Source organism: Arthrobacter globiformis NBRC 12137 (assembly GCF_000238915.1).
In the GTDB taxonomy this organism is placed as follows: Bacteria; Actinomycetota; Actinomycetes; order Actinomycetales; family Micrococcaceae; genus Arthrobacter; species Arthrobacter globiformis.
In genome coordinates, this window is sequence record NZ_BAEG01000010.1 from 1 (window position 1) to 57,671 (window position 57,671).

49 protein-coding genes and 2 pseudogenes (1 of these 51 running past the window's edge) are annotated in these 57,671 nt (G+C 67.6%); 27 read left to right on the forward strand and 24 right to left on the reverse strand.

Annotated features, from left to right (window positions below; genetic code table 11):
* A partial coding sequence (locus ARGLB_RS01175) for an aldehyde dehydrogenase family protein (RefSeq protein WP_003797944.1) occupies positions 1–948 on the reverse strand: 948 nt, incomplete at its 3' end.
* A gap of 193 nt (positions 949–1,141) precedes the next feature.
* Entirely contained in the window at positions 1,142–2,080 is a 939-nt protein-coding gene (rsmI, locus tag ARGLB_RS01180; RefSeq protein ID WP_003797945.1) for a 16S rRNA (cytidine(1402)-2'-O)-methyltransferase, read from the reverse strand.
* A gap of 74 nt (positions 2,081–2,154) precedes the next feature.
* Here rsmI and ARGLB_RS01185 point away from each other — a divergent pair, with 74 nt between their 5' ends.
* Both ARGLB_RS01185 and ARGLB_RS01190 read left to right on the forward strand, forming a co-directional pair.
* Positions 2,155–3,861: a dolichyl-phosphate-mannose--protein mannosyltransferase gene (locus ARGLB_RS01185; RefSeq protein ID WP_003797947.1), complete on the forward strand. Its 1,707-nt coding sequence runs from the start codon at positions 2,155–2,157 to the stop codon at positions 3,859–3,861.
* Positions 3,862–3,916: 55 nt separating this feature from the next.
* Complete coding sequence (locus tag ARGLB_RS01190; RefSeq protein WP_003797948.1) at positions 3,917–5,746, forward strand: AMP-dependent synthetase/ligase; 1,830 nt, start codon at positions 3,917–3,919, stop codon at positions 5,744–5,746.
* 24 nt (positions 5,747–5,770) lie between these two features.
* Here ARGLB_RS01190 and ARGLB_RS01195 read toward each other — a convergent pair whose 3' ends face one another.
* On the reverse strand, positions 5,771–6,979 hold the full coding sequence (locus ARGLB_RS01195) for a TIGR01906 family membrane protein (RefSeq protein ID WP_003797951.1): 1,209 nt from the start codon (positions 6,977–6,979) through the stop codon (positions 5,771–5,773).
* A 156-nt stretch (positions 6,980–7,135) separates the two neighbouring features.
* On the reverse strand, positions 7,136–8,128 hold the full coding sequence (locus ARGLB_RS01200; RefSeq protein WP_217491523.1) for a stage II sporulation protein M: 993 nt from the start codon (positions 8,126–8,128) through the stop codon (positions 7,136–7,138).
* A 70-nt stretch (positions 8,129–8,198) separates the two neighbouring features.
* Between ARGLB_RS01200 and ARGLB_RS01205 the strand changes: the two genes are divergently transcribed.
* Positions 8,199–9,011, forward strand: coding sequence for an RDD family protein (locus ARGLB_RS01205; protein WP_003797956.1), 813 nt, complete (start codon positions 8,199–8,201; stop codon positions 9,009–9,011).
* A 31-nt stretch (positions 9,012–9,042) separates the two neighbouring features.
* On the opposite strand, the gene ARGLB_RS01210 is transcribed toward ARGLB_RS01205, so the two are convergent.
* The 4 genes from ARGLB_RS01210 to ARGLB_RS01225 form a co-directional block, all read right to left on the reverse strand.
* Complete coding sequence (locus ARGLB_RS01210; RefSeq protein WP_003797958.1) at positions 9,043–10,275, reverse strand: L,D-transpeptidase; 1,233 nt, start codon at positions 10,273–10,275, stop codon at positions 9,043–9,045.
* Between the two features lie 152 nt (positions 10,276–10,427).
* The gene (gene ahcY / locus ARGLB_RS01215; protein ID WP_003797960.1) at positions 10,428–11,909 is read right to left on the reverse strand and encodes an adenosylhomocysteinase; all 1,482 of its coding nucleotides are present in this window, start codon (positions 11,907–11,909) and stop codon (positions 10,428–10,430) included.
* 52 nt (positions 11,910–11,961) lie between these two features.
* On the reverse strand, positions 11,962–12,201 hold the full coding sequence (locus ARGLB_RS01220) for a Trm112 family protein (protein WP_003797962.1): 240 nt from the start codon (positions 12,199–12,201) through the stop codon (positions 11,962–11,964).
* Positions 12,202–12,294: 93 nt separating this feature from the next.
* The gene (locus tag ARGLB_RS01225; protein ID WP_043417629.1) at positions 12,295–12,678 is read right to left on the reverse strand and encodes a DUF3499 domain-containing protein; all 384 of its coding nucleotides are present in this window, start codon (positions 12,676–12,678) and stop codon (positions 12,295–12,297) included.
* Between the two features lie 122 nt (positions 12,679–12,800).
* On the opposite strand from ARGLB_RS01225, the gene ARGLB_RS01230 reads away from it, so the two are divergent.
* Positions 12,801–13,313, forward strand: a complete 513-nt coding sequence (locus ARGLB_RS01230) for a metallopeptidase family protein (protein WP_003797966.1) — start codon at positions 12,801–12,803, stop codon at positions 13,311–13,313.
* 29 nt (positions 13,314–13,342) lie between these two features.
* On the opposite strand, the gene ARGLB_RS01235 is transcribed toward ARGLB_RS01230, so the two are convergent.
* From ARGLB_RS01235 to ARGLB_RS23915, 3 genes are read right to left on the reverse strand one after another with little or no spacing between them, the layout of a single operon-like run.
* Positions 13,343–15,025 carry a DUF5719 family protein gene (locus ARGLB_RS01235; protein WP_003797969.1) on the reverse strand — a complete coding sequence of 561 codons (1,683 nt, stop codon included), beginning with the start codon at positions 15,023–15,025 and terminating at the stop codon, positions 13,343–13,345.
* Positions 15,018–18,410, reverse strand: coding sequence for a glycosyltransferase family 2 protein (locus ARGLB_RS01240; protein ID WP_003797971.1), 3,393 nt, complete (start codon positions 18,408–18,410; stop codon positions 15,018–15,020). Before ARGLB_RS01240 ends, ARGLB_RS01235 begins: the two co-directional genes overlap by 8 nt.
* 29 nt (positions 18,411–18,439) lie before the next feature.
* A complete protein-coding gene (locus tag ARGLB_RS23915; protein WP_003797973.1) occupies positions 18,440–19,000 on the reverse strand; it encodes a WhiB family transcriptional regulator in 561 nt (186 codons plus the stop codon).
* Positions 19,001–19,350: 350 nt separating this feature from the next.
* Between ARGLB_RS23915 and ARGLB_RS01250 the strand changes: the two genes are divergently transcribed.
* Positions 19,351–20,049 (forward strand): TIGR03089 family protein, encoded by a 699-nt coding sequence (locus ARGLB_RS01250; RefSeq protein ID WP_003797975.1) that lies wholly within the window; start codon positions 19,351–19,353, stop codon positions 20,047–20,049.
* Between the two features lie 42 nt (positions 20,050–20,091).
* Here the strand turns inward: ARGLB_RS01250 and ARGLB_RS01255 are convergent, their stop codons facing one another.
* Positions 20,092–20,661, reverse strand: a complete 570-nt coding sequence (locus ARGLB_RS01255; RefSeq protein ID WP_003797977.1) for a GtrA family protein — start codon at positions 20,659–20,661, stop codon at positions 20,092–20,094.
* 245 nt (positions 20,662–20,906) lie between these two features.
* Between ARGLB_RS01255 and ARGLB_RS01260 the strand changes: the two genes are divergently transcribed.
* From ARGLB_RS01260 to ARGLB_RS23920, 6 genes and pseudogenes are all read left to right on the forward strand, one after another.
* The gene (locus tag ARGLB_RS01260) at positions 20,907–22,052 is read left to right on the forward strand and encodes a 5-(carboxyamino)imidazole ribonucleotide synthase (protein ID WP_043417649.1); all 1,146 of its coding nucleotides are present in this window, start codon (positions 20,907–20,909) and stop codon (positions 22,050–22,052) included.
* Positions 22,049–22,635: pseudogene (gene purE / locus ARGLB_RS01265) on the forward strand (5-(carboxyamino)imidazole ribonucleotide mutase). Before ARGLB_RS01260 ends, purE begins: the two are co-directional and overlap by 4 nt.
* Positions 22,636–22,644: 9 nt before the next feature.
* A complete protein-coding gene (locus ARGLB_RS01270; RefSeq protein WP_003797983.1) occupies positions 22,645–24,303 on the forward strand; it encodes an LCP family protein in 1,659 nt (552 codons plus the stop codon).
* 59 nt (positions 24,304–24,362) lie between these two features.
* On the forward strand, positions 24,363–25,613 hold the full coding sequence (gene manA / locus ARGLB_RS01275) for a mannose-6-phosphate isomerase, class I (RefSeq protein WP_003797985.1): 1,251 nt from the start codon (positions 24,363–24,365) through the stop codon (positions 25,611–25,613).
* A 5-nt stretch (positions 25,614–25,618) separates the two neighbouring features.
* Entirely contained in the window at positions 25,619–26,578 is a 960-nt protein-coding gene (locus ARGLB_RS01280) for a lipid II:glycine glycyltransferase FemX (protein WP_003797987.1), read from the forward strand.
* A gap of 556 nt (positions 26,579–27,134) precedes the next feature.
* Positions 27,135–27,743 carry an endonuclease domain-containing protein gene (locus tag ARGLB_RS23920; protein WP_245531448.1) on the forward strand — a complete coding sequence of 203 codons (609 nt, stop codon included), beginning with the start codon at positions 27,135–27,137 and terminating at the stop codon, positions 27,741–27,743.
* Between the two features lie 112 nt (positions 27,744–27,855).
* Here the strand turns inward: ARGLB_RS23920 and glpX are convergent, their stop codons facing one another.
* Positions 27,856–28,893, reverse strand: coding sequence for a class II fructose-bisphosphatase (glpX, locus tag ARGLB_RS01290; protein WP_003797994.1), 1,038 nt, complete (start codon positions 28,891–28,893; stop codon positions 27,856–27,858).
* A 179-nt stretch (positions 28,894–29,072) separates the two neighbouring features.
* Between glpX and ARGLB_RS01295 the strand changes: the two genes are divergently transcribed.
* From ARGLB_RS01295 to ARGLB_RS01315, 5 genes are all read left to right on the forward strand, one after another.
* A complete protein-coding gene (locus ARGLB_RS01295; RefSeq protein WP_003797997.1) occupies positions 29,073–29,768 on the forward strand; it encodes a DUF4245 domain-containing protein in 696 nt (231 codons plus the stop codon).
* Between the two features lie 9 nt (positions 29,769–29,777).
* Positions 29,778–30,392 (forward strand): carbonic anhydrase, encoded by a 615-nt coding sequence (locus tag ARGLB_RS01300; protein WP_003797999.1) that lies wholly within the window; start codon positions 29,778–29,780, stop codon positions 30,390–30,392.
* Between the two features lie 87 nt (positions 30,393–30,479).
* Positions 30,480–31,907, forward strand: coding sequence for a class II fumarate hydratase (locus ARGLB_RS01305; protein ID WP_043417632.1), 1,428 nt, complete (start codon positions 30,480–30,482; stop codon positions 31,905–31,907).
* Between the two features lie 372 nt (positions 31,908–32,279).
* Entirely contained in the window at positions 32,280–32,951 is a 672-nt protein-coding gene (locus ARGLB_RS01310; protein WP_003798003.1) for a TetR/AcrR family transcriptional regulator, read from the forward strand.
* On the forward strand, positions 32,948–34,663 hold the full coding sequence (locus tag ARGLB_RS01315) for an MDR family MFS transporter (protein ID WP_003798004.1): 1,716 nt from the start codon (positions 32,948–32,950) through the stop codon (positions 34,661–34,663). The genes ARGLB_RS01310 and ARGLB_RS01315 overlap by 4 nt, the downstream gene beginning before the upstream one ends.
* Positions 34,664–34,762: 99 nt before the next feature.
* Here ARGLB_RS01315 and ARGLB_RS01320 read toward each other — a convergent pair whose 3' ends face one another.
* Positions 34,763–35,314, reverse strand: coding sequence for a prepilin peptidase (locus ARGLB_RS01320; RefSeq protein ID WP_003798005.1), 552 nt, complete (start codon positions 35,312–35,314; stop codon positions 34,763–34,765).
* A 59-nt stretch (positions 35,315–35,373) separates the two neighbouring features.
* On the opposite strand from ARGLB_RS01320, the gene ARGLB_RS01325 reads away from it, so the two are divergent.
* A complete protein-coding gene (locus ARGLB_RS01325) occupies positions 35,374–36,186 on the forward strand; it encodes a hypothetical protein (protein WP_003798006.1) in 813 nt (270 codons plus the stop codon).
* Between the two features lie 65 nt (positions 36,187–36,251).
* On the forward strand, positions 36,252–36,806 hold the full coding sequence (locus tag ARGLB_RS01330; protein ID WP_175304931.1) for a hypothetical protein: 555 nt from the start codon (positions 36,252–36,254) through the stop codon (positions 36,804–36,806).
* A 161-nt stretch (positions 36,807–36,967) separates the two neighbouring features.
* On the opposite strand, the gene phoH2 is transcribed toward ARGLB_RS01330, so the two are convergent.
* Together phoH2 and ARGLB_RS01340 are read right to left on the reverse strand one after the other, a co-directional pair.
* On the reverse strand, positions 36,968–38,404 hold the full coding sequence (gene phoH2 / locus ARGLB_RS01335) for an RNA 5'-3' helicase PhoH2 (protein WP_003798010.1): 1,437 nt from the start codon (positions 38,402–38,404) through the stop codon (positions 36,968–36,970).
* Between the two features lie 270 nt (positions 38,405–38,674).
* Positions 38,675–39,436 carry an isoprenyl transferase gene (locus tag ARGLB_RS01340; protein WP_043417634.1) on the reverse strand — a complete coding sequence of 254 codons (762 nt, stop codon included), beginning with the start codon at positions 39,434–39,436 and terminating at the stop codon, positions 38,675–38,677.
* 234 nt (positions 39,437–39,670) lie between these two features.
* Here ARGLB_RS01340 and trhA point away from each other — a divergent pair, with 234 nt between their 5' ends.
* Complete coding sequence (gene trhA / locus ARGLB_RS01345) at positions 39,671–40,333, forward strand: PAQR family membrane homeostasis protein TrhA (RefSeq protein WP_175304937.1); 663 nt, start codon at positions 39,671–39,673, stop codon at positions 40,331–40,333.
* Here the strand turns inward: trhA and ARGLB_RS01350 are convergent.
* The 3 genes from ARGLB_RS01350 to mca form a co-directional block, all read right to left on the reverse strand.
* Positions 40,314–42,512, reverse strand: coding sequence for a thioredoxin domain-containing protein (locus ARGLB_RS01350; RefSeq protein ID WP_373279080.1), 2,199 nt, complete (start codon positions 42,510–42,512; stop codon positions 40,314–40,316). The two genes, trhA and ARGLB_RS01350, sit on opposite strands and share 20 nt — an antisense overlap.
* A complete protein-coding gene (locus ARGLB_RS01355; RefSeq protein ID WP_003798018.1) occupies positions 42,475–42,753 on the reverse strand; it encodes a hypothetical protein in 279 nt (92 codons plus the stop codon). The genes ARGLB_RS01350 and ARGLB_RS01355 overlap by 38 nt, the downstream gene beginning before the upstream one ends.
* 174 nt (positions 42,754–42,927) lie before the next feature.
* On the reverse strand, positions 42,928–43,833 hold the full coding sequence (mca, locus tag ARGLB_RS01360) for a mycothiol conjugate amidase Mca (RefSeq protein WP_003798020.1): 906 nt from the start codon (positions 43,831–43,833) through the stop codon (positions 42,928–42,930).
* Positions 43,834–43,917: 84 nt separating this feature from the next.
* On the opposite strand from mca, the gene ARGLB_RS01365 reads away from it, so the two are divergent.
* Both ARGLB_RS01365 and greA read left to right on the forward strand, forming a co-directional pair.
* Positions 43,918–44,388 carry a DUF4307 domain-containing protein gene (locus ARGLB_RS01365; RefSeq protein WP_003798022.1) on the forward strand — a complete coding sequence of 157 codons (471 nt, stop codon included), beginning with the start codon at positions 43,918–43,920 and terminating at the stop codon, positions 44,386–44,388.
* A 181-nt stretch (positions 44,389–44,569) separates the two neighbouring features.
* A complete protein-coding gene (gene greA, locus ARGLB_RS01370; RefSeq protein ID WP_003798024.1) occupies positions 44,570–45,064 on the forward strand; it encodes a transcription elongation factor GreA in 495 nt (164 codons plus the stop codon).
* 118 nt (positions 45,065–45,182) lie between these two features.
* On the opposite strand, the gene ARGLB_RS01375 is transcribed toward greA, so the two are convergent.
* The 4 genes from ARGLB_RS01375 to ARGLB_RS01390 form a co-directional block, all read right to left on the reverse strand.
* The gene (locus ARGLB_RS01375; protein WP_003798026.1) at positions 45,183–45,788 is read right to left on the reverse strand and encodes a rhomboid family intramembrane serine protease; all 606 of its coding nucleotides are present in this window, start codon (positions 45,786–45,788) and stop codon (positions 45,183–45,185) included.
* 8 nt (positions 45,789–45,796) lie between these two features.
* A complete protein-coding gene (gene ilvA, locus ARGLB_RS01380; RefSeq protein WP_003798029.1) occupies positions 45,797–47,035 on the reverse strand; it encodes a threonine ammonia-lyase in 1,239 nt (412 codons plus the stop codon).
* Positions 47,036–47,038: 3 nt separating this feature from the next.
* A complete protein-coding gene (locus tag ARGLB_RS01385) occupies positions 47,039–48,454 on the reverse strand; it encodes an AI-2E family transporter (protein WP_003798032.1) in 1,416 nt (471 codons plus the stop codon).
* Between the two features lie 82 nt (positions 48,455–48,536).
* Positions 48,537–49,532 (reverse strand): aldose epimerase family protein, encoded by a 996-nt coding sequence (locus tag ARGLB_RS01390; RefSeq protein ID WP_003798034.1) that lies wholly within the window; start codon positions 49,530–49,532, stop codon positions 48,537–48,539.
* A 184-nt stretch (positions 49,533–49,716) separates the two neighbouring features.
* Here ARGLB_RS01390 and ARGLB_RS01395 point away from each other — a divergent pair, with 184 nt between their 5' ends.
* From ARGLB_RS01395 to ARGLB_RS01410, 4 genes are read left to right on the forward strand one after another with little or no spacing between them, the layout of a single operon-like run.
* Complete coding sequence (locus ARGLB_RS01395) at positions 49,717–50,661, forward strand: DeoR/GlpR family DNA-binding transcription regulator (RefSeq protein ID WP_003798035.1); 945 nt, start codon at positions 49,717–49,719, stop codon at positions 50,659–50,661.
* A complete protein-coding gene (gene galT / locus ARGLB_RS01400; RefSeq protein ID WP_003798037.1) occupies positions 50,658–51,851 on the forward strand; it encodes a galactose-1-phosphate uridylyltransferase in 1,194 nt (397 codons plus the stop codon). The genes ARGLB_RS01395 and galT overlap by 4 nt, the downstream gene beginning before the upstream one ends.
* Entirely contained in the window at positions 51,848–53,005 is a 1,158-nt protein-coding gene (gene galK / locus ARGLB_RS01405; RefSeq protein ID WP_003798039.1) for a galactokinase, read from the forward strand. The genes galT and galK overlap by 4 nt, the downstream gene beginning before the upstream one ends.
* Positions 53,006–53,042: 37 nt before the next feature.
* On the forward strand, positions 53,043–54,281 hold the full coding sequence (locus ARGLB_RS01410) for an acetyl-CoA C-acetyltransferase (RefSeq protein ID WP_003798040.1): 1,239 nt from the start codon (positions 53,043–53,045) through the stop codon (positions 54,279–54,281).
* Between the two features lie 131 nt (positions 54,282–54,412).
* Here the strand turns inward: ARGLB_RS01410 and ARGLB_RS01415 are convergent, their stop codons facing one another.
* A complete protein-coding gene (locus tag ARGLB_RS01415; RefSeq protein ID WP_003798042.1) occupies positions 54,413–55,348 on the reverse strand; it encodes a Bax inhibitor-1/YccA family protein in 936 nt (311 codons plus the stop codon).
* Positions 55,349–55,696: 348 nt separating this feature from the next.
* Between ARGLB_RS01415 and ARGLB_RS01420 the strand changes: the two genes are divergently transcribed.
* Complete coding sequence (locus ARGLB_RS01420; protein WP_043417658.1) at positions 55,697–56,992, forward strand: branched-chain amino acid ABC transporter permease; 1,296 nt, start codon at positions 55,697–55,699, stop codon at positions 56,990–56,992.
* 9 nt (positions 56,993–57,001) lie between these two features.
* Positions 57,002–57,671, forward strand: a pseudogene (locus ARGLB_RS01425) (branched-chain amino acid ABC transporter permease); it runs 300 nt beyond the window's last position.

The window sequence follows — 57,671 nt, forward strand, 5'->3', positions numbered from 1 at the left end:
ACCCATGTTCCGCAGCTTGGCCAGCATGGCCCCGGCGACGGCGGCATCGACGTCGGCATCCTCAAACACCACGAACGGGGCGTTGCCGCCCAGCTCCATCGAGGTCCGCAGGACGGTTTCGGAGGCGTCGGACAGCAGGCGGCGGCCCACCTCGGTGGACCCGGTGAAGGAGAGCTTCCGGAGACGGGAGTCCTTGATCAGCGGGCCGGTGGTGGCGCCGGCCGTGGACGTGGGGATGACGTTCAGGACGCCGGCGGGCAGTCCGGCTTCCTGCATCACGGCAGCGAACAGCTGCGAGGTCAGCGGGGTCAGGTTGGCGGACTTCAGCACCATCGTGCAGCCGGCCGCGACGGCGGGGGCGATCTTGCGGGTGGCCATGGCCAGCGGGAAGTTCCACGGCGTGATCAGCAGGCACGGGCCCACGGGCTTCTTGGTCACCAAGAGGCGGGACTTGCCATCCGGGGAGACAGAGTAGCGGCCGAAAGCACGGACGGCTTCCTCGGAGAACCAGCGCAGGAACTCGGCGCCATAGGTGACCTCGCCGCGTGCCTCGGCCAGCGGTTTGCCCATTTCCAGGGTCATCAGCAGCGCGAAGTCCTCGGCGCGCTCGGTGACCAGTTCAAAGGCGCGGCGCAGGATCTCGCCGCGCTCCCGCGGCGGCACCTTGGCCCAGGACTCCTGGGCAGCGGCGGCCGCGTCCAGGGCAGCAGCGCCGTCCTCAGCGCCGGCGTCGGCGATGCTCAGCAGTGTCTTCCCGGTAGCGGGATCCTCGACGTCGAACGTCTTGCCCGACGCCGCGGGACGCCACTCGCCGTTGATGAGCAGGCCGGTGGGAACAGACGCGAGCAATTCGCTTTCGCGTTCTGCGGTAGCAGTGGACTGTGTAGTAACAGACACGGTGACTCCCTCGTCAGCAATCGGATTGCCGGTTATGTGCAGCTCCCGCATACGGCGTGCCGCCGCCTGCCGCCCGCTGCTAGCTTGGCTGGATTAAAGCCACGGTACTGCCGGGATCTCCGCAGTGTCTACGCATCGGCGCACTGCCAGTGGCGCCATTCGTTGTGCAGCTGCACAGCCGCCCCGGCAGTGCCGCCGGCGGCTGGAAGCGCACCGTTGCGGCGGGGTCACCGGATCGGGGAGGTCACCGCGCCGCGAGCACGGCGGAGTACAGCTCCCGCTTGCTGACGCGGGTTTCCTCGGCGACGGCCGCCACGGCTTCCTTGAGCCGGACGCCCTTGGCCACGAGTTCGTTGACGGCGGCGACGCCATCTTCCGGCGAGCCAGGGGCACGCTCCGGGGCGCCGGCCACCACGACGGCGATCTCGCCGCGCACCTCGCTGGTCTCCGCCCATTGCAGCATCTCGCGGAGCGAGCCGCGGAGGACTTCCTCGTAGGTCTTGGTGAGTTCGCGGCAGACCGCCGCGCGCCGGTCCGGGCCGAAGCGCTCGTGCAGTGCCCGCAGCATGGCCTCAAGCCGGTGCGGGGCCTCAAAGAAGACCATGGTGCGGCGTTCGGCGTCGAGATCCGCCAGACGGGCGGCGCGTTCGCCGGCCTTCCGCGGGAGGAAGCCTTCGAAACAGAACCTGTCGGTGGGCAGGCCGGACAGGGCCAGGGCGGTGAGGACAGCCGACGGGCCGGGGACGGCCGTGACCGTAAGGCCGGCGGCGACCGCGCCTTCGACGAGCCGGAAGCCGGGGTCGGAGACAGCGGGCATGCCGGCGTCGGTGACCATGACAAGGGTTTTCCCGGCGCGGACCTGCTCCAGGAGCTCCGCGGTCTTGGTGGCCTCGTTGTGCTCGTGGTAGCTGATGATCCGCCCGCTCACGGCGACGTCCAGGCTCTGCACCAGGCGGTGCAGGCGGCGGGTGTCCTCGGCAGCCACAATATCCGCCGTGGCCAGCAGCTCCACCAGCCTTGCTGAAGCGTCGCCCACATTGCCGATGGGTGTTGCCGCCAGGACGATCCGTCCCGGACCGCCGCTGCGGAGGTCCTGCGCCCTTCCGCCGGCGGTGTCTGCCGGTTCTGCACTGCTGGAAGGGTCGGAACTGCTGTCAGGGGCGGTGCTCGCATCATGGTCCACGGATCCAGCCTACTGCCGCCTGGCCTGCTCGCCTCTCCCAGGTTCCAAGCAGCCGCAAACGGTAGCATGGGCTCGTGACACAGACCTCCGTGCGGCCTGACGGGGCCGAACCAGCAAGTACCCCGGCTTCCGCACCCGCCACGGAAGGCCGCGGCCCGCACGTGCAGCGCTGGATCAGCCGCCCCTCGGAGGCCTTCACGGCAGCCGCCCTCACGCGGCGCCTGATCGGCGGCATCCGCACCTGGCGGGACTACCCGCCGTCGCTCCGGCTCTGGTTCTGGCTGGTTCCCGCGCTGACCGCCGTTGTGGGCGGGATCCTGAGGTTCGTCCGGCTGGATGTCCCCCGCAACCTCGTGTTCGACGAGACGTACTACGTCAAGGACGGCTACTCGCTGCTGGTGAGCGGCTACGAGCGGAGCTGGCCTGACAAGGCCAACGACGCATTCGTGGCCGGCAACCCCAACGTGCTGCTGAACACCCCCGAATACGTGGTGCACCCGCCCGTGGGCAAGTGGATGATCGCGGCCGGCATGTGGCTGTTCGGCGCTGACAATCCCTTCGGCTGGCGGTTCGCCGCGGCACTGACCGGGACCCTGTCGGTCGCCCTCGTTGCGCTGATAGCCCAGAAACTCTTCGGCTCCCTGATCCTGGGGGCAGCAGCCGGGCTGCTGCTCGCCGTCGACGGCCACCACCTCGTCATGTCCCGAACATCGCTGCTGGACATCTTCCTCATGTTCTGGGTCCTGGCGGCATTCGGCGCGCTGCTGCTCGACCGCGACGACGGCCGGCGCCGGCTGGCCGCCAGGCTCGGCAGGGCGGCGGCTGCCTCCCCCACCGGCAGGCCATCAGCGCTCCAGCTCCTGTCCGGCCCGTGGCTGGGGGTCCGCTGGTGGCGGGTTGCGGCGGGCGTCTGCCTGGGCCTGGCCGTCGGCACCAAGTGGTCGGCGCTGTTTTTCCTGGCCGGCTTCGGGCTCCTGACGGTGTTCTGGGACCTCAGCGCCCGCCGGATCGCCGGCATCCGCGGCTGGGTCAGCGCCGGAATCATCAAGGACGGGCTCCTGGCCTTCCTCAGCACCGTGCCCGTGGCCGCCGTGACGTACGCCGTCAGCTGGACGGGATGGTTCCGGTCCACCGATGCCTACTACCGGCGGTGGGCGGAGACAAACCCCAGCGCGGAATGGGGCTGGCTGCCGGACTCTGTCCGGTCCCTGGCGCACTACCACCTTGAGGCCTACAAGTTCCACCAGGGCCTCAGCTCGGAACACCCGTACGAGGCGAGCGCCTGGAGCTGGCTGGTGATGGGCAGGCCCACCTCGTTCTTCTACGAGTCCCCCAAACAGGGCACCCCCGGCTGCGATTTTGCCAACTGCACCACGGCCATCCTGTCCGTCGGAAACCCGCTGATCTGGTGGAGCGCCGCCATCTCGCTGGTGATCCTTTTGTTCTGGTGGGCGGGCAGGCGCGACTGGCGCGCCGGGGCCATACTGGCCGCCGTCGGCTCCGGCTACCTGCCGTGGTTCATGTACCCGGAACGCACCATGTTCTTCTTCTACGCGGTGTCCTTCGAGCCCTTCCTGGTCCTGGCGCTCGTCTACTGCCTGGGCCTGGTCCTGGGGAAAACCAGCGACCCGCCGTGGCGGCGGCGTTCCGGGCTGTACGGGGTGGCCCTGTTCGTGGTGGCCGCGGTCCTGATCTCGTCCTTCTTCTACCCGGTCTGGACCGCCGAAATGATCACCTACCAGGACTGGCGGCTCAGGATGTGGATGCCCTCCTGGATCTGAGGCACGATTGCAGGTGGAGACCCGACGTGATCAGCAACGAAATGGAGACCCGCCTGTGAGGGAAGCAAGCACGGAACTGATGGTTGCCCTGGAGGACAGCAGCAACGTCACCGACCTGCTCCTGGACTGCTACCGGCACAATCCTTCGCACGCCGTCTACGCCCGCCGGGACGCCAGCGGCTGGCAGAACGTCACCGCCGGGCACTTCCTGGACCAGGTCACGGCACTGGCCAAAGGCCTCATTGCCGGTGGCCTGGCCCCCGGGGACACCGTTGCGGTCCTTTCTGCCACCCGCTACGAGTGGACACTGGTGGATTTCGCCATCTGGTTTGCCGGCGGCGTGACCGTGCCCATCTACGAAACCTCCTCGGCAAGCCAGGTGGAGTGGATCCTGTCTGACTCGGGCGCCGGGCGGGTCTTCGTTGAGGACCGGCAGAAGGCGGCGCTGCTGGAGCAGGTCCTGTCCGCCTCCAGCGTCCTGGCCGGCCGCCTGGTGCCGGTGGTCCGGATGGATTACGACGGCGACGCCCCCAACTTTGCCAGCCTCGCCGGCGCGGGGGCCGGGGTGTCAGACGCCGAACTGGAGCGGCACCGCTCGGCAGCGGCGTTGTCGGATGTTGCGTCCCTCGTCTATACCTCCGGAACCACCGGCAGGCCAAAAGGCTGCGAGATCACGCATGGAAATTTCGCCCTCGTGGCCCGGAACATCGTGGCCTTCCTGCCCGAACTGCTGCAGCAGGAGAACGCCAGGACCCTGATGTTCCTGCCGTTGGCCCATGTGCTGGCCAGGGCCGTCCAGGTGGTGTGCCTCACCGCCGGTGTCACTCTCGGCCACACTTCGGGAAACGCACAGCTGCTTGATGACCTGGGAACCTTCAAGCCGACCTTCCTGCTCGCTGTGCCCCGCATCTTCGAGAAGATCCGCGCCGGAGCGGAACAGAAGGCGAAGGATGCCGGGAAGTCGCGGCTGTTCAGTGCCGCCGCGGGGGTGGCCGTCCGCTACTCGCAGGCGCTTGATGCCGCCGCGCGTGGCGAGGGCAGCGGCCCGGGCGCAATGCTCCGGGCCCAGCACGCAGTGTTCGACCGCCTTGTGTATCCCCGGCTGCGCCAGGTGTTCGGCGGCAACATGAAGTACGCCGTTTCCGGCGCGAGCCCGCTCAATGCGCGCGATGCGCACTTCTTCAATGGCGCCGGGGTCGCCGTGCTCGAAGGCTACGGCCTGACGGAGACGACCGCGCCCTGCACGGCGAACACCGCCGGCCTCACCCGGGTGGGCACGGTGGGTATCCCGGCGCCGGGCACCACCATCCGCATCGCCGAGGACGGGGAGGTCCTGGTCAGCGGCATCGGCGTATTCAAGGGCTACCACGCGAACGAGGCGGCTAACGCCGAGGCGTTCACCGACGGCTTTTTCCGCACCGGGGACCTGGGCTCCCTGGACGCCGACGGGTTCCTCACCATCACCGGCCGTAAGAAGGACCTGCTGGTCACGGCTGCCGGCAAAAACGTGGCACCCGGGCCGCTTGAGGAAAAGATCCGCGAACACCGGCTGGTGGGCCACGCCGTGCTGGTGGGTGACGGGAAGCCGTTCATTTCTGCCCTGGTCAACCTCGACGCCGAAGGCCTCAGGCACTGGTGCACCGGGCGTGGCATTCCGCCGCTCAGCCCCGCGGAAGCCTGCACGGACCCCGCGGTACGCAGTGCCATCCAGGAAGCGGTGGACCAGGCCAACAGCCTCGTGTCCAAGGCCGAATCCATCCGCAAGTTCCAGGTCCTGGACGCAGCCTTCACCGTGGAGTCCGGGCACCTGACGCCCTCCCTCAAACTCAAGAGGGCCGCCGTCGTCAAGGACTTTGCAGCGGAAATCGAGCGGCTGTACGGCTGAGCAGACTGATCTGCCCGGAAGCCGCTACAGGTTCACGGGCCGTACGGTGCCTGCCTCCGGAGCGTCGTCGTTCACGTCGTTGCCATCCGGGCCGTCACCCTTGCGGCCCTTCCGTGCCGGTGCCAGGCCGCGGCGCCTGCGGGTGGGCCAGGTCAGAATCAACGTCACCACAGCGGTAATCAGGACAAGCGCGGCGATGACCAGTCCGGCGTCGATCCAGAACTGCCCGGGGAAGAGCCGGATGAGCGTATCCTCCAGCGCAAACGTCCAGGAGCCGGCGGCGAAGAAGATGCGGTGGAACTCGGTAAAGAACTGCTGCCAGCCGAGGGCAGCGAGCGTGCCCAGGCCGATGATGAGCACCAGCGTCACGATGGAGCCGGCGAACAGCCCCCGGCGCACTCCGCCGGGCGTGCGCCGCCGTAGGTAGATGATCGCGATGATGCTGATCAGGATCATCAGTGCCCCGGCCCCGAAGGCGGACAGGAAGACGAGCTTCACGTCGGCCATGTGGCTGACCTCGCCGTCCTTAAACAGCTTTTCGCCGCTGCGGTTAACCAGTTCGCCCAGGTAGCGCGGACCGGACCAGTTGCTCAGGTAGTCCACGGCGTAGGAGCCGTAGGTCATGCGGTCGTCCGCGTTGAAGCCGTAGCCGTCCCCGGGGAAACCGGGCCGGTGGTACTCGGCCCACAGGAAGAGCGGGCTGGTCACGGCGCGCACGGCAAGGACCAAAAGGATCACCGGATAGAAAATGGCCAGCAGGACCTGGAGGAACCGCGGCAGCACCGGCTTGGCGCGGGCTGCCTGCTCGCGCTCGGCGTTGCGGCGCTCCACTTCCTCCTGCGGCGGGCGCACCTGCAGGGCGGATGTGGGGAGCGGCTCACTGTAGTGGGTGCCCATGGAGGAGGAGGAACGGACCGAGGACGGAGCATCGGACCGGGACGGCTGGCCTGCCGCCGCGCTCCGGTCAGTTTCGGCACTCTCGGCCGCGGCCGCCTCGGCAGCCTTGCGGTCGGCACGGCTTTCCGGCTGTCCGACAGCGGGATCTGCGGAGCCGGACGCGGAACGTGCAGGACCGGTGGCGCCCTCCCCCTCGGCGGCACGGGCTGCAGGCGCGGGCTTCATCCATTCAAACGCCGGCTCGTCGGTGTCCTCCGCGGGAGCCGGAGCGGGGTTCGCCGCCGGATCCAGCCGCGGATCAAGGCGTCCGGACGGTGTCGGAGTATTGTCTTTCACTGCAGCTTCACTTCCGTAGGCGTCCACGCTCCATGGCCACCGGCAAGGCCGGGCCAGGCAGCGCTTTGTATCTCCCCAAGAGCCTACCGTCAGCCGCTCCGGCACCGCGATGTGCCACCCCGCCGCCTGCGTCGAATATTCGGCTGGCGGTAAGAATCAGGCCGCGACTTCGGTGTAGCCGGCGTCCTGGCTGCCCAGGTCGCCGCGGGCGCCGGCGCGGTAGGCCCGTCCCCCGCAGACCAGCACATATAACCAGTATGCCGCCAGCACAGCCGCGCCGATACTGATCTTTGCCCACACCGGCAAGGTACTGGGCGTAACAAAGCCCTCCACGAGGCCCGACACAAACAGCACCAAAACGAGGCCCAGCGCCACCGTGATCATGGACCGGCCCTCTGCTGCAACGGCGCGCGAGCGGGTCCGGGTGCCTGGCGACACCATCGCCCAAAAGATTCTCAGCCCGGCCGCGCAGGCCACGAATACCGCCGTCAGCTCCATCAGGCCGTGCGGCAGGATGTAGCTGAAAAACACGTCAGTCTTCCCAACCGCGGCAAACATCCCCGCGGCCACCCCCACACCCTGTGCGTTGGCGAACAGGATCATGGGCACCCAGAAACCGGTGATGCCCAGGGCGACGGCCTGGGCGCTGATCCAGGCGTTGTTGGTCCAGACGGCGCCGGCAAACGACGCCGCAGGGTTCTCCGAGTAGTAGTCAATGAAGTCCTCCTCGACATACCGCTGGACTTCCGCTTCCGAGGCGACAGCACGCAGGGCCTCGGGTGAAGTGCCAATCCACAGTGCGAAAGCGCAGCCGACAAGGCAGAACGCGGCGCCGCAGGCCACCGTCAGCCAGCGGATCCGGTACAGAGCGGCCGGAAGGGACAGCACGAAGAACTGCGCCAGGTCTTCCATGAAGTTCGACCGCACGCCGGTGAAGCGGGTGCGCGCCTGCGCCAGCGTGGCGGACAGCGACGCTGACAGGCCGCTTTCCGGCCCGGTGGAACGCAGCAGGGAGAGGTGGGCGGAGGTCACCTGGTACAGGCGCAGCAGTTCATCGGCGTCGGCACCGCTCAGGCGCCGCTTGTTCGCAAGGTGATGCAGCCGCGACCATGTGTCCGAGTTGACGGCGGCGAAGGCGTCCATGTCCACGCTCCTACCCTAGCCTGCGGAGAACTAGACTTTAGGCGACCGGTGGCCGGAACGACGTACGGGGCAGGAATTGAGTCCACTCATCACAGGCGAGGCAGTCGTCCTTGAGCTCCGACCGGCGTCCTTCGCTGCCCGCTCCCTCGGTCTTATTCTCGACGTCGTGGTGCATTCCGCGCTGCTGATCGCCATCCTGATGGCAATGGGCGCCGCCCGGGATGAACTGGACGAGGCGGCCGCCGGGGCGCTCACCCTGGTCAGCGTGGTGTTGTGCTTCGTCATTGTCCCGGCAGCGGTGGAGACCCTGACCCGCGGCCTCTCGCTGGGCAAACTGGCGGCCGGGCTGCGGATAGTGCGTGACGACGGCGGGGCCATCCGTTTCCGCCATGCGGTCATCAGGGCGCTGATCGGCTTCCTGGAGATCTACCAGACCTTCGGCGGCGTTGCCATCACCGTCGCGCTCTTCGACAGCAGGTCCCGCCGGCTCGGGGACATCGTGGCCGGTACCTATTCGCTGCGGCGCCGGGTCCCGGTGGAACCCGCAATCGTCCCCGTGGCTCCGAGGCACCTCGCCGCCTGGGCGGAAGCCGCGGACATCGGCCGGATTCCGGACGCCCTGGGACGGCGTGCCGCGCAATTCATGCGCCAGGCGCCACGGATGTCGCCCCTGTCGCGCAGCGGCATGGCCGCAGCCCTCGCCACCGAGATGTCCGGATATGTGGCACCGTCACCGCCACCGGGAACCACTCCCGACGACTACCTGGCTGCCGTGCTGGCCGAACGCCGCACACGCGAACTCCGCAGGCTGGGCGCGGCACGCAGGGAAAGCAACCGGATCGCGGAACGGCTGCACCGGCTCCCGTTCACGGCGGCCCGGGACAGCTAGTACTGTCTCTACCGCTTCGCGTGCTGGGGGTTTACCGCTTCGCGTATTGGGCCCAGGGAATGTTCCAGTCGCCGTAGCCCTCGAGCGGCTCGACGGGGGCGGCGCCCGTATTCAGGACCTGGACGACGTCGCCGGACTTCATGTTGTTGAAGAACCAGGCTGCGTCCACGGGCAGCAGCCCGACACAGCCGTGGGAGACGTTGGATACGCCCACATAGCCCCATGCCGATTCGAGTGCCTGGTGGACATAGACGCCGGAGGACGTGAGCCTGTTGGCGTACTCCACGGTCAGCGGCGGGTAGTAGCCCTTGTCGCCGGGCTTCAGGCCGATGCTGCCAGCGTTGAACTTGGAATGCCGTTCCTGCTCCATGATCACGGCGTAGCCGGACGGGGAAAGCCAGTCCGAGCCGCCCAGGGTGACGGGCGCGGTCCTCACCAGCTTGCCGTCGAAGTAAACCTTCATGGTTTTGGTGTTGTCATCCACCACTGCCAAGCGCTGCTGGCCCACCGTGAACTGCACTTTGGCGTTGAAGTTGCCGATCATGCCCTGACCGAAGTCCACCCCGAACAGCTTCATGTCCACGGTGACCTGGGTGTTGGACGCCCAGAACTTCTCGGGGCGGATGCGCACCTTCTGATCCGAGTACCAGTGCCAGGCGACGGGCTGCTTGGAGGAGACAGTGATCTTGACGGCCTTTTCAACCGCCGCCTTGTTGATGACGGGTTCGCTGAAGACGATGTCGATGGGCTGTCCTGCGCCAACCGTGGAGCCGTTCTCCGGGTACACGGCGGCGTCCGCTTCATTGGCGGGCTCCACGGTGGTGAAGGTCTGGACCTTTTTGGTTTCCCGGCCCGCCTCGTCCACGATGGTGTAGCTGTACTTGTACGGCGTGTTGAAGAGCAGCGGGTCCACGGCCGTCCACGTGCTGCCGTCGGCGCTCACAGTGCCCTTGACGGACTCTCCCCCGGCGGCCGGGACCAGCACGACGTCCTGGACGCGGCCGTTGACCGCCTTGACGGAGGGCGCCACCGCGGGGTTGACGCCCTTGGCGCCGTCGAGCGGTGTCACGCCCAGTTCGACGGCCTTGACCACGGGGGTGGCCAGGCCCGGTTCGTTGCGGACGGGGCTGGAAGCCTCGGATTGCGGTGCGGGATTGGCCCAGCCAGGCGCGGTGGCTACGCCGATGCCGCCGGCGGCAACGGCAGCGCAAATGGCAACGACGGCGATGATTTTGCCGGTTTTCCGGTTGTTCTTTTCCGTCATGACTGGTTTCTCCGTGTCCCACCGGGTTGCCGATCGGCATCCGTCGTGTGCCCAGCGGTAGCGCTGACCAGCCAATTTTATCGCACGGCGGAGCTAACCCCGGCCGCCGTGGAGTTCCACGGCGTGCCGGGGTACCGGGTTAGGGTCTGCGGCTAGTAGCGGTAGTGCTGCGGCTTGTACGGGCCGGCCACGTCCACGTCCAGGTAGTCGGCCTGGTCCTTGGACAGTTCGGTCAGCTCAACACCCAAGGCATCGAGGTGCAGGCGTGCCACCTTCTCGTCCAGGATCTTGGGCAGCACGTAGACCTGGTTCTCGTATTCCCGCTCGCCTTCGGGCTGGTCCTTCTTGGTGAACAGCTCGATCTGCGCGATGGTCTGGTTGGCGAAGGAGTTGCTCATGACGAACGACGGGTGGCCGGTGGCGTTGCCCAGGTTCAGCAGCCGCCCTTCGGACAGGACGATGATGGACCGGGTGCTGTCCGCGGAGTCGCCGCCGAAGACCCATTCGTGGACCTGGGGCTTGATCTCGACCTTCCGGATGCCGGGGATCCGGCCGAGGCCTGCCATGTCGATTTCGTTGTCGAAGTGCCCGATGTTGCCCACGATGGCCTTGTTCTTCATGCCGGCCATGTGCTCGGCCATGATGACGTCCTTGTTGCCCGTGGTCGTGATGAAGATGTCGCCTTGGTCCAGCACGCTTTCCAGCTTGGCCACCTGGTAGCCGTCCATGGCTGCCTGAAGCGCACAGATGGGATCGATCTCGGTGACGATAACGCGGGCGCCCTGGCCGCGGAGCGCCTCGGCGGCACCCTTGCCGACGTCGCCGTAGCCGCAGACGACGGCGACCTTGCCGCCGATGAGGACATCGGTGGCCCGGTTGAGGCCGTCCGGCAGCGAGTGCCGGATGCCGTACTTGTTGTCGAACTTGCTTTTCGTCACGGAGTCGTTGACGTTGATCGCCGGGAAGAGCAGCTTGCCCTGTTCGGCGAGCTGGTAGAGGCGGTGCACGCCCGTGGTGGTTTCCTCGCTGACGCCGTGGATGCCGGCGGCGAGCCGGGTCCACTTCTTCGGGTCCTCGGCCAGCGTCCGGCGCAGCACGTCAAGGACGATCCCGTATTCCTCGGGGTCGTTGGCCGCGGCGGCCGGAACGGCCCCTGCTGCCTCGAACTCCACGCCGCGGTGCAGCAGCAGCGTGGCGTCGCCGCCGTCGTCGAGAATCATGTTCGGGCCGAGCTCAGGGTTCGCGTCGGCGCCGGGCCAGGTGAGGATCTGCTCAGCGGTCCACCAGTATTCCTCCAGCGTTTCGCCCTTCCAGGCGAACACGGGAACGCCCTGCGGGTTCTCCACGGTGCCGGTGCCCACCACCACTGCGGCGGCGGCCTCGTCCTGGGTGGAGAAGATATTGCAGGAGGCCCAACGGACCTCGGCGCCGAGTGCGGTGAGGGTCTCGATGAGCACGGCGGTCTGTACGGTCATGTGCAGCGACCCGGCGATCCGGGCGCCCTTGAGGGGCTGGCTGGGTCCGAATTCCCGGCGCAGCGACATCAGCCCCGGCATCTCGTGCTCGGCGAGGCGAATCTGGTGGCGCCCGGCCTCGGCCAGGGAGATGTCGGCAACCTTGTAATCGAACGTCATGGGAATCCTTTGCTGTGTCCGGCGTCTAGCCTTCTGCGGTGCTGGCTGGGTGTTAGGCGGTGGGGGCGGCCGCTGCGGGGCCGGCGTCGTGCTGGTCCGACCGGGCGGCCGAGGCTGCGGCGCGGAGTTCCGGGGGAAGCAGCAGCGGAATGCCGTCTTCGATGGCGTACCGCAGCCGTTCGCCGTCCTCCGCCGCCGAGGTTGAAACGAGTTCCTCGCCCTCCTGGGTCAGAGCCGATCCGGTGACCGGGCACCGCAGAACGGACAACAGTTCAGGACTGATCTTTGGCATGGTGGATGCTCCCTGCTGGGCACAAGCGCTGTGGCTGACGGATTTCAGCTTCCAGCCTACCGCCAGTTCGGTATGAGGAAGTTTTGTGCAGAATTAGGACGGTTCGCGCAGGATGCGCAGGTGGCCGCGGCGGGTGCCTTCGGTTGCGGCGGGTGCCTCCAGCGCCGAGTGCGCGGCGCGCTGGCCCGGGGCCGGGGACGCCGGGCGGGACGCTGCCTCACGGACGGCGTCGGCCAGGGCGAGAAGGTCGTCAGGACCGGGCTGGGGCGGCTGCGAGGGCATGGCGAGGCGGAGCACTTCCCAGCCGCGCGGGACGGTCAGCGAACCGGCATGCTGCTCGCAAAGGTCGTAGCAGTGCGGCTCCGCGTAGGTTGCCAGCGGGCCGAGGACGGCCGTCGAGTCCGCGTAGACGTACGTCAGAGTTGCCACCGCAGACTGGCGGCAGGCTGACCTGGAACACTGACGTATTGCACCCACGAAAACACAGAATACTCTGCCCCGGGCAGATTTCCCGACATTGACGGACGGCCCGCGCCACGGCAGCGCGGCTCCGGTCCGGTTATGTCGCGCAAATCATTCGGCGGGTCTAAAGTCTGTATATGCAGTCATCGCACCATGCTTCGGGTTTCACGGTCCGGTTGGCTGACCCGGAAACATCCGGGGGCGCCACCGGGGTCCCCGCTGGCCGGAGCTTCACCCAGCGCCGGCGCAACCGGCACGGCCGCGGCCTCCGGGGCGAACTGCTGCTGCCCACGCTCCCCGGCTACCGAAGCCGCTCGGACCGGTTTGATGAACTCGTCATGGACTCCGCCCAGCGGCTCCATGACATCTGGGGCAAGCCGCTCGACGGCGTCCGGTTCGCCGTCGACGAGATCCCGCCGAACCTGGAACAGCTGGTGGCCGACGGCTCGCCCGCTCCCCTGGGCTGCTACACCCCCGCCACCGAGGACGAGGGCCCCATCATCACGCTGTACCGCCGCGTGGTTGAGCAGGCTTGCCCCGTCAAGGAGGAACTCCAGGACCTGGTGCACGACGTGGTGGTGGAACATACCGCCGAAATGCTGGGCGTCGCCCCGGAAACACTGGACCCGGTGTACCGCCGGCGCTACTAGGCCGGGTTCAAGTCGCCGCACGTCCGCGGCTAGTAGCCCAGTGTCACCGGTACTTTTTCCTGGCCCTCGGCGCCCGGAGCGATGGCCACGGTGGAAACATCGTTCCTGCCCTCCCGTTCCAGCAGCACGGTGCCGTAGGCCGCTCCACCGGAGGCGGACACCACATATCCGACGACGGCCGAGTTGCCGATCTTGTCCGCTGCCTTGAGGGTTGTGGTCGTGCCGGCCGCGATGTCCGCCGTCGCCGCGGTGCGGAGTTTCCCGTCGGCCGTGATCGGGGTGTAGGAAATGGTTGCCCTGTCGTCCAGGGCACCGAAGACCAGCTGCCGCTCCCCGCCCTGGGGAAGCGGGACTATGTGCTGGCTGCCAAGCTGGGCGGTGGCCGGCGACCACGCGAAGTCCAGGCTCTGGGTGGACTTCAGGCCCCGGCTTACGCGCGCGGCGGCCACGATGCTGACGTCGGACGCGGCAGAGACGGTGTACTTGCCGGCAGGAACGCCCGCAAGGGGCACTTCGGTGACGGTGCCGGCCTTGGCCGTGACGACGCCCCCGCCTGGCAGGGCCTGCTGCCCGGCGCGGCCAAACAGCTTGACCTCCACCACGGCATCCGACGGGCCGGGAACGGTGATCTGCAGCGACGGTCCGGCGTCGTCAAAACCCGGTTCGCCGGTCAGTGACTTCACGTCCCCGGCATCTTGGATGTCGATGCCTGTCATCACCTGGGACGGAGCCGCGGAGATCCCGGGTGCGATGAAATCCACGCCGCCGGAGGTCAGCCCACGCAACACGCTCTGCTGGATGAAGGCACTGACGGGCCCGCCGGAGCTTCGGACGTGCACGCTCAGCCGTTCCTCACCGGGCGCGAGACCGGCCAGGACGATTGAGCGCGTCGACTTCGGCCCCACCAGCAGGCCGCGGCTGCCCGAGGCCTTGACCTGGCCGGCCTTTCCGTAAAGCTCAAGGTTCACCGTTGCAGGGGTGGTGGAGGCGTTCGTGAGATTGATGACGCTGCTGCGGCCCACTGCGGTGTTGGCGCCGCTGAGCCAGAGGTCGTTCGAGGGCACCTGGCAGGCGGCGGCCGCCGAACCCTGCAGGTCCCCGTCCGTGGCCGTGTAGGCCATAAGGGCTGCAGCCGCCGGCTGCCGGTTGGCCAGGGCGTCCGCGGACAGCACGCTGACGTCGTCCACGGGTTCCTCCTCGACCACCCCGGCGATCACTCCGGAGGAGCCGGCGGGAGCCGTCGGCGAGGCGGGCGCCTTGGCGATCCGCTGCAGCTCGGACCCCTTCAGCGCGGAGAGCGCACTGCCGGGGAGACTGCCGCCCGCCGAACTGACCACCGCCGCGGACACGGTGCTCTTGGCTGTGGCGGATTCGGGGCTGAACTGGGGGTCGGTCCCCACCGGCGTTCCTTCGAGGAGCCGCGCCGGGGCAGGGCAGACGTCCTGGACGCTTCCGGCCGGCACAGCCGCTTCCGCCGGATCGAGCGGCCTGGCCGACGACGGCTGAGGCGCCAGGGTGGTTGCCGCTACAACGCCTCCCCCGGCGGCGAGGAGCACCACACCTGAAAGCACCCCAGCCACGATGCCGCGGCGGCCGGCGATGCGGCTGGCACCGCCGGAGCGGGTTCCGGAAGCGTTGCCTCCAGTAGCCCGGGCTGCCGTTCCGCTGCCCTGCGTCGCCGGAGTCCCGCCGTCGTTCTCTTCCTCATGCATTCTGGTATTCCTTACGCAGGGAGCCTTCGTCCCTGGACAGGCCGGTGTTGGGGCGCCGGGCCGGCATCGGGAGCGCCAGCAGCACGGTCAGGCCAATGACGGCGGCCTGCAGGACGCCCGACCAGAGTGCCCACGGGCTTTCGTAGCGGAGTGTCACCTGGCCGGCCTGCGGGGGCAGTGTGAACGCCTGGGACCAGCCGGAAGTGGTGGAGGTCAGTTTGCGGCCATCGAGCCAGGCGGTCCAGCCGGGATCTGCCCGCTCGGCGAGTACCAGCAGCCGGCCCTCGGGCCCCTTGGGCACCGAGGCTTCGGCGCCGGTCAGACCCGACGGAACCAGGCCGATCGTGGCGCCTTTGGTGTCGACGATGCGCACGCGATGGGCGACGTCGGCCGGCTGCAGCACCGCGCCATTAAGGGGGGTCACGCGCCAGAGCCAGCCCGAATCAGTGGGCCCCACGGCCGTCAGCCCGGGGACCGCGTCCATCCGGCTGGCCGTCAGCTGCGCTGCCGTGTCTGCGGCGCGCAGGACGACGAATCCGACGCCGAGCCGCTCCAGTTCTGGCCGCGGGTCTACCCCGCGGGCAGCCACCAGGGTGGCCACGCTGGTGCGCAGCGCCGCGGTGACTTCGTCGTCGTCGCGGACAGATTCCTGCCCGGGATTGCCCCTGATGTTTCGGGCGGCCGCAATGGTTGACAGGCTGTCCAGCGTGGTGCCGCCACCGCGCATGAGGGTGGCGCTGTACGTTCCGTCGTCGCCGGTGCTGATCAGCAGCGTCCGGGTCTGCTCCGGCCCCTCGCCGCGGTCCACCGCGGTGGCGGGCAGCATCCGCGGGTCCGTCGGGCCCACGAGCCGGGGCGTCCCGAGGTCTGCCGTGTCAGCGTGGACCACGGAGTCCGCTGGCTGCGTGACATTCTGCACTGTCCAGGCCGCCAGCCCGGCCAGCGGCCCGGCGAGCAGGAGCACCAGCGCCAGCGCCGCGGCACTGCGGGCCACTGCGCCGTGCCGCGCTCCCGCGCCACGGGACACAGTGCCCGGGTTTACAGTGCCCGGGTTTACAGTGCCCGGGCCCACAGTGCCCGGGCCGGAAGCGGCAAGCGCCAGCAGGCCGTCACCGCCGACGACGGCGGCCCCCAGCAATCCGAACACAGCCGCGGACACGGCCGGACCGGTGAAAGGCACAACGAGCGCCTGGGTGCCGGCCCCGGTGGCGACGTGTGCTGCCAGCCACCCGCCAGCCAGCGCGAGCAGCGCCGCTGCCCAGAGGGCCCTGGCGACGCGCCCGCGGCGGTCCGGGTGGACGCGGAGCGGAACAAAGAGCGCTGCAACGGCCAAGGCCAGCAGCGGAACTCCGATCAGGAGGGCCAGCAGCAGCGCCCAGGGCACGGAGCCGCCGGAAAAGAGTGCCAGCCCGGCGAGACCGCCGGCGGTGTCGAAACTGAGCGGCTGGCCCAGGATCTGCTGCCACACTGGAGCAGCTTCGAAAGGCAGCGGCAGTCCGGGGTCGGCCAACAATGCCCTGGGCCGGTCGAGGGTGGACAGCGCAAACGGCACGAACATTGCAGCGCTCGGCAGGAGCGCCCACCAGATTGTGCGTCCGCGTGTCCCCAGCACCAGGCTCAGGATGATGATGCCGACGGCGGCCGGCAGCAGGAGCGACGGGGCGGCGGCCGTGATAACCGCCAGGGCCAGCCCGGCGGCCGCGGCTGCCGTCCACGACGGTGTGCCGTTAACGCCGGGCTTTGCTGGCGGCTGGTCCGCGAGGCTTCCGGCCGGAACGGGGGCAAACCGGCCGCTCCCGATCGCGGAGCCGGTGGCCCGCAGCAGTGCGAGGACCAGCAGAGGCATCATGAGGTGCGTCAGCAGGGCTCCGACGCGCCCTTGGTTGACAGCCACCTGCAGGGCGGGCGCCGCCGCCCAGACCAGGGCAGCCGCCAACCGGAAGCGGCGGTAGGAGGTCAGGGCACCGGAGGCGAACCAGGCAGTCAGGCCGGAGAGCGGCATGGCCAGCAGAAGGAGCCAGATGACGGCACCGTTGGCGTTGCCTCCGCCCAGCAGGCCGAGGATCCAGAGGACGTAGCCGAAGGGGTCGCCGTGCCCCGGAAGTCCGGCGCCCAGTCCGATCCACCAGCTGGAGGCGTGGTGCCAGATGTCCTCCAGCCGGGCTGAGACCGGCAGGAGCGCTCCGCCGGCAGCGGCGCCGGCCTGGAAAAGCCCGGCAAGGCCGGCGAAGGACGATACGGCGGCAAGGATCGCGGCGGCGGCGGCACCGTTGCCCACCCAGCCCCGTTCATTCGTGGACAGGGCCGCGAAGTCGTCCGTCGAGTCGCCGCTGGGCTGTTCCTCCAGCGGATCGTTGCTGTCCTCGGCTGCCCGGGCGTCGTCCGCGCCAAGCGCCTCCATCAGGGAGCGCCGGTGGCCCCACACTTCGCGCCGTTCGGTCTGCAGGGCTTTGACCACGGACCGGCGCACGCGGCGGGTGCGGGCAGCGTTGCGCCGCCCGCGGGCGAGGGCAGCCGGCCTGGCGAGAGCCGCAGCCGTGGCCAGGAGCTGCGAAAAGCCGTAGCCGGGATCCTTCACGGCGATGCTGAAGACCAGCCGGAGGAGGCTCCCGAAGAGGGCGCCGGCAGCGTGCAGCGGCAGCGCCCACAGCGGGGCGTGCTTTAGCCGCAGGTGGACCTGTGCGCGGCGTGCGGCCGAGGCCGTGCCAAGCGCGTGCGGCCGGTGGGAGACGTGGAACATCCTTGCGCTGGGAACCACCACCACTCGATGCCCGGCCAGCCGGTTCCGCCAGCAGAAGTCGACGTCGTCGCCCGTGCCGGGAAGCGCGGGGTCAAACCCTTTGAGGTGTTCCCAGATGTCCCGCCGAACCAGCATTCCGGCGGAGTTGACGGCGAAGGTGTCGGAACGTCCGTCGTACTGCCCCTGGTCGAGTTCGTCCGCCTCGATCAGCGTTAGCCGCTCTGCCCAGCGGCTGGTGGAAAGCCCGACGTCGATGAGACGCCGTTTGGCGTTCCAGTCCAGTTGCTTGCAGCCCGCGACCGTAACGGAGGGGGCACGCTCCACGGCGTGCAGGAGTTCGGCCAGCGCCTCGGGGGCGGGTGCCGCGTCGTCGTGCAACAGCCAGATCCATTCGGACTGGTCCTGCGTGCCCCGCCGGTTCCACGGGGCCAGGGCGGCCAGACCGGCCCGCACGGCGGCGCCCATTCCCGTCTTGCCGCCGTTGACGGTTATGACATTGGCGTCGCCGATGGCCTGCTGCAGGAGGTCAGCCGAATTGTCCTGTGAGCCGGTATCCACCCCGATTACGGTGTCCGCCGGCCGGGTTTGTGCGGCCAGCGCTGAAAGTGTCCTGGGCAGATAATCACTGCCGTTGTGGGCGACCACAACGGCAGTGACGTGTACTTCCTGAAGAATTAGACCGCTCGCTTCCTCAGCCGTCGGCGCTCACGCTCGGAGAGGCCACCCCAAATCCCGAACCGTTCGTCATTGGCCAGTGCGTACTCCAAGCACTGCGAGCGGACGCTGCACGCTCCGCAGACTTTCTTGGCGTCCCGCGTGGAACCGCCCTTTTCCGGGAAAAAGGCCTCCGGATCCGTCTGGGCGCACAGCGCGTCGGTCTGCCAGCCAAGCTCGCCTTCGTCGTCGAAATCCTGTCCCAGCGGCAACCCGATCCACACCGGCTGGGCCAGGGTGGAGGGTGCCGGGTTCCGGATCTCCATGGGGGGATCAAGATCGTCCTCGTCCTGCTCCGGCCGGCCGGCCAGCAGGGACTCATTCTGGAGGGCGTCATGCTGGGCCAGGAAGGCCGTGGCCTGATCCTGAAGCGAGGCAGACGTGTCCTTGTTGTACCGCTCTGCGGCGTCCGGATCAGCCGGATCTACGTACCAGTCGCTGGGTACCCCCCGAGACCTGTACTTTGCTGTGGCCTGGCCGGCCATAACAGCATCATCATGCATACGCTCCGCTTGCCCCATGGCGTCCCCTCCTGAGTAGTGCGGCCCCCGGCCCCGACGTTCAGGACACTACGTGGTGATCCTGAGAGTTCGCCGCGGCTTTTCGATATCTAATTACACGCGTGTAAGTAGGGGGAGTCAAGCCGCGACGGAATAATAATCAATGCCGGGCCAGATCAGCAGGCGCGCCACGCCCGGGAATTTTTTTCCCGTACCGCGCGGCGCCCGCCCTGAATTTGACAGCAACCTTAGTATCCCGTCCGGCGCGCTGGCAATTCCGGCAATTCTGCCGCTGGTCGGCCGGTTAAGGCAAACGACGTTACAAACTGTTGTGCCGGAGATCACGCCGGAAGGCGTGGCAAGATGAAGCCATGAACATCCCGGCCACTGATCTGATGACGGCCCTGCGCTCGGGCCACTCCACTTCGCCGCGCCTGACCTGGTACGGCCCCGATGCGGAGCGGGTGGAACTCTCGGGGCGCGTGCTCGACAACTGGGTCGCAAAGACCAGCAACCTGCTCCAGGACGAACTCGACGCCGAGCCGGGGATGCGGCTGCGGCTGGACCTGCCCGCACACTGGAAATCCATTGTCTGGGCCCTCGCCGCCTGGCAGCTGGGCCTGGAAGTGGTGCTCGGACCCGGCGACGCCGACCTGCTTGCCACGTCCGAGCCGGACGCCGCGGAGGACGGCTTCGACGCCGTCGTTGCAGTGCCGCTGCCGGCCCTGGCCATGCGATGGCCGGGCGACCTGCCCGCCGGAGTTCTCGACTACGCCGCGGAGGTCCGCTCCCACGGTGACGTGTTCATGGCCCACAATGACCCCGACCCTGGTGCTCCTGCGGTGCGCAGCTCAGGCGGGGCAGCCGTTCGGCACGAGGCCCTCCTGGCGGAGTTTGCCGCGGTTCACGAGCCGAGCGCGAGGCTCCTGGTGCGTGCGGCCGACGGCCTTGAGGCGGCGCTGGCCAACGCCCTCGGCGTGTGGAAGACCGACGGTTCGGTGGTTCTGGTCCATGGCGATGTGGAGTTGACCGAGAAGCTGCTGACGGCCGAGCGCATCCACGGCGAGTGAGCTGCCCGGCGGGCCGGACGGAGCTAGCCCTGGAGGCCGGGCCTAGCTCGGCCGGACGGGCCGCTCGGGGTCGTCAACGTCGGGTTCCAGGACGCGCTCGGCCGGCTGGGCGGAGTGGTGGTGGTGCACTTCGAGGATCTCGTGGTCGTGCGAGAACTCCGGCTCCTGGTCCAGTTCCTGGTTGAAGACGAGGAACCGGTAGGCAAAGAAGCGGACAACCGTGGCCACCAGAATGCCGACGATGCCCGCGGCGAAGAGCATGTTCTTGTCCGTGACGCCCAGGGAGTACTTGGCCAGGGCCGTAAAGCCGGTGGAGATGCCGATGCCGATGCCGTTGATGAGGATGAACATCAGGAATTCACGGAGCACGTTGGCCTGGCGGCGGTGCCGGAACGTCCACAGACGGTTGGCGATCCAGGAAAAGACGGTGGCGACGGTGGCGCCCACAAAGCGGGCCTTGGCCTCGCTGTCCGTCATGGGTCCGTGCATCAGGTAATAAGTCAGCCCGTTGTCAATGACAAACGCCACACCGCCCACGGCACCGAACTTCGCCACCTCGCGCCAGAATAGCGAGGCGAGTCCCCGGATGCGCTCTGCAAGTGTGTTAATCATGACCCTCCGTGGCCGTCTGAATAGTGGGGGCCGTTGGGCCAAGCTCCCATTTTAGCGCCGTTTCCCGGGAGTAGCCTCAGTGCGTCCCGGCGACGGAGGGCCCCATCAGCCGCCGCGCAGCAGAAAATCGGGCGACTTGGGGAGCTTCCCAGCCATGAAAGACAGCAACCGCGCTCCTTTTCTGTAGGCTGGAACATGTGACTTTTCCAGTAATCGGCGTGGTTGGCGGCGGCCAGCTTGCGCGCATGATGGCCCCGGCCGCCACCGCCCTGGGCTTTGAACTCCGTGTTTTGGCTGAAGGCGAAGACGTATCCGCAGTCTCCGCCGTCCCCAATGCCCCCGTGGGCGACTACAAGGATCTCGCGGCCCTGATGGAATTCTCCAAGGGCCTGGACGTGATGACCTTTGACCACGAGCACGTCCCGGGCGACCACCTCTATGCCCTGATCGAAGCCGGAGTGAACGTCCAGCCCGGCCCGGACGCGCTGGTCAACGCCCAGGACAAACTGGTGATGCGTGAGGCCATCGACCGCCTCGAGCTGCCCAACCCCGAGTGGGCCGCAGTGGACGACGTCGCGGGGCTGGTCAGCTTCGGGGACCGGATCGGCTGGCCCGTGGTGCTCAAGACGCCGCGGGGAGGCTATGACGGAAAGGGCGTCCGGATCGTCGGTTCGGCAGAGGAAGCCGCGGAGACCGCCGACTGGTTCGAGGCCATGAGCCCGCTCCTCGCCGAGGCCAAGGTCGAGTTCAGCCGCGAGCTCTCGGCACTCGTTGCCCGCACTCCGGACGGGGCGTCCCGCGCCTGGCCGGTGGTCCACACCATCCAGGTGGACGGTGTCTGCGACGAAGTGATCGCGCCGGCACAGAACATTTCCCTTGAGGTGGCCGCGGCCGCCGAAGAGGCTGCCCTCCGGATCGCGAATGAGCTCGGCGTCACCGGCGTCATGGCCGTGGAGATGTTCGAGACGCCCGGCAGCGGCGCCGGCTTCCTGATCAATGAACTGGCGATGCGGCCCCACAACACGGGGCACTGGACGCAGGACGGCTCCGTCACCAGCCAGTTCGAACAGCACCTGCGGGCGGTCCTGAACCTGCCCCTCGGTGCGACGGACGTCCTGGGCCAGGTGGCCGTGATGAAGAACTTCCTGGGCGGCGATAACCAGGACCTCTTCTCCGCCTTCCCGGCCGCGCTGGCCGCAGAACCGGCCGCCAAGGTCCACTGCTACGGCAAGTCCGTGCGTCCCGGCCGAAAGATCGGGCACGTCAACCTGGTGGGCGCGTCCGCTGGCGACGTTGACTCCCTCCGCCAGCGGGCCACCGTTGTGGCGAACATCATCCGTGACGGCAGACTGCCGGCCGCGGCATCAGGCACCACCGAGGAGACCCCATGAGCCACGAATCCGCTGCAGCCCCGGAAACCGGTGCCCCCGCTCCCCTCGTCGGCCTCGTTATGGGCTCGGATTCGGACTGGCCCGTCATGGAGGCCGCGGCAGATGCCCTGGCCGAGTTCGGCATTCCGTTCGAGGCGGATGTTGTCTCCGCCCACCGCATGCCCACGGAGATGATCCGCTACGGACAGACCGCGCACGAGCGCGGCCTCCGCGTGATCATTGCCGGTGCCGGCGGCGCCGCGCACCTGCCGGGCATGCTGGCGTCAGTCACTCCCCTGCCGGTGATCGGTGTCCCGGTCCCGCTCAAGACCCTGGACGGCATGGATTCCCTGCTCTCCATCGTCCAGATGCCCGCCGGGGTCCCGTGGCCACGGTCTCCATCGCGGGGGCCCGGAACGCAGGCCTGCTCGCCGTCCGCATGCTGGCGTCGGGCACCGATGAACTCTCCGCCCGCCTCCGCACGGAGCTCCTGGATTTCGCCCAGGAACTCAATGACGTGGCGAGCCGGAAGGGCGCCAACCTGCGCCAGAAAGTGAACGAAGTCTTCTCCGACGCAAACGTGGCTCTGCGGAGCGGCCGGTAGGGGTCTGCCATGTCCAACACCGACCTGCCGTCCCAGGGCCCGCTGACGGATCCCGTCCGCAACCCCTCGAGCGCTGCTGAACCTGTCCGGACCAAGCGCGCGTTCCTGCTGATCCTGCTCACGCTGCTGGTGCCCGGGAGCGCCCAGATCGTGGCCGGCGACCGCAAGCTGGGCCGGATCGCCCTGCGCGTGACGCTCAGCGCCTGGCTGCTCGTGGTCCTTTCCCTGGTACTGCTGTTCACCAACCGGACCCTGCTGATCAACATCATCACCAATCCGGTTGCGTCGCTGCTCATCGTCCTTGTCCTTGCTGCGCTGGCAGTGGGCTGGCTGGTGCTGTTCGTCAACACCCTGCGGCTCATCCGGCCGGTGTTGCTGCCCACCCGGATGCGGCCCGCCGTCGTGGTTGCCCTTGTCCTTGCCATGGTGGTGAGCAGCGGATCGCTGGGGTACGCCGCCTACCTGCTGAACGTCAGCCGGAATGCCATCGGCAGCATCTTTGCCGGCGGCCCGGCCATCGACCCCGTGGACGGCCGCTACAACTTCCTCATGATGGGCGGCGACGCCGGTGCAGACCGGACCGGCCGGCGCCCGGACAGCCTGTCGGTGCTCAGCGTGGACGCCAAATCCGGCCAGACAGCCATCATCTCCGTGCCGCGTAACCTGCAGAACGCCCAGTTCAGCGAGGGTTCGCCCATGCGCAAGATCTATCCGGAAGGCTACAACTGCGGCGACGAATGCCTCATCAACGCGATCAACACCGAGGTCACGAACGAGCACAAGGACCTCTACCCCGGTGTCGCCGATCCCGGAGCGCAGGCCACCCTGGAGGCGGTTTCGGGCACGCTCGGCATCACCGTGCAGGCGTATGTGCTGGTGGACATGGACGGCTTCGCGAAGCTGATTGACGCGATGGGCGGCATCCGGATCAAGGCCGGCGGCTGGGTGCCCATCAGCGGCGACATGATTGACGAGGCCAACGGCATCCATGGCATGCCCCTGGGCTGGATTCCGGCCGGAGATCAGAAGCTGGACGGCTACCACGCCCTCTGGTACGGCCGGTCCCGGGAATTCGTGGACGACTACGCCCGGATCGCGCGGCAGCAGTGCGTCCAGCAGGCCATGCTGAAACAGCTGGACCCTGCAACGCTGCTGGCGAAATTCGAGGACATCGCCAACGCCGGCACGAAGGTGGTGGACTCCAACGTCTCCGCCAGCCAGCTCGGCAGCTTCGTAGATCTGGCCATGAAGGCCAAGGGCCAGGACATCAAGCGGCTCACCATCGGCCCGCCGGACTTCGATGCGTCCTTCTCCACGGTGCCCGACTTCGACCAGATCCATGACCGGGTCAAGAAGCTGCTCGCGTCCGCCAGCTCCGAATCGTCGCCGGCCGCCGCGCCCGGGGACGCCGCGTTGGAGGATACATTGGTGCAGCCGGGTTCCGTGCCCGGCAGGCTCTCCGCCGCGGGCGCCGCAGGTCCCCTGGCGGGCCTTCCGGCCACCACCCCCTCACCGTCACCCTCGTCGTCGTCGGACTTCACCCCGGTGACCACCACCCCTGAGGGGGAACCGATCACGGAAGCGATGCTGAACCAGTTCAAGCGTGAGGGCAACGAGCAGGCTATCCGCGACCTCGTGGCCACCAACGGCCAGTGCGCACCGCTTTGAGCAATAGCCGCAGCACGCTTTGAGCAATACGTACATCAAAAAAAGGGGGAACACCAGGCGTGTACCAGATAGAGAATGTCCTGCGGCCGTATGCCTGGGGATCGACGACGGCGATCGCCGGCCTGCTCGGCCGGCCGGAGTCCGGCGGTCCGGAAGCCGAGCTGTGGATCGGTGCCCATCCTGACTCGCCGTCGGTGGCCACCCGGCCGGACGGCACGACGACGCCGCTGGACGCACTCATCGGCGAGGACCCGGAACATTTTCTGGGCGCGGCTTCGGTAGCCGAGTTCGGTCCGCGGCTGCCGTTCCTGGCTAAGCTCCTCGCCGCCGCCAAGCCGCTGTCGCTGCAGGTGCACCCGAGCCTTGAGCAGGCCCGGGCCGGTTACGCCCGCGAAAACGCCGCCGGCATACCGGCCGCCGCAGCAAACCGCAATTACCATGACGACAACCACAAGCCGGAGATGATTTTCGCGCTGACTCCGTTCGAGTCGCTGTGCGGTTTCCGGAAACCGGAGAAGTCCCGCGACATCTTCCTCCACCTGGCGGGCTGCCTTGAGCTCCCCGGAGACGGTGTCCCGCAGGTTCTGAAGGACGTCATCGACGACCTTTCCCAGCCCGAGGAGGCGACGGCGCTGAGATTGGCGTTCGAACGGCTGATCGCCGGGGGCGAGGCAGTCAGGGAAGCGACGTCCCGGGTGGTCGACGCGCTGGCCTCGGGCGCACCCCTGTCTCCATACCAGCTCGAGCTTTCCACGGTGCTGAGCCTCAACAGCGAGTACCCCGGCGATCCCGGGGTGCTGATCTCCCTCCTGCTGAACCGGCTGTCCCTGAAACCCGGCGAAGCCGTGTACCTCCCGGCCGGCAAAGTCCACGCCTACCTGCACGGGCTCGGCGTCGAGGTGATGGCGTCCTCGGACAACGTGCTTCGCGGCGGACTGACACCCAAATTCATTGACATTCCCGAGCTGCTGAACACGATTGCCTTCGAATCCGTGGACGTTCCCATGCTCCAGCCGGTGACCTCCGAACTCGGACAGGAACTGTACTTCCCGCCGTTCCGCGAGTTCCAGCTCCAGCGGATCGAACTGCAGCCGGACGGCGAGCCTGTTCCGCTGGCGCAGTCGGGCGCCGCGGTGGTTATTGTCGTTGCCGGTTCGGTGATCCTTGACTCGCCGAAGGGCGACCTTCGGCTGGGCCACGGCGCGAGTGCCTTCCTGCCGGACACCGACGCCCCCGTCAATGTCCACCCTGTGTCCGGGGCAACGGAGAACGCCGTGGCCTTCGCCGTGACCACCTCGATGAAGGCCTGACCGCTGTGGAGTATTTCCTGCAAACGAAAGCCTGGGAGGACTTCCAGAAGTCACTGGGACGCCACGTGCACCGGCAGTCCGGTCCCGGCTGGAGTTTCCTGGCCATCGAGGAAAAGAACCCCGCGGGCAAGGTCCTCTATGCGCCCTACGGGCCTGTGGCCGAGTCGGTTGAGGCGTTCGACGCCGCACTGGTGGCCCTCCGGGCACTGGCAAAGTCCTGCGGCGCCGTCTTCATCCGGATCGAGCCGGTGACTGCCGGTCTCGATCCTGAGGGTGCTCCCGAGGCACTGCGGAGCCGGGGCCTCCAGCCTGCCCCGGTCAACCAGCAGCCCGAACTCAGCTGGATCGTGGACCTTGACCGGGACTTCAAGGAAGTCCTGGCGGAGATGAAGCCGGTCAACCGCAACCTGTACCGGAACATCCACAAGAAGGGCGTCACGTTCCGCACCACGCAGGATCCCGAGGACATCCGCGTGCTCCTGAACTTCCTCCACATGACGGCGCGGCGGAACGGCTTCAAACCGCAGAGTGACGAGTACCTGACGCAGGTGGCCCAGTCCCTGATGCCAGCAGGCGCGGCCACACTGTTCATCGCCGACCTGCATGGCGGCCCGGTAGCGGCAGCTCTGGCCTACGATTCGGCGGACACCCGGACGTACGCCCACGCGGCCATGGATGACACCCACCGCAAGCTCAGCGCGGGCATTCCCCTCCTGGTGACGCTCATGGCCGATGCCCAGGAGAAGGGCCTGAAGCACGTGGACCTGTGGGGCGTGGCCCCGGCCGACCAGCCCGACCACAAGTGGGCAGGGTTCACCGCGTTCAAGAAGTCCTTCGGCGGGCGCGAGATCGCCTACCCCGGCACCTGGGACCTGCCCGTCAACCGGCCCCGCTACGCGGCCTACCAGGTGGCCCGCAAACTGCGCGACGGCATCAAGGCACTCATCAAGCGACCCACCCGCTGAGCGCGAACGAACATTTAAGCCCCGCCCGCTGAGCGCGAACGAACACTTGGGCCCCGCCCGCTGAGCGCGAACGAACACTTAGGCCCCGCCCGCTGAGCGCGAACGAACATTTAAGCCCCGCCGCCCGGAAATTAGCGGGGCTCAAGTGTTCGTTCGCGCTTAAAGCAAGAATTGCTCCTGTGGATAACGTCCAACGGGCTCTTCGACCGTTGCACACTGGAGCATGGGTCTCTCGCCGCTTCCCCGTGACTTGCTCGGAGGATCATTCACTTCATCCCGTGCCGCTGCGTCGGGGGTGTCCCGGCGGCGTCAGCGAAAACCTGATGTAGCCATTCCTTCACGCGGGATCCGCGTTCCACTGCAGGGGGATGCGACGACTCCGGCGAACCTGCGCGCCTACACTGCGCTGGATGACAAATCGACCCTTACCCATCACTCCGGGGCCCGCATCTGGGAGTTTGGCCTTCCCGGCTGGATGCAGGAGGACTGGCGGATCCAGGTTGCGCGTGACCGTAACGGAAGCCAGCCGCGGCGGCGCAACGTGGTTGGTCACCGGATGACTTTCAAGCCCGGAGAGGTGGTGATGCACGACGGCGTCCGGGTTACCTCACCAGCCAGGACCTGGCTTGATCTCGCAGGACTTCTCACTGTTGATGAGCTGATCGCAGCAGGAGATTCGGTGGTGGTTGCCCACGGGCCCGACTTCCCGAAACCAAGGACTCCCCTGGCCACGATCGATGACCTACGCCGCATGATTGCCGCGCACCCGGGCATGCGGGGCATGAAAACGGCGCGGCTTGCACTCCCAGAGATCCGCGTTGGGGCTGACTCCCCGCAGGAGACCAGAATGCGCCTGGTGCTTGCCCGCACCAAGCTCGGCGAACCAGTTCTAAACCATGTGATCAGCAACAGCTGGGGCCAGCCCGCGATGTGGCCCGACGCCGCCTACCCGCAATACCGACTCGCGCTGCAATATGACGGCGCGCACCATTCAAGTCCGGACCAGGCCGCGCGTGACAGGAAGCGTAAGGAAACCACGGACCGCCTCGGTTGGACCGAGCTCAGAATTTTCAAAGATGACCTCGACGGCGATAAACCCTTCGTTCTCGAGAAGGTCAGGGCAACGCTGCAGGGGCAGCTTCGGCGCCAGGCCTCGGGAACCTGAGCGTTGACCGGCTCGCAACCATGCGCGAACGAACACTTGAGCCCCGGATCCATGGCGGATGCGGGGCTCAAGTGTTCGTTCGCGCTAGGAGGGCGCTGGGGAAGCGGAGGGACTAGCTCTTGCGGGCGTAGCCTTCCCACTTGCTGGCCTGGTGCTCGCCGTCCACGAAGCGGATGGTGCCGGACTTGGAGCGCATGACGATCGACTGCGTCAGGACCTTCTCCTTGTTGTACCGGACGCCGCGGAGGAGGTCGCCGTCGGTGATGCCGGTGGCGGCGAAGTAGCAGTTGTCGCTGGTGACGAGGTCGTTCGTGGACAGGACCCGCTCGAGGTCGTGGCCGGCGTCGATCGCCTTCTGCTTCTCGTCGTCGCTCGTGGGCCACAGCCGGCCCTGGATCACGCCGCCCAGGGACTTGATGGCGCAGGCCGCCACGATGCCTTCCGGGGTTCCGCCGATGCCCATGAGGGCGTCAACGCCGGTGCCGGAGCGGGCAGCCGCGATGGCACCTGCAACGTCGCCGTCCATGATGAACTTGGTGCGCGCGCCGGCTTCACGGATTTCCTCGACCAGAGGGCGGTGGCGGTCACGGTCCAGGATCATGACGTTGAGCTGGTTGACCTTCACGCCCTTGGCCTTCGCGATCAGGTGCAGGTTCTGCTTGACCGGCAGACGCAGGTCAACCATGTCGGCGGCCTCAGGACCGGTGACCAGCTTCTCCATGTAGAACACGGCGGAGGGGTCGAACATGGAGCCGCGCTCGGCGACGGCCAGGACAGCCAGGGCGTTGTTGATGCCGAGTGCGGTCAGGCGGGTTCCATCGATGGGGTCGACGGCGACGTCGCACTCGGGGCCGGTGCCGTCACCGACCTGTTCGCCGTTGAACAGCATCGGGGCTTCGTCTTTTTCGCCTTCACCGATGACCACGACGCCGTTGAAGTGGACGGTCTGCAGGAAGGAACGCATCGCGTCGACGGCGGCGCCGTCCGCCTTGTTCTTGTCGCCGAAGCCCACCCAGTGGCCGCCGGCGATTGCCGCAGCTTCGGTGACGCGGACAAGTTCAAGGGCGAGGTTGCGGTCCGGCTCGTCAATTCCGACGGCGAGCGACGGGGAAAGCGTTGAGTACTTCTGGGTGATGGACGCTGGTGACACGTGAACCTCTTCTTCGAGTGGCGATCATTGAACCCGCCAGGCCTGAGTCGACCATCGCGGTGATTCCTCTGTAACTGATCATAGTCGCCGCCGCGGGCCCCTGGGCGGCGAATGACCCCGCCTCGTAACGCACGGAGGGCCTCACCGCCGCCGGTTTCGAATGTGAGTTCGGACCCTGCATGGGCGACTATAGAAGGGTGAGTGATACGCAGGACCAGTCCGCCCCCTCGAGCCGCGCGCAGGCTCCCACCCCATCCCCAGCTACGGCCGGCCACCCCGTCAAGCCGGTAATCCCCGCGGCTGCCGCAAAACGGGCGAATGCCTCGGTGATCGGAATGATCATCGCCCTGCTGGTAAGCGTCGCTGCGTTCCTGCCCATCGTCCTGATGAATCCGTCCCCGAAGTCGGACGGCTTCCGGCCCAACATCGACGTCAGCGCCGTCGCCAGCAACGCCAAGGGTGTGGCGGGATTCACACCGGTGGCCCCCGCGGCAGGTGACACATTCCACCCGAATTACGCCCGCTGGGCGGCGGCTTCGGGCACCGGCGTCGCGGCCTGGGAGGTCGGGTACGTGACCCCGAAGGAAAAATTCATCGGCCTGACACAGACCAGCAAGGCCAACCCCACCTGGCTCGTGCAGCAGACCAAGAGCGCCCCGGTCACCGGCACGCGCAACGCCGGCGGCAAGGAATGGGAACTCCATGACACCGGCAAGGGCGAGAAGAGCATGGTGCTTGCCTACCGCGGCACCACCGTGGTCCTGGCGGGAGACGCCAACCTGGAGGAGTTCGCGGTCTTGGCTGCCGCCGTCGTCAAGTCCCTGGAAAGTAACCCTGCTGTCACCGTTTCCCCGTCGGCGAGCCCCGCACCGTAAGGTGGGGCCGTGACAACTTACCTGACTCCTGCCCTGGCCTGGCGCCGTCTGCGCGAAGGCAACGAACGCTTTGTAACCGGTGAATCCTCGCACCCGAACCAGGACGCCTCCCGGCGGTCCTCGCTGGTGGAGAACCAGCATCCTTTCGCGGTGATCTTCGGTTGCTCGGACTCGCGGCTCGCCGCTGAAATCATTTTCGACGTCGGACTCGGCGACGTCTTCGTCGTCCGGACCGCGGGCCAGGTCATTGACGACGCCGTCCTGGGCTCACTCGAGTACAGCATCGGCGTGCTCGGCGTGCCGCTGATCGTGGTCCTCGGCCACGACAGCTGCGGCGCGGTCAGTGCCACGAAATCCGCCGTAGAAACCGGCCAGATGCCGGTGGGCTTCATCCGCGACCTCGTGGAGCGCATCACGCCGTCGGTCCTCACCTCCCTGCGGAACGAGCAGACGGAGGTCAACGACATGGTGGTGGAGCATGTCAAGCAGACCTCGCAGCGCCTCGTGGACAGCTCGCGTGTGATTTCGGACGCAATCGAGTCGGGCCGGGCGGCGGTCATCGGGCTCTCGTACAGCCTCGGCGAGGGCCACGCGGAGCTTGTTTCCGGAATCGGCGACCTCTAGAAGCGGGCTGAAAGCGCCCGGGCAGGCCGTCTGTAGCAAGCCGTTCACGGTTTTCGATGCGGCGCCCGGGCGTCCTAAGCTAGCCCCATGACTTCCACTGAAGAGTTCCGCATTGAACATGACACGATGGGCGAAGTCCGCGTCCCCGTGAACGCCCTGTACCGCGCGCAGACGCAACGTGCAGTCGAGAACTTCCCGATCTCCGGAAAAACCCTGGAACGCGCCCACATTGAGGCGCTGGCCCGGGTCAAGAAGGCCGCTGCCCAGGCCAACGCTGAACTGGGTGTGCTCGACGGCGAGCTGGCCAAGGCGATCGCGGACGCTGCCGACGAGGTAGCGACGGGCAAGTACGACGGCGACTTCCCCATCGACGTTTTCCAGACCGGTTCGGGCACGTCCTCGAACATGAACACCAACGAGGTCCTCGCCGAGCTGGCGTCCCGCGCCCTGAAGGCTGCCGGCAGCGACAAGGTGGTCCACCCCAACGACCACGTCAACGCCTCGCAGTCCTCCAACGACGTGTTTCCCACCTCCGTCCACGTTGCAGCCACCTCGGCCCTGATCAACGACCTCATCCCGGCCCTCGGCTACCTCGCCGAATCGCTGGAGCGCAAGGCCGTTGAGTTCAAGGACGTCGTCAAGTCCGGCCGCACGCACCTGATGGACGCCACCCCGGTCACCCTCGGCCAGGAATTCGGCGGCTACGCCGCGCAGGTCCGTTACGGCATCGAGCGCATCAACGCCGCACTCCCCCGCGTGGCCGAAGTTCCCCTCGGCGGCACCGCGGTGGGCACCGGCATCAACACCCCGGCAGGCTTCCCGGAGCGCGTCATCGAACTGCTCGCCACCGACACCGGCCTGCCGCTGACCGAGGCCCGCGACCACTTCGAGGCCCAGGCCAACCGCGACGGCCTCATCGAAGCGTCCAGCCAGCTGCGCAACATCGCGATCTCCTTCATGAAGATCAACAATGACCTCCGCTGGATGGGCTCCGGCCCCAACACCGGCCTCGGCGAAATCGCCATTCCGGACCTGCAGCCGGGCTCCTCGATCATGCCGGGCAAGGTCAACCCCGTCATTTGTGAAGCGTCCATCATGGTCTGCGCCCAGGTCATCGGCAACGACACCGCCATCGCCTGGTCCGGCACCAACGGCGCCTTCGAACTGAACGTCGGCATCCCGGTCATGGCCGCGAACCTGCTCGAGTCCGTCCGCCTGCTGGCCAACACCAGCCGTGTCATGGCCGACAAGATGATCGATGGCATCACCGCCAACGTCGAGCGCGCACGCTTCCTCGCCGAGGCCTCGCCGTCGATCGTTACCCCGCTGAACAAGTACATCGGCTACGAAAACGCCGCCAAGATCGCCAAGACCGCCGTCAAGGAGGGCCTCACCGTCCGTCAGGCCACCGAGAAGCTCGGCTTCGTCGGCGACGGCGAAGGCAAGGTTTCCGAGGCCGACCTCGACAAGGCACTGGACGTCACCACCATGACGGCTCCGGCCCACAAGGCCTAATTTCCAAAAAAGTACGACGGCGGCCGCCCACCTTCTGTTGCGAAGGCGGGCGGCCGCTGGCGTTAAGCAGTGTGCGACCGCTCTAGGGAATGGATGCCACGGCGTCGATTTCGACGAGGAAGTCACCCAGGAAAGAGCCGACGGTTGTTCGTGCCGGGTATGGGGCCTGTGGGGTGTCTGGCCCGCGGTGAAGAGGAAACCGTTGGCGACGATGGCCTGGGAGTAGGGGCCCGCGGGGACGGGTGCGACGTCTGTGCTGACCGGCTGTCGGAGCATTGGCCTGTTCCTTTCTGTTGGCCGGCAGCGAGGCAGGGCGCAACCCCGGCCACTAGAAAGTTGCACTGTTTAGTAGTTAGTGCAAAACTTTACTCCGTGAACGAAAGTGCAACTATTGCCGGCGGTCTCCGCGAGCGCAAACGGGCGGCCACGCGGGCGGCGATTACCGCCGTCGCCCGTTCCCTGACCTCCGAGCGCGGCCTCAGCGGCTACACCGTGGAGGACGTGTGCGAACAGGCGGGTATCTCCCGCCGGACCTTCTTCAACTACTTCCCCACCAAGGAAGACGCCATCCTCGGCCACGTCGACGATGAGCTGCCCCATGACCTCTTCGAGGAGTTCCTCCGCGGCGGACACGGTTCCCCGAAGGGAGAGATCTCCGCCAGCCTGCTGCAGGACCTCGTTCAGCTGTCGCTGAGCCTGTCAGAGCGGATGAGCAGCTCCGAGGAGGAAACCCGGCAGCTGATCGGCGTCATCAAGAAGGAACCTCAGCTGATGCTCAAGATCATCGGCGCCACGGAGGAGCGCGAAGCCCACTTCGCCCGGCTCCTCGCCGAGCGCGAAGGCGTGCCGGCGGACCACCCCGTGGTGCGGATGGCCGTGGTGGTCATGGGCAACATCGCCCGGCATACCAGCATGGCCTACTTCTCCGAAGGCAACACCCGCACCTACCGCGAGCTTCTCCTCGAAAACTTCGAGGCGGCAAGGCTCCTGCTCTCCCAGCCTTATTCCCGCCCCCGCAACCCCTCCGCAGAAGGACAGTCATGAGCACCGCCGTCAGTTCCAAGGCCGCAGCCGGACCGCTGCTGCTGACGCAGAAACGCATCTGGATCATCTTCTCCGCGCTGATCGCCGGCATGCTGCTCTCCAGCCTCGACCAGACCATCGTCTCCACGGCCATGCCCACCATCGTCGGCAAGCTGGGCGGCGTCGAGCACCAGGCCTGGATCACCACTGCCTACCTCCTCGCCACCACCATCGTGATGCCCATCTACGGCAAGTTCGGTGACGTCCTGGGCCGCCGCAACCTGTTCCTCGTAGCCATCGCGCTGTTCACGCTTGCCTCGGTGGGCTGCGCCTTCGCCACGGACTTCTGGGGCTTCGTGATCTTCCGCGCCGTCCAGGGCCTGGGCGGCGGCGGCCTGATGATCCTCTCGCAGGCCATCATCGCGGACATCGTTCCCGCCAAGGAGCGCGGCAAGTACATGGGACCCCTGGGGGCCATCTTCGGCCTCTCGGCAGTGGCCGGCCCGCTGCTGGGCGGCTTCTTCGTTGACCACCTCACCTGGGAGTGGGCCTTCTACATCAACATCCCCGTCGGCATCGCCGCCTTCACCATCGCCTGGTTCACCCTCACGCTTCCGAACAAGAAGCCCGAAAAGCGGATCGACATCATGGGCGTCCTGTTCCTCTCCATCGCCACCACCTGCCTGATCTTCTTCACGGACTTTGGCGGCAAAAAGGACGAGGGCTGGGATTCTCCCCTGACCTGGGCCTTCGGAGCCGGCCTGGTCCTCGCCGCCGCGGCGTTCGTCGCCGTCGAGCGCCGGGCGGAAGACCCCATCATCCCGCTGAGCCTCTTCCGGAACCGGATCTTCGTGAACTCCACCGCCATCGGCTTCACCCTGGGCCTGGGCATGTTCGCCGCCATCGCCTTCGTACCCACGTTCCTGCAGATGTCGTCGGGCACCTCCGCCGCCGAGTCCGGGCTCCTCATGCTCCCGATGATGGCGGGCCTGATGGGAACGTCGATCTACTCCGGCATCCGGATTTCCAAGACCGGCAAGTACAGGATGTTCCCGATTCTGGGCGCCAGCCTGACCATCGCCGCCATGCTGTGGTTCACCACGCTATCGGCCGAGACGCCCATCTGGGTCATCTGCGTCCAGCTGTTCCTGTTCGGATCCGGCCTCGGCCTGATCATGCAGGTCATCGTCCTCGTGGTGCAGAATTCCGTTCCGGCGGACCAGATCGGCACGGCCACCAGCACCAACAACTACTTCCGCGAAGTGGGGGCTGCGCTGGGCGTCGCGGTGTTCGGGTCCATCTTCACCAACCGGCTGGCGGAGTCCCTCACAAATGCGTTTACCGGCGCCGGAGCATCGGCCGGCCAGGCCTCGCAGTCCACCAGGACGCTGGATCCGCAGACTCTCGGCCAGCTTCCGGAGCAGCTCCGCGACGCGATCGTCAACGCCTACGCCGATTCCCTCGCACCGGTGTTCTGGTACCTCGTCCCGTTCATCGCCGTCGCACTGGTCCTGGCCATCACGCTGAAGCAGATCCCGCTCTCGGACACCGCCGGAATGGTGGCCCGCGGCGAGGCGGTGGGCGGCCAGGAGGCCGAGCGTCTCGAAGCCGCCCTCCGCGAGGCCGCCGTTCGCGAACCGGCAATGCCCGAGCCGACAGTGCCCGAGCCGACAGTGCCCGATGCTGACGGTGTAAAGAACGACGACGGCGAGCTGGCCGGGCAGCGCCGCTGACGTTTCGCCGGACCACGGAGCGCGAACTGGCAGTTGATGCCTCGAACGCGGGATTTGAGGGCATTATCTGCCAGTTCGCGCTGTGGGTTGGGGTGCCAGTCAGGCGGGCAGCAGGACCATCGCCGCGGCTGCTCCGGCCAGCATGAACGGCCCGAACGGAATGGCCGACTTGAGAGTCCCGCGGCGCAGTGCCAGCAGGCCTATGCTCCAGAGGCCGCCCAGCAGGAACGCGGCGAACGTCCCTGCGAAAACATGCGGCCAGCCGAGGTAGCCCAGGTACAACCCGAGGACACCGGCGAGTTTCACGTCCCCGAACCCCATGCCGGGCGGGTAGACCAGCCGCAGCACGAAGTAGAAGAGCCACAGCACCGCTCCCCCGGCCGCTATCCTCAGCGCCGGCACGCCGAAAAGGCGGGCAGCGCCGTCGGGCAGTCCTGACGGGTCAGCCGCCGCGAGCGTCAGCACCGCCCCCAGAAGCAGCACACCGGCAATGCCATAGGAGGGAAAGACAATCCGGTTCGGCAGAAGGTGGTGCCGGACGTCGATGACCGTGAGCCGCACCGCCATCACCGCGAAGTAGGCGCACGCCGCCAGCAGCAGCCAGAATGCCGGCGGTGCCGCTTCCCAGAGTTCGGCAAGTCGTTGGATCACCCTCGGATGCTACTGGATTCGCCCCGCCTGCCGCTGGGGGCCGCGCGTAAACTGTGGATATGGGGACCTGGGACGCCAAACACCGGCAGGAACACGGCGGCGGTGCGGCGCCCGCGTCGGCCACTTCCTTTCGCAATCTGTGCCGCTCGTCCCCGTGGAAATGGCAGTCGCTGCGCTTCGAATACGCCGAATTTCCAGGCAGCGGCGTTCCCGGCGGCGGCATTCCTGACAGTGACATTGTCCGCGCATGGCTGCGCCGTCCCGGCGCCCTCCGCCTGGAGTCCGGCGACGGCACCTTGCTCGGCAGCACCACCGGCATCAACGACTCCCGCGACGGCCTGTACATCAGCGCCACCCGGAAGTCGTGGCTTCTTCCTGCACATCTGGTGACGCCGGTCTACGACGACGGCGGGCTGGTGCGGCGCCGTCCGGAAGCCGCGTACGGCGAACCCTCGTTCGGAAACGGCCGGTTCGCTGCTGCACTGGATCCGGTGGAACTGGCGGGCAACGCCCCGGTGCCGCTGGAGTTCCCCAACGCGAACGCCGTCGAAGTGCTGGAGCCGGTTCAGGAGGTGGCGCACGAAGGCCGCCCCGCGCTGGAAACCGTAGTCTCACCGAACCCCGGGTACCGGCCGCTGGATGCGGCAGCACCTCTCTGCGGCCCCGGCCGGACAAGGATCCGCATCGATGCCGGGACCGGCGTGTGTGTGGTTGCCGAGCCGCTCGACAGCGGGGGTCAGGTTCCAGGGCACCGCATCCGGATCCTGGCCGTGGACGAGTACATGCTGGATGATCTTTTCGTGGCCGAGCCGATGAACCTCACCGATGTGCGCGAGCATATCCAGTGGCCGCTGCGGCCCAACCCGGCCTAAGGGGCCACCCGGAATGCGGGGGTCTGCGCAGGCTTTTCCCAACCTGCCGGCCGCAGACTCGTGGCATGTCAACCACGGCTCCCGGCGTATCGGCACCACCTGACACGGTCACCGGCAGGACCGGTACGCGGCGCCGCAGAAAGTTGCTGCTGATACCGCTCTCCCTGCTCTGCGCCCTGGGACTCGTGCTGGGATATCTCTTTCTCACCGCCAAGCCGGAGGCCAGCACTCCGCTGGGGGCCAGTGCAGTGATCCCCGGCGGAACGGCCCGGGTCAACGGCATCATCCCGCTGGAAAAAGACGGCTGGCTTCCGCCCGAACGCGTCCAGGTGCTGGACGAGGGACCGTCCGCCGGGACGCACCGGGTGCGGATACTGGTGCAGTTCACCGCTCTGGAAGGTGAAGGCGTCGCAGTGGATGCGTCGCAGTTCACGGTGACGGGGCTGGGTGCCGGCAGCCTCCGTCCGCTGTGGACGTCACCTGGGGTGACACAGCTCCCGCAAGGCGATTCAGTCGACGCCACCATGGTCTTCGAGCTTCCCAACCAGGCGATTGCCCTGGTCTTGGAGGGGCCCGGCAACACCCGGCTGTCGCTGGGGCTGTCTCACCACACCAGCTGACAGCGGCGGACTGGCATGCAGCCTCCCTGCGCGTCTCCCGCTCGCCCGGTTACGAACTGAACGGCGTGACCGCGTTCCTCCTAGGGTCACCGCTGGTTGAACCTCGCTGGTTGAGCCTGTCGAAACCAAGACTCGGTTTCGACAGGCTCAACCAGCGGTAATTACGCCCCTTCGAGCAGGTCCGTGACGAGCGCCGCGATGGGCGAGCGTTCTGACCGGGTGAGGGTGATGTGGCCGAAGAGCGGGTGGCCCTTCAGGGTTTCGACGACGGCTGCGATGCCGTCATGCCGACCCACCCGGAGGTTATCGCGCTGGGCAACGTCGTGGGTGAGGACGATCTTCGAGTTCTGCCCGATCCGGCTCATGACGGTCAGCAGAACGTTCTTTTCGAGGGACTGGGCCTCGTCAACGATCACGAAGGCATCGTGGAGGGAGCGTCCGCGGATGTGGGTCAGCGGCATGACCTCCAGCATGCCGCGGTCCATGACTTCCTCCACCACTTCCTGGCTCACGAGAGCGCCCAATGTGTCGAACACCGCCTGCGCCCAGGGGTTCATCTTTTCCGCTTCCGAGCCCGGCAGGTAACCGAGCTCCTGGCCGCCCACCGCGAAAAGCGGGCGGAAGACGATCACCTTGCGGTGCTCGCGGCGCTCCAGCACCGCCTCGAGGCCGGCACACAGGGCAAGCGCCGACTTACCGGTGCCCGCACGGCCGCCCATGGACACGATGCCCACCGAGGGGTCCATCAGCAGGTCGATGGCGAGCCGCTGCTCCGCGGAGCGCCCGTGGAGGCCGAAAATGTCGCGGTCCCCCTTCACCAGGCGGACCTGCTTATCGGCGCCGACACGGCCCAGGGCCGAGCCCCGGCTGGAGAGCACCACAAGGCCGGTGTTGACCGGCATCTCGGCGGCCGCCGGGATAAAGACCGGCTCGTGGCCGTACAGCGTGGAGATTTCCTCGTCGCTCGCATCGATCTCGGCGACGCCGGTCCACCCGGAATCCTTGACGAGCTCGTTGCGGTATTCATCGGCCAGCAGGCCCATGGCCGAAGCCTTGACCCGCATGGGGAGGTCCTTGGACACCACGGTGACGTTGCGTCCCTCGTTGGAGAGGTTCTTGGCGACGGCGAGGATGCGGCTGTCGTTGTCCCCGGCGCGGAATCCGGCCGGCAGGACTTCGGCCGAGATGTGGTTCATCTCGATCATGAGCGTACCGCCGGCGTCGCCCAGCGGGACGGGCCGGTTCAGCCCCCCGTGCTGGATGCGAAGGTCATCAAGGAGCCGGAGCGCCTTCCGTGCAAAGTAGCCGAGTTCGGGGTCATGCCGCTTCCCTTCAAGTTCGGTGATCACCACGATCGGCACAATGACTTCGTGCTCCGCGAAGCGCAGCAGGGCGCGGGGGTCGGAGAGCAGCACGGAGGTGTCGATGACGAACGTGGAGACTGATGGCTGGGATTCAGTCTGTGGGCCGGAAACAGCAAGACCGGCTGCGGCGTCTTTCGTGTCCGCACCGGTCTTTGAATTGGCTCGCTTGGCGCGAGAGGTAGCCTTCTCACCCTTGTCCGTGATGACATCGGGCAGTTGTTCAGAAATAGCCACATCGACTCCAGCCCCGGGGCACGTGCCCGGAATTGTTAGTGGTGAGGCGGATTGGCCACGAGGCCGGATCCGGCCTCCCATACAGCCGGTGCGAAAAATCGCTCCATGTACTGGCCTCCCCGATCAGCCGGCGGTTTGCCTGCTGATGGGTTTAACGTAAATCGCCCCGAACTAATTTCCAACGTCTTCTTCCGGCGATTCCTGTTGCCGGTGTGTGAATTCGGGGTGAACGGCGGCGGCCCGAAGGGGCCAACAGACGCCGAAAAAGGCTTACGAGCCGAAGCGGCGCTGCCTGCCGGCGTAGTCGCGCAGGGCGCGAAGGAAGTCCACCTTCCGGAAGGCCGGCCACAGTGCCTCGCAGAAGTAAAACTCGCTGTAGGCGCTCTGCCACATCAGGAAGCCGGAGAGCCGCTGCTCGCCGGAGGTCCTGATCACGAGGTCCGGATCGGGCTGGCCGCGGGTGTACAGAAAGCGGGAGATGTCCTCCACGCTCAGGGAGTCGGCGAGTTCGCTGATGTCCGCCTTGTGCGCCACGGCGTCGTGCAGCAGCTCGCGCACCGCGTCCACGATTTCGCGCCGGCCGCCATAGCCGACGGCCACATTCACGTGGAGTTTCTCGCGCACCGGCGTCCTGGCCGTGAGCTTGGTCAGCCGGTCCGCCAAGTAGTCCGGGAGCAGCTCCGGGGCGCCCATGGCGTGGACCGATATGTCGGCGTCCTCGTCGAGCCGGTCCAGCGTGTTGGCAATGATGCCCATGAGCAGGTCAAGCTCCTCGCCGGAACGGCTCATGTTGTCCGTGGAGAGCATGTACAGGGTGACCACCCGGACGCCCAGCTCCTGGCACCAGCCGAGGAACTCGTGGATCTTGTCCGCGCCGGCCTGGTGGCCCTGGCTGGTCGGCGCATTGAACTGCCGGGCCCAGCGCCGGTTCCCGTCCACCATGACGCCGATGTGCCGGGGGATCCGTTCCGGCTCCAGCGAGCGCAGAAGCTTGCGCTCATAGAAGCCATAGAGGAACCCGGGCCATTCCATCCGGAGACTCACCTGACTTCCTGCTGTACGACTTTTGTGCAAGTCCTAGGCTACCGCCCGGAGGCGGCGGCCGCGTGCAGGCGGCCGCCGGAAGCCCCCTCGACGGAGCCAGCAGAACCCGCCACACGCGACGTTACCCGTAGGTAACTTACTGAGCCGTAGGTTATTCTGGATGACATGAAAAGCAACGCCCCGGACGGCGGACCGGAGCCTTCGAGGGCAGAGCCCACCGGCATGGATGACGCCGCCGCACGCATCGCCGAGCTGCTGACGATCAAGCCGAAGTGGCGGGGATGGATCCACACGGTCACCGCGCCGCTCGCCCTGATTGCCGGGATTGCCCTGGTTGCCGTGGCTCCCACCCCGGACCGCAAAATAACGTCGGCCATCTACGCCCTCACCGGTGTCCTGCTGTTTGGCATCAGCGCGGTGTACCACCGCGGCAACTGGTCCCCCGGCGTCAAGCGAGTCCTCAAACGGCTGGACCACACCAACATCATGCTGGTGATTGCCGGCAGCTACACGCCCCTCGCGTGGAGCCTGCTGGACAGGCCGACGGCGGTGTTCCTGCTCTGGCTCATCTGGTCCGCCGCGATCCTGGGCGTGCTGTTCCGGCTCCTCTGGACCGACGCACCCCGCTGGCTGTACGTGCCCATCTACATCGGCCTCGGCTGCGGCTCCCTGTTCTACCTTCCCGCCTTTTTCGCGGCGAGCGTCCCGGCGGCCCTGCTCATCTGCGTCGGCGGGGCCCTCTACATCGCCGGGGCCGTGTTCTACGCGCTCAAGAAGCCCAACATCAGCTACCGGCATTTCGGCTTCCACGAACTGTTCCACGCCTTCACGGTGCTGGCCTTCGCCGCCCACTTCGCGGCCATCCTCATTGCAGTGCTGAGCTGACGCGTTCCAGCGCCTCCTCCACGGTCGCCACGGGCCGGTCGCAGACCATGCCGCGGCAGACGTAGACGAGGGGCGTGCCGCCGGGCCCGGCCGGCCGCTGCCGCAGCAGCGGCACTCCGGCCGGCTTCCCGCCGTCGTCCGTCCCGGCGTCCCCTGCCGCCACCACCAGCCCCGGGCTCGGGGACAGCAGCAGCGCGCGGTGGAGGGCGTCCCGTTCGGGACCGGCAGGCCCGACGACGGCGGCCTCCAGCGGCCCCGCCAGCGCGGCCTGCGCCGTGGCCAGCAGCCAGCCCGCCACGCGCGGTGCACGCGTTGCGAGCGGGGGCACCAGGGCCAGGATGCTGCCGGCCATGATCCGGTGTTCCGCCGAGCCGGTCAGGGCGGCATAGCCCAGCAGGGCGCCGGCAAAGGCAGCCGCGCCGCTGGGCGTGGCGTCGTCAAAGGGGTCCAGCCCCGGTTTTCCGCCCTGGGCCCTGACCACCTGCTCCGACTCCCCGGCGGAATCGGCGAGCCTCCCGGCGTCCACGAACCGGGTGCACGCCGCGCGGATCAGTGCCTCCGCCAGCGTGTACCAGCGTGGATCGCCGGTGGCCGAATACAGCGACAGGAAGCCGTCCGCGCAGAACGCATAGTCCTCCAGCAGGCCGCCGATCCCGCGTGCTGCGCCGCCATGCGACACGCGGACCAGCTCCCCTGTAGCTGGCTCGCCCGCATCCGGCTGCCCCGTTTCCGCCCGCCAGTGGACCCGTTCCAGATAGCCGGCGATCCGGCCGGCTGCCGCCACAAGGTCCGGGCGGCCCAAAACTGCCCCGGCCTCCGCGAGCGCAGCCACGGCGAGTCCGTTCCAGCCCGCCACCACTTTCTCGTCCCGCCCGGGCTGCGGCCGGCGCGCCCTGGTTTCCTGAAGGCGGGGCCTCACCCGCGACCAGAGCTGAGCCTCGTCACCGTCCAGCGCCCGTCCCGGGTGCAGCGGCGAGCCGAGCTCGGAGACGGCTCCCTGGGTGCCGACGTTCATCATCCAGGCGACGGCCGCGGCGTCCTCCGCGCCGAGCACCCGCTCCAGCTCATCGCGGGTCCAGAGATAGCTCGCCCCTTCGTGGTGTTCCCCGTCCACCACGGAGTCGGCGTCCAGCGAGGACGCCAGTCCCCCCTCCGGCAGCCCGAGTGCGGAGAGGAGCCAGTCGGCGGTCCGCGACGCGATGTCCGTGGCCTCGGCTGCCGGGAACCCGGCCGTTCCGCCGAGCCTGATCCAGTGCACGTAGACGCGCAGCAGCTGGGCATTGTCGTACAGCATCTTCTCGAAGTGCGGGACGGACCAGTCGCGCGTCACCGAATACCGGGCGAAACCGCCGCCGAGCTGGTCGAAGAGAGCCGAGCGGGCCATGGCCGCGAGGGTGCGCCCGGCCATGTCCCTGGCCTTTCCGGCAGTCTCCGAGGGGACCGCGGCGTGCCGGACCAGGAACTCCAGAACGGCCGACGGCGGGAACTTGGGGGCGGTGCCGAACCCGCCGTCGTCGGGGTCTTCAGACCCGGCCAGGGAGCGCACGGCGGCAGGCAGCAAACCGGCGTCGAGCAGTTCCGGCGGGCGGGACACGTCCACAGCCGCCGCGAGCTGCACCTGGCCCATGTTCTCCGCGAGGGAGCGGGCATTGTCCTCCACGGCGTCACGGCGTTCGGTCCAGGCCTCATGCACGGCCTCGAGGACCTGGCGGAAGGAGGGACGGCCGGGCATGGGCCGTGGCGGGAAGTAGGTGCCGGCGTGGAAGGCCAGGCCCTCGGGGGTCAGGAAGACGGACATGGGCCACCCGCCCTCGCCGCTGATGGCCTGCGTGGCGCCCATGTAGACGGTGTCGACGTCAGGGCGCTCCTCCCGGTCCACCTTGACCGCGACGAAATGGCTGTTCAGGTAGTCGGCGGTGGCTTGGTCCTCGAAGGATTCGCGGGCCATGACGTGGCACCAGTGGCAGGCGGCGTAGCCGATGGACAGGAACACGGGGACGTCCCGGGACGCGGCCCGCGCAAAGGCGGCGTCGCCGAACGGCTGCCAGTGCACCGGGTTGCCGGCGTGCTGGCGCAGGTAGGCAGAGGGTTCCGCGCCGAGGGCATTGCGCTCCCCCGGCCCGGGCTGCCCCGATCGGGGATCAGGTGTCGGTGCGGCCTGCATTGCCGTTGGCGGCATCGTCGCGGGCTATGTCAGCCGCCTCGGCGGCAGCCTGGCGTTCTTCCTCCACCTGGGCTCGGTACCGCACGCGGCGGATGCGGCGCACCATGTCCACGATCAGCAGCGCGGTGAGCACCACAATGAAGGCGGTCAGCAGGAATCCCAGCAGGCCGGGGGTGACCTGGTCCTGGGACAGGCCGGGGCGCAGCGACGGCGAGGGTGCCGGGGACGATGCCAGGGCGATGAGCAAATGGTGCACTGTTCAAACCTTCTCAAGGCTGGGGCCGCCGTGCGCCGCAGGGGCTAACGTCCGGCCCGTTGGTACGCGCGCGGCCGCGGCCGATCCGGCCGCCGCACGTTCTTCCACGCGGGATTTTCTACGCGGTATTTTCTACACTGTATTTCTACAAGGGATAGAAAATGTCTCTTGTCTCTATCTTAGCCCCGCGAAGAGGTCCTTTTCCGGCAGCTCAGAGGCCACCTTGGATCGGATCAGCGTGTAGTCCTCCCACGGCCAGACCCGTGCCTGCATCTCCGCCGACACGGCGAAGAAGAAGCCCAGCGGGTCCACCTGGGTGCGGTGGGCCCGGAGGGCGTTGTCACGGGCCTCGAAGAAGTCGCCGCAGTCCACCTGGGTGGTGGTTTCGTGCGTGGGCGGCGGCGGCGTGTGCCCTTCGGCGTCGGCCTCGAGCCAGGCGGCAAGGCGCTGGGCATAGGGCGACTGGAGCCCGGCCTCCTCCAGCGCAAAGTGCAGGGCCCGGAAACGTTCCGGGCTGAAGGCGCGGTCGTAGTAGAGCTTGCTCGGCTCCCAGGCCTCGCCGGTGCCCGGATACCGCGCAGGGTCGCCGGCGGCGTCGAAGGCCTCCACCGCAACCCGGTGGGCCATGATGTGGTCCGGATGCGGGTAGCCGCCGTTTTCGTCATAGCTGACGATGACGTGCGGCTTGAAGTCCCGGACCAGTCGAACCAGGGGGGCCGCTGCCCGTTCCAGGGGCTGCAGCGCGAAGCACCCGGCCGGCAGCGGCGGGAGCGGATCACCCTCGGGCAGCCCGGAGTCCACGAAGCCCAGCCAGCGCTGCCGGATGCCCAACAGCCGGGCGGCCTCGTTCATTTCGAGCCGGCGGGCTCCTGCCATGTCGCGCTTCGGATGGGGCTCGGCCTCCATGGCCGGGTTCTGGATGTCGCCGCGCGAGCCGTCCGTGCAGGTCGCGACCATAACGTCCACACCGGCCGCGGCATACATGGCCATGGTGGCTGCGCCCTTGCTGGACTCGTCATCCGGGTGGGCGTGGACTGCCAGCAGGCGAAGCGTGGACGACTGGCTGGTGGACGCTGTCATCTGGGACTGCTCCTCTTTCTCCTGGGACTGACTGCAATGCTGGCTCCGGATATTTCCCCGGGTGATCGCCACTAAACTGGAAGGGTGACTACCGAGGACAAGTCGGGCATTGCCGAGCCTGCAGACATTAGCCTAGCCAATCGCTATGGCCGTCCAAAGCGCAGGCTGTCCCGAAAGGCCAGGCGCTGGGCGGTCATCGTTGCCCTGGCTGTCGGGATGGGCTTTCTGGCCTGGGTCTCCACGTCCAACGCCACGGCGTCGGTGACCTTCAAGGACATCGGTTACCGGACCACGGATGCCACGCAGGCCGAGGTGGACTTCCAGGTGACGAGGGAACCCGGCACGGCCGTCAAGTGCGCCATCAAGGCGCTCGATTCCAAGTTCGCAGTCGTCGGCTGGAAGGTGGTCGACATTCCGCCGGCGGATCAGGAGGCGCAGGGCCAGAGTGCCGACGGCGGGCGGACCCTCGCCCAGCGCGTTGTCCTTCGCACCGAGTCGCAGGCCGTCTCGGGTGTCGTGGACAACTGCTGGATTCCGAAGCCCGCGGCTTCGTAGGGCCAGCAGCAGAAGAAGGTATGTGACCCACGCCGCTTGCTTGTTGGGTTTACTCCACAGGATTGACTACAATGGATCAATACCTTTACCCCGCTGAGATGGTTACTGAGTTCCACAGGTGGCCACCGTGGCGGGGTCTTTGTTTGTAAGACCGCTTGTACACCCACTAGAGGAGAAGTCCGTGTCTACCACTAACAGCGCGCCTGCAGCTTGGCTTACCCAGGAAGCTTTTGACCGCCTGAAGGCAGAGCTGGACCACCTTTCCGGCCCCGGCCGTGCGGAAATCGTCCAGAAGATCGACGCTGCCCGTCAGGAGGGCGACCTCAAGGAGAACGGCGGTTACCACGCTGCGAAGGAAGAGCAGGGCAAGATCGAGGCCCGCATCCGCCAGCTGACCGTCCTGCTCCGCGACGCTCATGTCGGCGAAGCACCGGCCGACGACGGAATCGTTGAGCCCGGCATGATCGTCGTCGCCCGCATCGCCGGTGACGAGGAGACCTTCCTGCTCGGCTCCCGTGAAATCGCCGGCGACTCCGACCTGGACGTTTTCAGCGAGAAGTCCCCGCTCGGTGCAGCGATCATGGGCCACAAGGAGGGCGACAAGCTCAGCTACACCGCCCCCAACGGCAAGGACATCCCGGTGGAGATCCTCTCCGCCAAGCCTTACTCGGGCTAACACCGCAGCCGTCCGCGGTCACAGCAAACGCACGACGCCGGCCTCCCCACTCCGGGGACGGCCGGCGTCGTGCTTTAAATCGCCTTGGTAACGCCTCGCCGACAACGCCGCCCAGGGCTTAGCGGCGGGACGCCCGTGCCCGCAGCACGACGGCGGCCAGGACGCCGCCTGCGGCGCCGCCGAGGTGGGCCTGCCAGGACACGTACCCTGCCACGTTCGGAATGATCCCGAAGAGGATGCTGCCGTAGGCCAGGAAGAGCACCACAGAGAGCAGGATCTGCCACCAGCTGCGGTTGAAGAACCCTCGCACCAGGAGAAACGCGAAGAGACCGAAGACCAGGCCGGACGAACCCACGGTGATCCCGCCGGCGCCAAACATCCAGACGGCCACCCCGGAGCCGAGCCAGCTGCAGGCAACGGCCGTGAGGAACACCCGGATCCCGGACAGAAACACCAGGAACCCGAAGATGATCAGCGGCAGCGCATTGGACATCACGTGGTTGAGGTTGGCGTGCAGCAGCGGGAAGGTGAACACGTCAAGGATGCCGTCGGCGCTTCTGGGCCTGAGCCCGAAGACGCCGTTCAGCGAGTGCACCAGCACCGTGTTGAGCAGCTCGATGGCGAACAGCAGGACAACGAACGATCCCACCACCAGCAGCCCGCCCTTGGCGCGGGCGGCAGCTGTTTCCTTGGTGGCGGGCGCCTCCCCCGGGGTGTCCAGCATTGCGGCCCCTAGTGGACCACGATCGGCTGGAAGCCCTCCGCGCGCAGGGCGCCGAGGACCTGTTCGCCGTGCTCGTGGCCCTTGGTTTCAAGGTTCACCGTGATGGAGACGTCGCCCATGCTGATGGAACCGCCCACGCGCGTGTGGTCAAGGCCGGTCACGTTGGCGTCGTTCTCGGCGATGATGCGGGCGATCGTCGCCAGCGAGCCGGGGCGGTCATCGAGCATCATCCGCACGGTCATGTAGCGGCCGGCGGCGGAAAGGCCGCGCTGAATCACCTTCAACATCAGCATGGGGTCGATGTTGCCGCCGGACAGGACGACGGCGGTGGTTCCCGGGTTCTCGATCTTGCCATCCATGAGGGCAGCCACGCCCACGGCACCGGCGGGCTCCACCACCATCTTGGCGCGTTCCAGCAGGAAGATCAGGGCCCGCGCCAGCGAGTCTTCGCTGACGGTCACCACGTCGTCCACGAGTTCGCGGATGATGCTGAAGGGCAGCTGCCCGGGCCGGCCCACGGCGATGCCGTCGGCCATGGTGGACACCTTTTTGAGCGGCACCAGGGCGTCCGCTGCCAGCGACGGCGGGTAGGCGGCCGCGTTTTCCGCCTGGACGCCGATGATGCGGATTTCGCGGCCGAGTTCCTTCGCGCGGGCCTTGACGGCCACCGCAACTCCGGCGAGCAGCCCGCCGCCGCCGACCCCCATCAGGATGGTGTCGACGTTGGGCACTTGCTCGAGGATCTCCAGGCCCAGGGTGCCCTGGCCGGCCACAACGTCCACGTTGTCGAAGGGGTGGACGAAGACTGCTCCGGTGTCGTCGGCATACCGCTGGGCCTCGGCAAGGGCCTCATCCACGTTGTGCCCGTGCAGGACCACCTCGGCGCCGTGGCTGCGCGTGGCGGCGAGCTTGGGCAGCGCCACGCCGAGCGGCATGTAGATCCGGGCCTTGATGCCCAGGCTCTTGGCCGCGACGGCCACGCCCTGCGCGTGGTTGCCGGCGGAGGCAGCCACCACCCCGCGCTTCTTATCCGATTCGGAGAGGCGCGCCATCCGCACGTAGGCGCCGCGCACCTTGAAGGAGCCTGCACGCTGCAGGTTCTCGCATTTGAAGTAGACCTCGCCGCCCACCATGGCGCCCAGGGCCCGGGATGACTCCACCGGGGTCCGCGCAATAATCCCGTCCAGCAGCTTCTGCGCCTCAAGGACATCGTCCAGCGTGACGGGAAGGCTTTCGGGGGTGTTCACGAACTATTCTCCTTTGGGTGATTCGACGTCGGCACCGGGGGCGGCGTTGCCGCCCGGGGCGCCGTGTGCAGTGCCGGCAGGTTTGCCGTGGCCGGAATGCGAGCCCGGCAGCCGGACGTCCCTGAAGGTGTTGTCCTCATCGGCAGAGCCCAGGTCTGCAGTACCCGCGGCGGCCGGCACAAGTTCATGTTCCCACGTTCTGGCAGCAATATACCGAATCGCCGAGTTTGCTACGGCCAGGATGGGGACCGAGAACAGCGCCCCGGGGATGCCTGCGAGGTAGGAACCGGCGGCAACGGACATGATCACGGCCACCGGATGCAGGGCCACAGCCTTGCCCATGACCAGCGGCTGAAGGATATGGCTTTCCAGCTGCTGCACCAGCAGCACGATGCCCAGCATGATCAGGGCGTTGACCGGGCCGTTGGCCACCAGGGCCAGCAGCACCGCGATGGCGCCCGTCACGAGCGCACCGACCACTGGGATGAAGGAACCGATGAACACCAGCACGGCCAGCGGCAAGGCCAGCGGAACTCCGATGATCGCCGCGCCGACGCCGATGCCCACGGCGTCCACGAAAGCCACGAACATCTGGATCCGCGCGTAGCTGACCATGGACGCCCACCCGCGCCGGCCGGCGCCGTCGGCGGGGATCCGCGCCTGCCGCGGCAGGAGCCGGACCAGGAAGGACCAGATGCGGCTGCCTTCGAGGAGGAAGAAGATCAGGATGAACAGAGCCAGGATCAGCCCCGCCGCGAAGTGGCCTGCGGTGCTCCCGAACGACAGGGCGCCGCTCAGGATACTGCTGCTGTTGTTCTGCAGCGCGGCCGTGGCCTCCTGGATGTACTGGTCGATCTGGGCGGCGGTCAGGTGCAGCGGGCCCTCGGCCAGCCAGTCCTGGACCTGCTGGACACCTGTCAGCGCCTCGCTCCACAGCTCCTGGAAACCGAGGGCCAACTGCCGGCCGACGAGGGCCAGGGAACCGGCGATGAGTCCGATGAAGCCCAGGACGGTGATGGCGACGGCGGCCCCGTTGGGCACGCGCGACTCCCGCAGCCACTTCACCACGGGGCTCAGCAGGCCGGCCAGCAGCGCAGCGACCATAACGGGAATGATGAGGAAGCTGACCTTGGCCAGCAGCCAGACCAGGGCCCCGATGACCAGCAGGATCAGCCCCAGCCGCCAGGCCCATGCCGCCGCAATGCGCACCCCGTAGGGAATGTCCTGTTCAAGGTCACGGTCCGTCCGGATGCGCCGGGGCTCCAGGCGTTCGAATGGAGCGCGCCCGGAGGGCCGGCCCGCGTTTGCGGTGCTCGCCCTGCCGGCGGCGCTGGCGCTGCCTGCCGGGCTGGCGCTGGCACTCGCCCTGGCGCTCGTGTTGGCGGCGTCGTCTGGTGTGGCGTCCTTTGCTGGCGTCATAGCCCAATACTTCCCTAGCCGCCCTGCTATGGGAAACGCGCCACGGCCCGACTGTGCACTGCCCTGGCCGGCTACTGCCTGGTCAGGCCCCGGCGAGGTCGGCGCGGATGCCCCAGGTGATGGTGAACGAGTCCCCGGGCGCCAGCCAGCGGAGGCTGTCCCCCGAGTTAAAGGCATTCGCCGGCCCTGTCATCGGTTCCAGTGCCACAGCCGCCGCCCGGCCCGGGTAGATGCGGCTGACAAACACGTGGACGAACGGGCAGGTCTCGTCCTGCCACAGGCTGACGCTGCGGCCGTCCGGCGCGGTCAGCGTGTGACGGGCGATCCCGCCGTCGAACGCCAGATCGGTCAGGGCGGCGTCGAGATCCAGGTCCCCCACCGTCCTCCCCCGCCGCAGGTCGCTGTCCGCCGAGACGGGTGCGGAGCTGCGCGGGATGAGCCGCTCGTCCGCCACCAGCCGCGTTGCGGCATTGACAGTCAGCGTGAGCTCCTCGGAGGGCACGTCGCCGATCCGGAGGTATGGGTGCGCCCCGAGCACGAAGGGCGCCTCGGTCTCGGAATCGTTGACCAGCGTTTGCCGCACCTCCAGGCCCAGGTCCTCGGCCAAGGAGTACTCCACACGGTGCCGCACGAGGAAGGGGTAGCCGTGCTGGGGGAACACCGGAGCCTCGAGCGTCACGGCAAATTCGGATTCCGCGACCAGGGAGTATGCCGCGTTGCGCAGGAGCCCGTGGCTTGCGTTGTTTTTGGAAACCTCGGTGATGTCCAACTGCTGCTTCTTGCCGTTCAGGTGCCAGACGCCGTCTTCCACCCTGTTCGCCCAGGGCGCCAGGGTTATCCCGGTGGCGCCGGGCGGAATGTCGGAATCCCCGTAGGACTCCGTCAGCTGGACGTTCCCGCGGCCGTACCAGCGCAGCCCGGCAGCGAGCTCGGTGACCACGGCGAGCGCGTCACCACGCCTGAGCTCGTACTGCCTGCCCGTGGCGTAGCGCCTCGAAGTCGTTGGGGAATCACTCGCCGTCGGGGCATGGCTGCCCGTGGTGGAATGGCTGGTTTCGGAAGTCGCGCCGGAAGTCATGGACCTACGGTACAACGCGCGCACCAGCCTGCGTGCAACCGCCGACGGGGACCAATGTTTGTTATTATTTGTTAGAAAGTATTTGTTTTTGATCGCTTTGTGCCACAATAGGAGCAGCCACAAACAGTGACCGGGCCCACAGGGCCTGAGCCCGCACTCAGTCCGCGAGGAAAGGAGGAGCAACATGCTCGCAACACAGCGGCAGCACCTCATCCTCCAGGAACTCGATGCCGAAGGCACGGTCCGCGTCGCGGCACTCGCGGACCTGCTCCGTGTCTCCGAGATGACCGTCCGGCGCGACATCGATGCGCTCGATGCCGAAGGCCTGCTGCTGCGGGTTCACGGCGGTGCCACACGCCCTGCCGCGTTCAGCGCCGTCGAACCGGGCTTCGGCGCAAAGTCGGCCCGGGAAGCAGACGCGAAACGGGCCATCGCGGCGGAGGCCCTCATGCTGCTCCGGCCCGGCATGACCCTGCTGGTTTCCGGCGGCACCACCACCCACGAGCTGGCGCGGCTGCTCCCCCGGGATCTCGGGCTCACGGTGGCCACCAACTCCCTCATGGCAGCCAGCGCGCTGGCGGCAGCCGGTGACGGCGGCATCCGCACCGTGGTCCTGGGCGGCCAGCGCACACCGTCCGAGGCCCTTGTCGGCCCGGTCACGGTGCACGCCCTGGACAACCTGCACGCCGACCTCTGCTTCATGGGCGTGCACGGCTTCGACCCCACGGCCGGCATCACCTCGCCAAACCTCCTCGAGTCCGAGGTCAGCGCCGCCATGATCGCGGCATCGGACCAGCTGGCAGTACTCGCCGACGCCACCAAGTACGGGACCATGGGTCTGGCCGGGATCGCTCCGCTGTCCGCCGTCGGCACCCTCATCACCGACGACCGGATCAGCACAGGCCCCGCCGGCCCTGCCGCCGAGGAGCTGCTCCGGCAGTCCGTCGGCGAACTGCGGCTGGCACACATACCCCCGGCCTCCCAACCAGGTAGCAGCTCAGGGCGTTCCCACGGCTGGGAGCCCCCTGAAGTGCTACCTAGTTGGGACCACGACCCCCTTCCCGACCGCCCCACCAGCCTCCCGGACGGCCAGACGCCGGCTACCGCGTTCAAAGGAAATGACGCATGACCCATATCACCAGCACCCACCTCGCCGACGGCCGCGAATTGCTCTACTTCGACGACGCCGGCTCGCCCCGCCCGCGGTCGGTGGAGCTCACCCAGGACCGCCGGGATCTCCCGGCCCGCGGGGAGCCCGGCGAAGTCCGGTATGACGCACTGACCGGCGAATGGGTTGCAGTGGCCGCGCACCGGCAGACGCGCACCCACCTGCCGCCGGCGGACCAGTGCCCCATCTGCCCCACCACAGACGCCAACCCGTCGGAGATCCCCGCGCCGGACTACGACGTCGTCGTGTTCGAGAACCGATTCCCCTCCCTGGGCCCGGCCCTTGGCCCGGTCCCCGCCAGCCCGGGCTGGGGAACCACGGGCCCGGCCTTCGGGCGCTGCGAGGTGGTCACCTTCACCCCGGAACACACGGGATCGTTCAGCGGCCTGAGCGAAACCCGTGCCCGCACAGTGGTGGAGGCCTGGTCGCACCGGACGGCCGCCCTCAGCGCGCTGCCCGGCATCAAGCAGGTTTTCCCGTTCGAGAACCGTGGCGCGGACATCGGCGTCACCCTGCACCACCCGCACGGCCAGATCTACGCCTACCCCTATGTCACGCCGCGCGCCGCCGTCATGGGCTCAGCCGCGCGCAGGTTTTATGACGACGCCGATGGGCGGCAAACACTGACAGGCTCGCTGCTGCGCGCCGAACGGGAGGACGGCAGCCGGATGGTGCTGGAAAGCGACAGCTTCAGTGCCTACGTTCCGTTCGCCGCCCGGTGGCCGCTGGAGATCCACCTCGTACCGCACCGCCAGGTCCCGGATCTGGCGGGGCTGACCGGGGAGGAGAAGGACGAACTGGCCCACGTCTACCTCGACCTGCTCAAGCGCCTCGACGCCCTCTACCCCACCCCGACGCCCTACATTTCGGCCTGGCACCAGGCCCCGGTGGATGACCTGCTGCGCCCCGCAAGCTACCTCCACCTGCAGCTGACCTCCCCGCGCCGGGCGGCGGACAAGCTCAAGTTCCTGGCCGGCTCCGAGGCGGCCATGGGCGCCTTCATCAACGACACCACCCCCGAACAGGTGGCAGAGCGGCTCCGCTCGGTCACCGTTCCGGCATCCCCGGCCGAGGCGCTCGCTCCGGCCGCGCCCGGCCTTATCGAACAAGGCGTTACCGAACCAGACCTCATCGAAGGAGCCCACGCATGACCGCCCCCGCCACCACCGACCTCGAGGCCCGGTTCCATGCCGCATTCGGCCGCCAGCCCGACGGCGTGTGGCAGGCTCCCGGCCGGGTCAACCTGATCGGCGAGCACACAGACTACAACGAGGGCTTCGTGCTGCCTTTCGCCATCGACCGGACCGCCCGGGTGGCCGTGGGGGTCCGCCCCGATTCCACCATCCGGCTGCTCTCCACCTACGGCGACCAGGGAATCACGACGGCGGACACAGCTTCGCTGCAGCCCGGGACAGCCAAGGGCTGGACCAAGTATCCGCTGGGCGTCATTTGGTCCCTGCAGCAGCGCGGCATCGACGTCCCGGGCCTGGACCTGCTGCTGGACTCCGACGTGCCCCTCGGCGCCGGGCTGTCCTCTTCGCACGCCATTGAGTGCGCCGCGATCTCGGCACTCAACGACCTCACTGGAGCAGGCATGGGCCCGGAGGACATGGTCCTGGCCACCCAGCGTGCGGAGAACGACTTTGTCGGCGCACCCACGGGCATCATGGACCAGTCAGCCTCGCTGCGCGGTTCCAAGGGCCACGCCGTGTTCCTGGACTGCCGGGACCAGAGTGTCCAACTGGTTCCCTTCGAGGCCGAGGCGGCCGGCCTGGTCCTGCTGGTCATCGACACCAAGGTGTCCCATTCCCATGCCGACGGCGGCTACGCTTCCCGCCGGGCGTCCTGCGAACTGGGCGCCGAGGTGCTGGGCGTCAAGGCGCTCCGGGACGTCACGCCCGGTGATCTGGAGGAGGCCAGCGGCCTGCTGGACGAGGTCACGTTCCGCCGCGTGCGGCACGTGGTCACCGAGAACGACCGCGTGCTGCAGACCGTGGAACTCCTCGGGCAACAGGGCCCGTCGGCGATCGGCGCCCTGCTCGACGCCAGCCATGCGTCCATGCGCGACGACTTTGAGATCTCGTGCGCCGAACTGGATCTCGCCGCCGATACCTCCCGGGCCAACGGCGCCATCGGCGCCCGGATGACCGGCGGCGGTTTTGGCGGCGCCGCCATCGCACTGACCCCGGCGAGCGAGGAGCAGCAGGTGCGTACCGCCGTCGTACGGGCCTTCGCGGAGGCGGGGTACACCGCGCCGGACATCTTCACTGTCACCCCGGCCGCCGGGGCGATGCGGCTGGTGTAGCTGCTGCTACACCCTGGTCGGGGCGTAGGCTGGTCGCATGCCTGAAGCAGTCATTGTTTCAACCGCCAGGAGCCCGATCGGCCGCGCTTTCAAAGGGTCGCTGAAGGACGAGCGGCCGGACGACCTGGCGGCGGCGATGGTCAGCGCAGCGCTGGCCAAACTGCCGGCGTTCGACCCCACCGGAGACAGCGGGCCGGGCCTGGACGACCTGTACCTCGGGTGCGCCGAACCGAGCGGCGAAGCGGGCTCTAACATGGCCCGTGTCGTCACCATCCTCACGGGCCTGGACAACGTGCCCGCCGCCACCGTCAACAGGTTCTGCGCCTCGAGCCTGCAGACCCTCCGGATGGCCTTCCACGCCATCCGGGCGGGCGAGGGCCAGGCGTTCGTGGCGGCCGGCGTCGAAGCCGTGTCGCGCTACCAGGACTGGGCCGGGGCCGGCGAAACCGGGGCCCGGAACCACAACCCGCTGTTCGAGCCGGCCCGCCAGCGCACGGCCGCGCGGGCCGAGTCGAACACGCCCTGGACGGATCCGCGGCTGGGCGGCCGCATGCCGGACATCTATATCGCCATGGGCCAGACCGCCGAGAACGTGGCCACTTCCTACGGCGTCAGCCGTGCGGACCAGGACGAATGGGCCGTGCTGAGCCAGAGCCGGGCCGAGGCCGCGATCGCCTCGGGCTTCTATGCCCGCGAGATCACGCCGTATGAGCGGCGCGACGGCACGGTGGTGGACCGGGACGATTCACCGCGGCCGGGTGTGACCCTCGACGCCGTCAGTGCCCTGCAGCCGGTCTTCCGCCGGGAGGGAACCGTCACGGCAGGCAATGCGTGCCCGCTCAATGACGGTGCCGCCGCCCTGGTGGTCATGAGCTACGACCTGGCCAGGGACCTGGGGCTGGAGCCGCTGGCCCGGATCGTCTCCACCGCGGCCACAGCCTTGTCCCCCGAGCTGATGGGGATGGGGCCGGTGGAAGCCTCACGGCAGGCGCTGGCCCGCGCGCGCCTGGACATGCGGGACATCGACCTTGTGGAGCTCAACGAGGCCTTCGCCGTGCAGGTGGTGGCCAGCGCCCGCGAGCTGAAAATCGACCCCGCGAGGCTCAACGTCCACGGCGGTGCCATCGCCCTCGGCCATCCGTTCGGCATGACCGGGGCCCGCATGACCACCACGCTGCTCAATGGCCTGCGCGAGACGGACGGAACGATGGGCCTCGCCACCCTCTGCGTCGGCGGCGGGCAGGGCATGGCCGTGGTGCTGGAGCGCCTCACCTAGCCGCCCGCTTGGAGTTTTTGTCCAAAACTCCAGCCTTAAACGCGGGAGTGGGCCCCGCCGGTTGGCGGGGCCCACTCCCTTATGAACGTACGACGATTGAAACGTACGACGGCGGTCTGCCGGCTTAGGCGTTAGTCGTCGCCTCGGAGGATGGCCAGCAGACGGATGATTTCCACGTACAGCCACACGAGCGTGACGGTCAGGCCGAAGGCGGCGGTCCAGGAGAAGCGCTCCGGCGCTCCGCTGCGGACGCCCGCCTCGATGCTGGTGAAGTCCATGATTAGCGAGAAGGCAGCGAGGCCGATCGCGAGCAGGCCGATGAAGACGCCCAGCGGAATGCCTGCGATCTCCATGCTCGTGCGCAGGCCGAACGGGGAGTCCACCGCGCCGGTCCACATCATGACCATATTGATCAGGGCGAAGACCGCGTAGCCGATGGTGGCAATCATGAAGAAGCGCATCGCCTTGGGGGTGGCACGGACCTTGCCGCTCTTGAAGAGCACCAGGGTCACGGCGAAGACCGACAGCGTGCCGATGACCGCCTGCAGGCCGACGCCCGGGTACATGCCGTCAAGGATGCGGGTCAGGCCGCCGAGGAACAGGCCCTCGAGGGCTGCATAGGCCAGGATGAGGGCCGGCGACGGCTGCTTCTTGAACGTGTTGACGAGGGCCAGCACAAAGCCGCCCAGCGCGCCGACGATCATCAGCAGGCTGGCCAGGGGCAGCGCCACGACCAGCGTGACGGCGGCGCCGGCCGCCACGGCCGCGAGACAGATGGCGGTCTTGACGATGACGTCGTCGAAGGTCATCCGCCCGGTTTCGGACGGCCCGGCGGCAGGCCGGTGGTACATCTGCTGCAGCTGGTCGTTGGACATGTTCTGCTGCTGTGACATCCAGCCGGACTGTGCATCCATGACCTGGCCCGGGGCGCGGCCCTGGCCGTACGCCGGCTGGCCGAACTGGTTCTGACCGAAGTTGTTGTGGCCGTACGCCTGCGGGACAGGCGGTGCCTGGGTGGCTCCACGGAAATTCTTTCCGTTGAAGATCGGGTTTCCGCCAAGTGCCATTGCGGGTGTCCTCCATGTATGGGGTCGGGTGATGAATCTACTGGTCACGCTATCAATTTCCACGGACCAGCGGCACGGAAAGTTCCTGCTGGTGACGCGGGATTTCAGTTGTTACCGGATCGCTATCTGATGGCCAGCTCCGCCCACGCGGTTTGTACTGCTTGCGCTGTACGATAAGCGGGTCAGGGTGACGGATATCACAGCTAGTCAATACCCGCTCCACCAGCAATGATATCCGGCGCCCTCCGTTCGCAGCGGCTGCAATGAGGCAGCCGCAACCACCCCCACGTGGAGGTTTTCAATTTGAGACGCACACCGAGAGGGCTGCCTATCCGGCGGCCGGCCGGGCTGCTGAAGGTTTGGGGGGCCATTGCCTCCGCCGTCGTGGCACTTCTGCTGGTCGCAGCGCCGGCATCGCAGGCAGGCACGCCAGCTCCGACACCACCCCCGTCGAACCAGCAGTTCCAGGACACCATCAGCGGCTTCCTCCGCGACGATACACGGCGCCCCATCGAAGGCGTCAAGATCACCGCCAAGAGCGGGACCTTCACCGGGGAGGCAACCTCGGGCGCCAACGGGTCCTGGCGGATCGGCGTTCCCAGCCAGGGGACCTACGAGATCCAGCTGGACGAATCCACGCTTCCGGAAGGCATCAAGCTCGCCGAAGGCCAGTCGAATCCCCGGACCGTCACGTTCAGCCAGACGTCAAACCTCTCCGTCATCTTCGCGTTCGGCAAAGGCATCGTTGTGCAGCAGCAGGACTTCGGCCAGAACCTGCTCAACAGGCTCGTGGCCGGCCTTAGCTTCGGCCTTTTGCTCGCCCTCGCTTCAGTGGGCCTGTCCCTGATCTTCGGCACCACCGGGCTCACCAACTTCGCGCACGGCGAGATGGTGACCCTGGGCGCCGTGCTGGTCTTCGGGTTCAGCGCCATGAACTTGCCCTTCTGGCTGGCCATCATCCTGGCCCTGCTCGGCGGCGGACTCTTCGGCTACGCGCAGGACGCCGGGCTTTGGCGGCCGCTGCGCCGCCGCGGCACCGGCCTGGTGCCCATGATGATTGTCAGCATCGGTCTGGCCCTGGCGGTCCGCTACATCATCCAGTTCTACTTCGGCGGAGCCACGCAGCAGCTGCCGTTCGCGCAGAGCGCGGAAGTCCAGCTCGGCCCGGTCTCCATCTCCCCCAACAACCTGTGGTCCCTGGTCATCAGCGCCGTCGTCATCGCCCTCATCGGCATGGTGCTGCTGAAGACGCGGCTGGGCAAGGCCACCCGGGCCGTGGCCGACAACCCCGCGCTGGCCGCCGCCTCCGGAATCGACGTCGACGGCGTCATCCGCCTGGTCTGGATCACGGGCGGCATGCTGGCCTCACTCGGCGGCATCCTCTGGGCTTATTACCGCCCGGGCGTCACGTTCGACATGGGCTCGCAGATCCTGCTGCTCATCTTCGCCGGCGTGACCCTCGGCGGCCTCGGCACCGTCTTCGGCGCCCTGGTCGGATCCATCATCGTCGGCATCTTCGTCGAACTGACCACCGTGTTCGGCCTCGCGGCCGACCTCAAATACGTGGGAGCACTCTTCATCATGATCGTTGTCCTCTTGTTCCGGCCCCAGGGCATCCTGGGCCGCCGCGAGCGCGTGGGTTAGGAGACAGCCATGGACTTCGGATTCATCCTCTCCAGCGCAGCCAGTGAAATTTTCAGTCCGACGACGGCGGCGTACGCACTTGCCGCGCTCGGCCTCGCCGTGCACTTCGGCTACTCGGGCCTGCTGAACTTCGGCCAGGCCGGCTTCATGGCGGTCGGGGCCTACGGCTTCGCCATCTCCACACTCACCTTCCGGGTGCCCTTCTTTATCGGCCTCCTGATCGCCGTCATCTGTTCCGTGCTTTTTGCACTGGTGCTGGGCATTCCCACCCTCCGTCTACGGGCGGACTACCTTGGCCATCGTCACCATCGCGGCGGCGGAAATCGTCCGCTACGTCGTCACCACCAACCAGCTCACGTCCGTGACCGGTTCGGCCAACGGGCTCGCCGCCTTCGAGGGCGGATTCTACTCGATGAACCCCTTCCCGGAGGGCTCCTACTTCGGTATGAACAACCGTGACTTCTTCATCCGGGTGGTCGGCTGGGGACTCGTGGCCATCGGCTGCGTGCTCGTCTGGCTCCTCATGCGCAGCCCCTGGGGCCGCGTGCTGAAAGGCATCCGCGAGGACGAGAACGCGGTCCGCTCACTCGGCAAGAACGTCTACGCCCACAAGATGCAGGCGCTGGTGATCGGCGGCACCTTCGGCGCACTGGCCGGGATGATCTTCACGCTCCCGCGC

Bases quoted from the DNA above. Each gene is read 5' to 3' on its own strand.
- ARGLB_RS01210 (WP_003797958.1), bottom strand. From the start codon at position 10,275: ATGACGGAAAAGAACAACCGGAAAACCGGCAAAATCATCGCCGTCGTT.
- ahcY (WP_003797960.1), bottom strand. From the start codon at position 11,909: ATGACGTTCGATTACAAGGTTGCCGACATCTCCCTGGCCGAGGCCGGG.
- ARGLB_RS01220 (WP_003797962.1), bottom strand. From the start codon at position 12,201: ATGCCAAAGATCAGTCCTGAACTGTTGTCCGTTCTGCGGTGCCCGGTC.
- ARGLB_RS01230 (WP_003797966.1), top strand. From the start codon at position 12,801: ATGCAGTCATCGCACCATGCTTCGGGTTTCACGGTCCGGTTGGCTGAC.
- ARGLB_RS01235 (WP_003797969.1), bottom strand. From the start codon at position 15,025: ATGCATGAGGAAGAGAACGACGGCGGGACTCCGGCGACGCAGGGCAGC.
- ARGLB_RS23915 (WP_003797973.1), bottom strand. From the start codon at position 19,000: ATGGGGCAAGCGGAGCGTATGCATGATGATGCTGTTATGGCCGGCCAG.
- ARGLB_RS01250 (WP_003797975.1), top strand. From the start codon at position 19,351: ATGAACATCCCGGCCACTGATCTGATGACGGCCCTGCGCTCGGGCCAC.
- ARGLB_RS01255 (WP_003797977.1), bottom strand. From the start codon at position 20,661: ATGATTAACACACTTGCAGAGCGCATCCGGGGACTCGCCTCGCTATTC.
- ARGLB_RS01260 (WP_043417649.1), top strand. From the start codon at position 20,907: ATGATGGCCCCGGCCGCCACCGCCCTGGGCTTTGAACTCCGTGTTTTG.
- ARGLB_RS01270 (WP_003797983.1), top strand. From the start codon at position 22,645: ATGTCCAACACCGACCTGCCGTCCCAGGGCCCGCTGACGGATCCCGTC.
- ARGLB_RS23920 (WP_245531448.1), top strand. From the start codon at position 27,135: ATGACTTTCAAGCCCGGAGAGGTGGTGATGCACGACGGCGTCCGGGTT.
- ARGLB_RS01295 (WP_003797997.1), top strand. From the start codon at position 29,073: ATGGGCGACTATAGAAGGGTGAGTGATACGCAGGACCAGTCCGCCCCC.
- ARGLB_RS01305 (WP_043417632.1), top strand. From the start codon at position 30,480: ATGACTTCCACTGAAGAGTTCCGCATTGAACATGACACGATGGGCGAA.
- ARGLB_RS01315 (WP_003798004.1), top strand. From the start codon at position 32,948: ATGAGCACCGCCGTCAGTTCCAAGGCCGCAGCCGGACCGCTGCTGCTG.
- ARGLB_RS01325 (WP_003798006.1), top strand. From the start codon at position 35,374: ATGGGGACCTGGGACGCCAAACACCGGCAGGAACACGGCGGCGGTGCG.
- ARGLB_RS01330 (WP_175304931.1), top strand. From the start codon at position 36,252: ATGTCAACCACGGCTCCCGGCGTATCGGCACCACCTGACACGGTCACC.
- ARGLB_RS01340 (WP_043417634.1), bottom strand. From the start codon at position 39,436: ATGGAATGGCCCGGGTTCCTCTATGGCTTCTATGAGCGCAAGCTTCTG.
- trhA (WP_175304937.1), top strand. From the start codon at position 39,671: ATGGATGACGCCGCCGCACGCATCGCCGAGCTGCTGACGATCAAGCCG.
- ARGLB_RS01350 (WP_373279080.1), bottom strand. From the start codon at position 42,512: ATGCCGCCAACGGCAATGCAGGCCGCACCGACACCTGATCCCCGATCG.
- mca (WP_003798020.1), bottom strand. From the start codon at position 43,833: ATGACAGCGTCCACCAGCCAGTCGTCCACGCTTCGCCTGCTGGCAGTC.
- ARGLB_RS01375 (WP_003798026.1), bottom strand. From the start codon at position 45,788: ATGCTGGACACCCCGGGGGAGGCGCCCGCCACCAAGGAAACAGCTGCC.
- ARGLB_RS01385 (WP_003798032.1), bottom strand. From the start codon at position 48,454: ATGACGCCAGCAAAGGACGCCACACCAGACGACGCCGCCAACACGAGC.
- ARGLB_RS01390 (WP_003798034.1), bottom strand. From the start codon at position 49,532: ATGACTTCCGGCGCGACTTCCGAAACCAGCCATTCCACCACGGGCAGC.
- ARGLB_RS01395 (WP_003798035.1), top strand. From the start codon at position 49,717: ATGCTCGCAACACAGCGGCAGCACCTCATCCTCCAGGAACTCGATGCC.
- galT (WP_003798037.1), top strand. From the start codon at position 50,658: ATGACCCATATCACCAGCACCCACCTCGCCGACGGCCGCGAATTGCTC.
- galK (WP_003798039.1), top strand. From the start codon at position 51,848: ATGACCGCCCCCGCCACCACCGACCTCGAGGCCCGGTTCCATGCCGCA.
- ARGLB_RS01410 (WP_003798040.1), top strand. From the start codon at position 53,043: ATGCCTGAAGCAGTCATTGTTTCAACCGCCAGGAGCCCGATCGGCCGC.
- ARGLB_RS01415 (WP_003798042.1), bottom strand. From the start codon at position 55,348: ATGGCACTTGGCGGAAACCCGATCTTCAACGGAAAGAATTTCCGTGGA.